A 57,671-nucleotide genomic window follows, 5' to 3' on the forward strand; every position below is an offset into this window, starting at 1 on the left:
CGGGTGACCTTGAACATACCCATCCAAGCGGAACAAAATATATATTTGGCAAAGAGTTTACAATTATTAACGCTGACGGTTCTCGCTATACATTAGGTAGAGATTTCGTTGCAGCGCCATCGGGAAATGCAAAAATTACTGGTCAACGAATTGATCTGAATTAGTGAGAATATACAAAAACAAATGGAGGTGTTAGGTGTGAGAGGTAAAACGTGATGATTGCCTAGTGTGTACTAAGTAACAGGACACGCTAGGCTTATTTAGGGAGGAAATGATTTAGCGAATCAGTAGTCCAACGATTTGTAATTTTCAAAGAGCAATTCGTATAGATAGAGAAAAATAGTCGTAGTACACATGGCAATTGGTATCTTTCATGCCATGTAGATGAAACAAGAATTTAAACAATTATTTCCACAATGGATACATAATATTTCAAGCAATGATAAACTCATTCTCACTAACGACATAGACAGTATAATATCTTGCGCTGTCCTCAAATCCCTTTTCGGGTGTGAGGTTGGGGCATTTTTTGATTTTTATTCGCTATATCACTTTGGGACAGCATATATGGGAGATCAATTGATTGGTGTAGACGCAGCAATAGAATATAAAGATTTACGAACATTTTGCAATCATCAAACCCGCTTCAATGCCAATGATAAGGTTAACCCAAATAGTGCAAATCCAAACAGCGTACAGCCTTATAAAAAGTATTATGCAAAGTATGGAATGTCTACGTTAATACTCATCTTATCTCTTTATGATGCGTGGGATTTATTGCTGAATCCTGGTCACAATGAACTGACATATGAACAAAAGATTTTTCTCTGGGCAGTTGATTCGTCCTATAAAGGATACACATCGTATCCGACTCATACAGACGTTCACAAAGCCCATTTACATTATCAGCAGCTGCTAGGCTTAGAGCATATCTCAGATGTGTTAGTGCGCTATACAGAGCCATTTACAAGCATACAGAGGGAATATGGATTATCTGAGCATATCGGAATAGTAGACAGCAAATTACAGACCGAAATTGAACTGTATAAGATTCAAACATTGTTTCCAAGGTTGGATTTAAGTCTGCCAAATGGTCAACTACATAAAAAATGTGATTTTGATACATACAAAGGCAAAATTACATATGGAAGTAGTAAAACGGACATAGAGGGTTTGTTTAGTCTGGCAGTCACATATCCAGATAGTTATGTTTGTTCAAAATTGATTGTATAGGGGATTGCCTTCGGGTAGTCTCCTTCTTTATAAAGGAGAGAAAAGAAAGTGAGTAAGTACTTTTTTTGCTATGACATGAAATTATTTGAATATTTGAAGCGTAATGGACTGAAATACATAACGAAAGCACGACACCATAAGAGTGGTGATCTGTTTTCGATGTATGAGCAGAGCGAAAAATTGGAGAAATTGCTTTCACTATGGAGAGGGTGTAATTCAGAAATGTGATATTTTTTTAAAAAATCGGATGATAAAAACGAGCTAAAATAAAGGTTTATTCATTTTTTATGTGATTTTTGGTGTTATTGGGGGTATTCATTTGTTTGTAAAACGTGATATAAATATGTCATAGGGGTATTTTTTAGATAGTAAAACGTGATATTTTTCCTTAAAATCGGATACACTTAACAATTTTTAAAAATTTGATTAAGTCCTTATAAATAATGGGTTTAAGTGTATTTATGAAAATTATTATAGTTTGATATTTTGGTATTGTGGGGGTATATATTAAGTGGTTTATTTTGATTTTTTCGCAAAAAAGGGGATATATTATTAACTTAAAATAATAAACAAGAGAGAATAATAGTTAATAGATCAGAAAACACATAAGTGCGTTGTGTTTTCTTGAGTTAAATTTTCTATTTTAATTTTTCTTTCACATACACCTATTATGTAATTGTTCAATGTAAAACTGGAGGAGTAATATGTTTAACTATACCATGCACAATATTAAAGTGAAATCGAATTGGTTTGATTTTTCAACTTCAACTAACAAATTTAAAAAAATGGGATATAAAGGGTTCAATTTATATCTAACTTTGTTCAAGTTCCGTCTTTACAAACAAGAACATAACTATATGTTTGTCACTTCGATTTCACTGTTGAGGAAAGAAACAGGATATGCTACAGAGGAGATCCTCGAACTATTAAAGGTCATGAAAAAAATAAAAATCATACATATAGACAATGTATCTCGTTGGGATTATATGATGGATGGACAAAAGATCAAAGATGATAAGGTATTGGTCATGTGGGCTTCTGATGTTCCAAATGTGGAAAAAGTTGAAATTGAAGTTGAAGAAAAAGGGTTTGGGCTAAAAGGTTCAAAAACAAATACTAACACAATTGAGAAACCAGTCACAGAAGATGACTACTATGTGAATGTTGATTTGAGTTTGCTTCAATATTATGAAGAGATTGGATTAAATGAGCGATATTATCCACTTTACTGTTTGATTAGAAAAATGACCAATAATCCTGAGAAGAAGTCATGGATGAGCATAGAAAAAATGGCTGAAACTCTAGAGTACGATAAAGATACTCTCAACAAGATGGTTCATGAGATGAACAGAAAATATCTTCTTCTTAGTACACCTAGAGATAACGGTAAGAATGGGAAGTATTTTGAAAATAAAATTTGCACAACCTTTAGCAGTCTTGATCAATTTAAGCAAAATCATCAAGAAGAAATTGATAAACGTGTGGAGAAATGGGACAAGAAACTAAAGCATAAAGGGAAAAAGAAGAATCAGGAGAAGGAGAAAGTAAAACCTAATAGTGAGCTTGATAATTCGATAAATGAAAATGATTTGTTTTATGAATATCTAGAGCCAGATGTCAGTGGAAAATTTGACCGCAAAAGATCTAGATTGGTTGAATGGCAGGATAATGCAGGGAAGTTAAGACAGCGGAACGATGATCAGGAATGGTTAGATGAAATGGAATTTTGACATTGAGTAAGCAGGAGATTGATGTCTCCTGTTTTTTGTTTGCCTAAAACTATCAAAACTATGGAGGATAAAATTAAATGAACATATATGAAGCATTAGCCAAGATACCAGAGGCAAAACGAGAATATTTCAAATGGAAACATGATATTCGTTATGATCAGACAAAACCTAAAAAGTCAGAAGAAGATTTTAAACGGTATGTAAATGTCAAGACGCTCAATTCGTTCCTCGAATGGGAAAAGAGTCCAGAATATCATTCACTTTGTCTATTGCTACTACAATCCAAACTGGCGAATGACCTGATGGACACGTATCAGATTGTAACTGAAAAAGCCAAATCAGGTGATGAGAAGTCGGTTAAATTGTTTTTACAACTTAGCAAAGAGATACAATCTGGAGCAAAATCAGCATACGCTCAAGTGCAACAGGAACAAGAGGAAGAAGATGATCTTGAATTGTAATTATTTTTAGAAGAAAATAGAATCATCTTACTATAGAGGTGGTACTATGGTTACATGTATTAGTTGTGATAAGAAATTTGAAGAAGATAATTGTATCTATGATTCACATGAGGCAGAATATTACTGTCAAAAATGTTTTAATGATGGTGACCTAAAGAAGTGTCCTGATTGTGAAAGAGTGGTTGATCACTTGGAAAAAGATGGTTTGTGTGAGAGCTGTTCTCCAGATGATTACTGGAAAAAGGAAGACCCTGATTTTATGGATAGTTATGATCCTGATATAGATTAGATATTTTGATGCAATAGAAAGGTAGTCGATTATTCGGCTGCTTTTTTTTGTCTGAAAGGATGTGAAACGGTGGTTGCATTAACAAAAACTTGAAAAGGTAATGGGCTCATTTGAAATAGTAAGAAAAAAATTTGATTTTAGATTCTTAAGTTCTCTAGTAGCAACAAATCTTGAATATGGCGGAAAGTGATTAAATTAGGAATTATGTAAAACAATCAAATTGTGTTTTTATTCGGAATTTAATAAGGTGCGGTAAATTTGACGAAAGTAGGACGAAATTACATCCTACTTTTTTGTTTTGTTAAAGTTTCTCAACCCAATTTCGGGTTCAGTGGCAAAATAAAAAAGGAAAACGGTTTGACAAGCTAATGTTGCAGCAAGACTACACTATATGTACTTATTTGTGTATAGAATTTTTGTCAGGACTCTAGAAAATCTAATGTATAATATTGGATAGAAATACGAGATAGAAAATTTGGAATTATGTGGTTAGAATTATTCGATGAATGGAGAGATTTGGCTATATATGAAAAAGAAAAGATTCGATATTGGAGAGATCGATATTCTCGATTTGCTTAATGAAATAGGTGAAGAGGTTGAAGAGAGTGAACAACTACTTAATTCATCTTTTAAGCCGAATAGTTTTGATTGGAATCTTGTTCAACAACTATCTCATGGAGAATTAGAGTCTCATCTACGCAATATAAACATTATTGATCAAGAACTAACTGTATATGCTGTGGAAAGAACCTTAGGCAATGAATTTCTAATATTGACTGGCTATTCGTATGACATGTTTTATATTAGAGCAGTTATTGTAAAACCAGACAACAGCATTAAATTTGTAGGCATTTGTGCTAAAGAAATGTCAGATAACAGACTACACATTTTAGATATAAATGTGAAAAAGAAGGATGCCAATAAAGGATATGGTTCAATTCTATTAGCACATCTAATTAAAGTAGCTTCGAACAACAGCGTAAGAACAATTACAGGTGAATTAACACCTGAAGATTTAAGAAGTCATGGTGATAGGCTGAAGTATTTTTATAAGAAACATGGATTTGAAATTGAAGATTTTGGACATTTTGCTAACATTAAATGGACTAATTCTAATTAGTAATAAATTAAAAGATGGTTTTAATCCTGAAATAACTAATTGGAATATATCTTATATTCTCACTTCTCTGTGCTATCATAAATATTGGGATAAAAGGGGGTTGTACATAAGTGAATAAAGTTATCATTTTATTATTAGCGGTATTTGTGCTTGTCGGATGTGACTCTTCTGCTTTTAAAGAGAACATGGATAAAGGACAGCAGGCGCTAAAGGAACAAAAATACTTTGAAGCAATTAAGGTTTTTTCTGAAGCTGCAAAAGAAAAACCAAATGATCAGCGTGTAACAGAACCATTAGCTGAAGCGAAAAAGAAAATGGAGGAAGAACAAAAAAAGATTGTTTCGGATTATTATCAATTTGTTATCGACAGAAAGTATGAAGATGCATATGATCTACTTTCTGAAACTACAAAAAAGAATGTTAGTAAAGATGATTTCGATTTATATCAACAACTTAGATCAGAAATTATGAAGTTTGAAAATTTTAAAGTTGAAAAAGGTAAAGAAAGTAACACATTTAGCGTTACTGAAAGAAGTACTAACTACTTTGATGGAAAAGAAGTAGTATCTTCTTCAATTAGAAAATTAGTTAGAGAAAATGATACATGGAAAATCATAAGAGAAGCAAATGAAGGCTGGAAAGAAAAAATAGCTTATGATTACAATGTAATCGGTGGGATGTATTTATATGGGAAGGGCAAAGATAAAGATCTTAATTTAGCAGCAGAATATTTTGATAAAGCTATAACTAAAGATCCTACATTTGAAAATGCCTATTTCGGTCTTGGATATGCTTATGCAGAACTAAGAAGGAACAGTGAAGCCTTGAAAGCATACCAAACTTTTGTTGACAAAGTTAAAGATGATAAAGAAAAATCGGATGCACTAGTTAATATGGGAATTATTTATGCAAGCATGGGCAATAGAAAAAAAGCACAGGAAACCTTACAAGAAGCGATAAAACTTGATAATACTAATGAATATGCAAAGACAACTTTAGCAGCAATTAAATGATGTAAAACAAAATTGGGAAAAATTAATTTCCTGAGCCAGCTTGTAAAAGATGGGTTTTCTTTAACCACTTCCAAGCAAATTGGCAGTTTATTAGAAAGTGGGATAGTGTTATGAGTTTGGATAACTGGATAGAAAGCATTATTAATGATTTTGAGCAAAACAATATTATCACTCTAGAAACTGAGTACGATATTGATATTCCTGTCCCTATTGTTTGCTTGAAAAATGATGAAGAAAATATCAATAAATTAATGCGATTGTTGCAAATGCACAACTTGCCTCTTTTAACATTCAGAAAGAAATTTAGTGATGACGTTGAACCACTTTCATTAGATCAATTGGATGAAGATGAGCACTATATTTATCCAAGCAATGATAAGATTATTGATTACATTAACAAAAAAGTTAATCAACATAATCAAAAACTAAAATCAGTTCCAGTTAACGAGACAGTTAAAGCATCTATTTTTGCAGTTCTTCCATCTCTAGTTATATCAATAGAAAACCACCATGTAAATTTTTCTGAATGGAGAGAACTAGTATATACAGGCATTGAAGATATTATTAATGAACTTGATCATGATGTTTATTATCTAGAATTAAAAACTGAATATAAAGAGGAAATGGAAAGAGAGCGACTACTCAAAAGAGAAAAACTAAACGCTTTGATAAGAGATTGGTCTGCTTTTCTTTTCAATGATGAAACATTTAGATTGTGTTCAAATCAAAAATTAAGAAGAGAATTTCTACTAAATAATTTTGAGCCATTCATTTCTAAGCACAAATGGGCAGATGAGCAGAGCGATGATGAACTAGTTCTTAGTAGGCAGAATTTATATAGTCAGATGTCAAACGAAATAGATTTAGTATGGAATAAACTCAAGGCAGGAAGATAGAATGGGGAATTGATTAATTAATATCTAAGGCTAAGGTGGAATGAACAGTGGACTTTATTCTTAGGGAGATAGAAGAACGAGCAAAAGAAGCAGAAAGAAAAGTTGTAAAAGAAGCAAAATACAAGATTGGTGACAAGTTGTATTCAAAAGGGACTCGTCCTGTAGTTATTACCGATATACATAATGGATTTTCTGGTTTTAGTTACTCAATTGAATATGACAATAATGGTAGACGTATGCAAACTAGAGCACTAGAGTCAAGCCTTAGTATTGAACCTTATGAACCAGAAGAAAAGCCAGTAGTTGATTTAGAGGCAAAGGCCCAAATGCAAATTGAAAAAATCAGAATGGAAGCAGAAGAACAGATTATACGAATCCAGTTAATAAATCGACTGGTTGAAGTTATTGATGAGAACTCAGATTTTTATAAGGAATTTGGATATGTGACAAGTAAAGAGGGAACTGATTATTTTGTTGAGTTTCTTACCTCAAACAATACGAGAGTATTTAAGAGGGATCAAATTACACTTCCACACAGAAAGAAGTTTGGAGAAAATAACTATCCAGCATGGAAAGATGCAATGGAAGATTAAATGAATTGTGAGATTGATTGGAAAGGTGAGTTTGATGGACTATAATACATTGACTATTGTCTTTCTTCTCGTATTCTTTGTTGGAATTGCATTAGGAAGGTATTTTACACGAAGTGCAATATTGACAAAAATTACTGAGCATATCGGAAACCTTAATGACATACTTCATAATGCTAAAATAGAGTTACGCACTGGCAACAAGATTAGTTATGATCATCTCACTCAGGAATTGGAACCAACAATAAGTGAAGGAGGAGTTGTTAAGGAAGAAGCAGAACGAATGATAAAAGAGTACGAAGATCGGATTTATGAAGCAACACATATAAGAGATTTGTATGTCTAGAAACACCTTAAAATACTATTTTCGATGGATGGGTAGTCGAATTGATCGGCTATCTTCTTTTATATCCTAACTAAATTTCTCAATTAGTGTCAGAAATCGATTGAAACTTTGTAAATTAACACATATAGTTTCAAGTCAGTGTTATGTCACGATACGATTGCCGAATTATAATAGTTTGAAAAAAAACTTGATTTTGCTAGGTTTTTAAAAAGTGTCTCCTTTCAATCATTTTGCATAAAATGGCAGTAAGCCTTGATACATAAGGGTTTTCACGATAACTGCCTCGATAGTAATCTCGATGCTCAAAATAGAGGTGTATTTTCATAATAAAATAACGATGAAACCTTGGTATATTAGGGTTTGACCGATGTGTGTGTCGAGAACATTATCGAGACGTATTAAAATGAAGTCGAATATTTCGAGTTCATACTTAGTTGGACTAGCGAAACGTGAGGTTAAATAAATTAACCAACCGAATAATTAGGTTCGTTAAATAATGTAACTGACCCAATTATTCGGTTGAGTGAGTCACAAATACGGTCGTTAATGTTACTTTTTAAAGTGTTTCAAAAAATGCCTGAAAAATAGCCAAAAGATACATAAAATAAGTATCAAAACCCATTAACAAAATCATAGTATCATAATTGACTAAATATACCCTTTTTGGTACAATTTAAGTATCAAGAGGGAGGCGGTCAGTAATGAGTGAAGTATTCGGATATGCAAGGGTAAGCACAGAGGATCAGGTACTAGATATGCAGTTAGACGCATTGAAAAAGTACGGATGCAATGAAATATACCAAGAGAAAATGACAGGGACAAAGAAAGACCGACCTCAACTAGAGAAACTACTTGAAAAATTAAGGAAAGGTGATAAGGTTGTTGTTTATAAACTTGATCGTATTAGCCGTAGCACGAAACATTTGATTGAACTTGTTGAGATGTTTGATGAAAAGGAAGTTGATTTCGTTTCTATTCAAGATAATATAGACACTTCAACGGCTATGGGACGCTTCTTCTTTAGAATGATGGCTAGTATTGCTGAGTTAGAAAGGGATATTATTGTTGAACGTACAAAGGCAGGACTTGAAGCTGCTAGAGCCAGAGGGAAAAAAGGCGGTAGACCTACAGTTAAGAATGAAAAGGTTACACTTGCTTTAAAAATGTACGATAGTAAAGAGTACAGTATTGAAGAGATTCTTAATGCTACTGGAATAAGTAAGATGACACTGTACAGATATATTGAGAAGCGTGATAAGGAGTCCATTGTATAAATACAGTGGGCTTTTTGTTTGCATGAATTGAATGGAGAGGTCGGGGTATATTTACATCTATGGAAGTAATGTACATTCTGATAGGGTGGAGATCACATGTGGGCGTCTAGGCAGGTTATTGAGTGAATCGATGCATTTTAATAGTGGGGTTTAATGCTATGAGATGGAGTAGACTTTCTTTTTAGAAGTAGAAAAAAATGTAATTTATCCCTAGAAATATATGCTATAGTTGATAAATGGATAGATAATAATCAATAACTATATTTTCTAAGGATGAAATCTATGATTGTTTCCCATAATTTATCCGCTTTAAATACCTCAAATAAACTAAAAATGAATAACGATAAACGAGCGAACTCAACAGAGAAATTATCTTCAGGATTAAGAATCAATAAGGCTTCGGATGATGCCGCTGGGTTGGCTATTTCTGAAAAAATGAGAGCGCAAATAAGAGGATTAAGTCAAGGACAAAGAAATATTCAGGACGGGGTCTCATTAATCCAAACGGCTGAAGGTGCTTTAGGGAATATACATGACAATCTGCAACGTATGAGAGAATTAGCTGTACAAGCAGCTAATGATACATTGACAGATACAGATAGGCAAAATATCCAGGAAGAGATCGTACAATTAAAAAGTGGGATCGATAAGATTGCACATAATACTGAATTTAATGGAATGAAGTTGCTAAATGGTTCAAATATTACAACTACGTCAAATACGATTACAACATTGTCTAGTGTGGATGTACCAAAAACTGTTTCTATTTTATCAACTGGAATGGTTTATTTCGGAGAGTTTACAAGCAATCTTTTTGCTGGATTACCGACCGACGGAAAAGAGAGGTTTGGTTTAATAAATTCACCCCCTTCGGTCACGACGTTAATATTCCAGTTCAGTACTCCAACAACATCTCCCGAGTATATATATTCACCATTAGGTACAGATATAAAAAGCACATTAAGTAACCTACTATCTACCTTCAATGAGGTGAAAAACGGATCAAAAGGAAGCTTAGATCAACAGAATATGATTGCAGCAGAAAATATCAGAATGGAAATTTACGGTAATTTTGCCGTTCTTATTTCAGACAGTAGTCAAGGTGGGATAGCAGGAGGTGGGAATGGAGGAATAATTAATACCTCTAATTATGCAGTTGGAACTACAGCAATTATTAACTATACAGAAACACAAGAAGTTACTACGACGACAACTGTTATAACTACTAGTCAGCAGCCATTAACATTACAGATTGGTGCTAACTCTGGTCAGACATTAAACATCGAAATGACAGATACAAGGACATCTGCGCTAGGGGTTAATAATATTACAGTTAATTCAAGAAATAGTGCAGAGGCTTCAATTGGTATAATCGATACTGCTATTCAAAAAGTTTCGTCAGAGCGATCCAAATTCGGTGCATATCAAAACCGTTTAGAACATGCTATGAACAACGTAGCTAATTATGAAGAAAATTTAACCGCAGCAGAATCTCGAATTAGAGATGTAGATATGGCTAAAGAAATAATGGAAAATACAAAACAAAGTATTTTAGAGCAAGTATCGCAGGCAATGTTGTCACAAGCCAATCAACTGCCCCAGGAAGTATTACAATTGTTGAAATAATTTAAACTGCCCATCGTGGCAGTTTATTTTTTTGATTTTTATAAATATGATATTCATGACCAATTACATTGTAATTTACGGTAAATAAAATCCATCAGGATGAAGTGTCCGTTTACTTAGCGGAAAGCGGATTGATTGCCATTGATACATGCAATCCAAACTGACAAGATACAAACAAGAAAGATATAGGAAGCTGCATTATCTATTCTACTTGAATACATATCGAATCAGACACAATTAATGGAGAATTCGCTCAAGATGACAAAACTGTATGCCAATTTCATGAGAACTTAATGGCACTATTTGACCAGTTAGAAAATAGAATTCACAAAATGAAGATTGAGGAATCCAAAGCAGCCAATTCAAATGGCTCTTTTTTTATGTTATTTGATATGTAGTAATTATAAGGTCGTAACCGATACAGTGACGACCTGTGAAAACAAATTCTCCATTTTGATCTTCCTACTTTAAGTAGGAGAGACCATTTTTGGACTCTCGTATTTTACGACTTCCGAAATTCCAAAGGGGTAATTTAATTCTTTCTCCTTCAAATGGTGGATTTCTGATAACCAATTACTAACTCGATGGTATTACACCCTTGAGTTTTAACTATGAGGGTTGCGATTTTACTGAACCGACTTTTCCGTTGAGTGATATCTTGAAAATTCCTATGGTAATCAATAGCGAATCGTTAGTAGGTTTGTTTTAAGGTCTTGGGAGAATCTCCTACGACCAATGAGAGAACGGAAAAGTCCGTTTTCGGAAATGGTTAGTTTTTACTCAAGGAGTTAATTAATGTGGATTATACAAACGATTTACACATTGCTCTAGGCTTCATTTGCTTCGTGGTGCTGTCTTAGATATTCCGAGATAAAGATGAAGTCTCAAAAGGGATTAAATCGGTTTAAATTAGTGGATTTATGAATGTTGTTACATTGGGATTTAGTTAAAAGAAGGCGTAACAATGGTTTAATCGTGCAGGGGTTTTATCTACCAATGATAATAATATACATAAAGATATAATAGGTAGGAAAAACCCCCAAGTGTGACAGAGATTCAAGATGAATCTGAGTTTAAATGCGTATCCAAGCCTGTCGGAATAAAATCCGATGGGCTATTTGTTTTGTATAACAATAAGGAGAGATTTTAATGAATGATGAACAGCGATTTAGTGTCGATGGTGACGAATATATTCTTTACTATTAAAATGGCAGACTTATTCTCAAATGAAAATGTTAATGATTTGATATAGTGTTAAATAAAGCTATAAATACAAGTTTTATCTAACCTGATTATGTCCTATAATAGCATGTGTGAAACAATGTCAAGGAGTGATGATTTTGGACAAAGTAAAAGTCGCTGCTTATTGTCGTGTCAGCACCTCGACAAAAGATCAATTAAATAGTTTCGAAAATCAGCAGACATATTTTCAACGTGAAATATCCAAAAAGCCAGAATGGGAACTGATTGAAATTTATGCTGACAAGGGGTTAAGTGGTACAACCATGAATAAGCGTAAAGAGTTTTTACGGATGCTTTATGATGCTGGAGTTGATTGGCAGATAATCAAGGGCAAGGTAGTACTTACATCAAGTGAAAGGGAGCCAAAATTTAATAGAATTATGGTATCTAATACTTCCCGTTTTGCAAGAAATATCCTTTCAATAGATGCACTCAGAGAATTAAAAGCAAGAGGGGTTTACATTGACTTTCTTGATTCTAATAAATCGAGTGAAAATGAGTCAGATGAGGTATTTATTCAGATGCTGATATCATTTGCTGAACAAGAATCAAGAGATAAAAGTATCAAAGTTCGATTTGGTCAAAAGGAGAGTGCCGAAAAAGGGGTGATCTTTACCAATAAAACTATATTTGGTTATAGGTATATCCCAAAAGAAAATATTTTGGAAATTATTCCAGAGGAAGCAGAAATCATTATTACAATATTTGATCTATATGTTTCTGGTGAAGGAATTAGACGGATAATTGATATTCTTGATGAACGTGGTATGAAAACAAGAGATGGTAAATCATTTGCAAAATCAACTATCTCTAGTATTTTAAGTCAAAGAAAATATTGTGGGGATCTAGTTAGAAATAAATACACTTTTGGTGAATTTCTTAACAAACACAATAGTTACAAAATCAAACCTAAAGACGAATGGATAATCCATGAAGATGTAATACCTGCCATAGTGTCTAAAGAAGTATTTCAGAAGGCTCAGGAAATAAGGGATGGTAAAATTCACACAAAATTGCAACGTGGAATAAACAAAGGTAAGTCTGATTTTGCAGGGAAAATAAAGTGTGAAACATGCGGTAATCATTACATTCGAAATGTTGACAGAGGGAGAGCATTTTATAATTGCAGTCTAAAGAAGGCTAAAGGCGTTAATGCTTGTTCAAGTAAAAATATAAATGAGAAATATTTAAATGATATTGTAGAAGAAATGGTAACTAGGGTTCCAGAAATGATTCTCAAGAATAAATCGAATACTATAAAAATGTTAGAACGATTTAAAGATGAATTACTCAAAAGTATAGATCAAGACAAAACTGAGTTAGTCCGAAACCTAAGTGATAAATTAAAAGAACTAGAAGGTAAAAAGGTAAAATTGCTTGATTTATATTTAGATGATTCATTTGACAAACACACTTTAAGCAAAAAGGCACTCAAGATTGATGAAGAAATTATTAACATGAAGAAAGAAATTCAAGAAAACTCTAGAAATAATGATGAAATCAATGCTGAAGCAGGAAGGATTAATCAACAAATCATAAGTATTCGAGATTTAAAAACAAAAGAATATTCAATTGATGAAGTAAAAAATATGCTTAGATTTGAAGTGCAACAAAAAACTAATGGCAACTTCCTTTTTGTAACTGTCAATTCATTTAATGAAATTCAATTCAACTACAATATTCTAGGTCAGTATCAACCATATTCAGCAGTGATGGATAAATTGAAGTATGGAATAGTAACAGCGCTAGATTAATAACGTGTAAATGTCCCACAACGTGTTATTAATCGGTCCTCCTGGCTCGGGAAAAACGATGCTGGCCAATTGTCTCAGCTCGATCATGCCTGCGATGAGTAAAGAAGAGTCTTATGAAGTAACCAAGATTTACAGCATTGCCGGTCATTTAACAAGAAAGAGCGGCTTAATACAGGATCGTCCGTTTCGCGCTCCGCACCATACCATCACCCAAGCGGCTCTTGCCGGAGGTGGTTCACAGAATCCGCGACCGGGGGAATGCAGCTTTGCGCATGCGGGTATTTTATTTTTGGACGAGATGCCGGAATTCTCCCGACATGTGCTGGAAGTTCTCAGACAACCGCTTGAATCGGGAAAAGTAACCATCGGGCGGGTGAAACAAGTCTATTCGTATCCGGCACAATTTTTACTGGTCGGTTCGATGAATCCGTGCCTCTGCGGGTATTATGGTACCCGTGACCAACAGCAATGCACCTGTAGTCCAGCTCAGGTGCAGCGCTATCGGTCTCGAATCTCAGGTCCTTTACTGGATCGCATTGATATTCATTTGGAAGTTCCAAGGGTTCCAGTAGAGATACTAGGGAAGAGAGCGGAGGAGGAGGCATCCGGGGTGATCAAGAAACGGGTGGAGATTGCTAGAATCTCTCAACGGGAGCGTCTCACAATGAATAAGGAATTCCCTTACAACAGTAGAATGGGGTCGGCTGATATACGTAAACATATTCAGCTTGATCGAGAGGGACAAGCGTTGCTAAAGCTCGCTTTTGAAACGATGGGATTAAGTGCGCGAGCGTATGACCGGATCTTGAAGGTAGCGCGAACAATCGCGGATTTAGCTGGTTCAAAACGTGTGGAATCAACCCACATTTCCGAAGCGATTCGTTATCGAAGTCTAGATCGTTCAGTGATCTAAGAAACAACTTTTTTAAAATTCTATCTGTGAAGGATAACAAGAGGGTGTCTCCTCAAGTAGTTTTATCTACTTTTGGGGCACCCTCTTTTTTACTCTTAGTAAGAATCGATGAGTGGAACAAACTCCTTTTTTATTCATTTTCCTCAAGGGATCATCCAATAAGTATGCAACGTTTCGTTCCGGCAAGTCGTCATAGAGGCAGACCCAAATCATGAGAGGAGAAGTTGTATGAAAACAAAAGTGAGAAGACTGGGTATTGAGGCTGTACTAACGGTTGCGATTATTACCTTTTGCTCATTCTTTACCGTTCCTACTCACGCAGAATCTATAAATCCTGCTGGAATGGAAAAGCGTATCATCAGCGTAACAGGTGAAGGGGAGATAACAGTCGAACCTGATATCGCCTACATTAATTTTGGAGTTCAAACGCGTGGTAATAATGCGAGCGAGGCGCAAAGCGCTAATGCGCAGGCATTCGCAAAAATAGAAAAAGTATTATATAACGTCTATAAGTTGGACAAAAAAGACGTGAAAACATCCGATTTTCAAGTACAGCCTGAGTACACCTATCCCGATAAGGAACTACCGAAAATCAGTGGTTATACAGCGAACCATTCTGTAAGGGTAACCTATCACAATATCGCGAAATTAGGCGAATTGTTAGATTCACTCTCCAAAGCAGGAGTCAATCGGGTAAACAGCATTCAATTCAGTACAGAAAAAGGGCAGGAATACGAGATTCAAGCAATGGAAAAGGCAATGATGAACGCTGAAGCAAAAGCAAAAGCTTTGGCCAAGTTTACGGGAAAAGAACTAAAAGGAATCATTACTATTTCGCAAAATGGAGGCAGTGGTATCCCTGTGTTATATGGCGATAATTCTGGATTCTCACCACTAATGAAAGCAGAGGCAGCTCCCAGCACGTCAATTTCCTCGGGACAATTGAGGATAACCGCCAGTGTAAGTGTGCAATTCGAGTTTTAGGTACGGGTGTTTACAACAAACACCCCCAATGCTCATAAGGAATATTTGAGTAGATAGATAGTTATTTCGTACCGGGTTCAAGCTGTAACACTTTGCATCGGACTACATATGATGATAGCAAGCAGGGAAGGAAGGTAGACCTGCACGGTGTAAGCGCTATCATATTATGAAGGGAAGTGCATCGGGATGTTCTGGGTTATGTGGGCGATCGTTAGTCTCGTCGTTTGGGGAATCACGAATCTCTGGATGACAGGTCAAGTTACAGGCAGAAACTGGTGGGCTTCATTAATAGCCGCATTGGTTGGTGGCTGGCTCGGCGATTGGCTATTAGGTGACTGGTTATGGGTGGTTGCCGGATTTAACGTAATTGCCGGGGTCATCGGATCTGGGGTCTTTAACTGGCTGTGGAGCTTGGTTTCCAAACAGAAAGGCTGATGTTCTTGAAAGAGAAAACGCTATACAAGGAGTAAAAGCCTGTCAGCAGTTTGTATGCTGACAGGTTTTTGTTGATCAGACACCCGATTCCTTTTCCATTATCCAGTCTTCAATCCTTTAAGATACCATAATAAACGAGATCCTTATAAACTCCCCATTTCTTCACGTGTTGTGGAAGAATGCCTTCATGTTTCATCCCGATTTTCTCCATTACTCGTATAGAAGCAGGATTTCTTCTCATCGCGCGGGCAAAAATTTGATTCAGTTTCAACTCTTCAAAGCCGAATTGAATCACGTTATGTGCAGCCTCCGTCATAATGCCCATTCCCCAGTAAGGCCTACCAAGCCAGTACCCCAGCTCGGCTCGTTGATGTTCTAGAGCTACGCTTAAGCTAATACAACCTACCAAGTTCTGAGTCTTCTTGAGGGTGATGGCCCACGTCAGCAGTTCGCCGCTTTCTGCTTTTTCTTTGAGAGATTCAATCCAGGGTAATGCCATTCCCTTAAGGTAGGGGTGGGGGATTGAAAGAGTTGTATCGGCTACTTCTTTGTTTCCAGCCAATTCCTCAACAACACTAGCATCATTCGGGCAAAAGGGACGGAGAAGCAGACGGTTTGTTTCGAGTTTTTTCATTATATACATTCACTCCTTGCTAATAAAAAGAGATATTTGTCAAATTTTCGAAACTTTATGAATTGCTATTTATACCGAAAATTGGTATTTTAGAAGAGGTATAATAAATAGTCAAGACCCAATTATGATATGGAAATAGAAGGGCAGGAGGAAATACGATGCCACAGGTAGCTTTAGATGTATCTTTTGTTGGCAGGATTCTAGAAGAGGACGTATTTACAAGAAGTGGCATTCTATTATTAGCAAAAGGAACACCTTTGACGAGTTCTGATATCTTCAAATTATTACGGCAAAAGATACATTATGTCTCAGTTGAATCCGCACTTATTACCTCAGAAGAAGAAGTAAATCCCGTATCCCGTCTCTTAGAGAATTTTTACATACATAAAGAAGTCTCCGCTGCCTATGTGCAAGCATTAGAAGATTCCAAAGAGCTATTCGACAGCATCCACTCAGAATATATCCCGCCTTTGGATAATTTTACTCAAAACTTTTTTCCATTGATGGATCATGTGTTGCAGAATACTGGAATTTTTCGTGCCCTTTACGTGTTAGAAGGTGCTGAGGGTTATACTTATCGTCATTCCATCAATGTGGGGATACTGTCAGCATTGATTGCGAAGTTGTTGAAGCTAAGCGCTACTGAAGTATTTCTTGCTGGCCAAGCAGGTCTTTTGCATGATGTCGGGAAGATGTTGGTTCCATCTGAAATCCTATTGAAACCGGGTAAACTTACTGTAGAAGAGTTTGAACAAATGAAACTCCACACGGTGCATGGATACAAACTGCTAAGTAAGATGGAAGGCGGCCATGAATTATTTGCGCAAGCTGCCTTGTTGCATCACGAACGGTTGGACGGCTCTGGCTATCCTGAGAAACGGGTAGGAGATACCATTCCTTTCTTCACCCAGATTATCTCGGTAGCGGATGTGTTTGACGCAATCTGTTCGGATCGGGTTTATAAAGGACGAACCTCTCCATTCGAAGCGGCAGCCTTGTTATGGAAGGAAGCTTGTTCAGGCGCGTTGAATCCCGATATCGTTACCAGGTTCATCCATTACATCGCATCCTTATATACCGGATCGAAGGCGAAGTTGAACAACGGAGAAGAAGTGGAAGTCGTGTTAGTTTATCAGGACGAACCGATGCGGCCACTCGTGCGTAAACAAGATGAGTATATTGACTTGCGCCACAATCGTAATTTAGCGATTGATAAAATGATAGGATAGTACCAAAAACCCGATCGAAGAAATGATCGGGTTTTTGTTTGTTCGAAATGAACGGGTGATTGGTCTACAAAGGATCAATAGGCAGAAGGATTTCAACCGTCGTTCCTTCATGGAGGCGACTCTTGAAGCTTAAGTCTCCGTTGTGATCGCGAATAATTTTTTTACTGATCATGAGTCCTAGCCCTGTTCCCTTTTCTTTGGTTGAGTAGAAAGGCAAGCCTAACTGACTGAGCCGTTCTTGACTTACCCCACATCCTTGGTCGTTGATTTGAATCATGATAAAACGATCATCTACACCATGCATTCGAATCTGAATAATGCCACCTTGAGGCATTGCGTCGATGGCGTTTTTGATGATATTAATAAACACTTGTTTCACCTGATTCGCTTCACAAACAATATCGGGCAATGAATCGTCGAGCACCAGTTGAATCTGCACGTTGTTCATGATGGCCTGGGTATCGAGAAGCATCAACACATTGGTCAAAATGGATGGAAGGTTGTTTTTCTTGTAATGGATAATTTGTGGCTTCGATAACACAAGTAATTCACTGACAATCATGTTGATGCGATCCAATTCATCACGCATGATTTCCAAATACTCGTGCTTGAGCGTGGATTGTTCCTGCATCAGTTGTATAAAGCCGCGGATCGAGGTGAGCGGGTTGCGGATTTCATGAGCAATCCCAGCGGCCAACTGACCGATAATCGAAAGCTTATCAGAGTTACGCAGTAGTTCCTCCGTCTGGATGCGTTCCGTGATGTCACGTGCGACACAAATGATTTGTTCTACCTTGCCTGAAGAATCCAGCATCGGTTTACATCTGCATTCAAGAACAAGCCATTCTCCATTTTGATGAAGATATCGCAAATCTAGTGTAACTGGCTGCCAATTCGTAAGCATTTCATCAAAAAGATTCGTTACTTTCTCTAAATCTTCGGAATGAACATTTAAAAAAGACGAGGTGCCTTCCACTTGATCCGGGGCAATGCCGAGTACAGTCTGATGAGATGGGGAGGCGTACATAACGATACCTTTTACATCAATAATTCGAATCATATCGAACATGTTTTCGGCGATCAGTCGAAACTTGATTTCATTTTCGCGCAGGGCTTTTTCAACCCGTTTGCTTTCTGTTATATCGCGTAAAATGTTGGCAAATGCAATGACTTCACCATCTGCGTTTCGAATTGGCGAGTAACTGATACTGACATCAACAAGTGATCCATTTTTGTGTTTTCGTATGGTTTCATAGCCTTTTATATTTTCACCTGAACGAACACGTCTATGTAGGTTGGCCACCTCTTCACGGTATTCAGGAGAAGGAAGCGTCTGTACTTCTTTACCAAGCATTTCTTCCGTAGTATAGCCAAAAATGTCCAGAGTGGCCTGATTGATTCGGATGACACGGCTGTGTAAGTCAAAAATTCCGATTGCATCAGAGGTATTAGTCAAAAAATACTGTAAATGCTCGTTTGTCAATCGGAGCTCCTCCACGTATTTTTTTCGCTCCGTAATATCTCTGGCAAGGATCAACAAGGCAAGCAACGTACCTGAGTCATCATGGATGGGGGTGAGCGTCAAGGAAATATCGAAGAGACTGCCATCCTTGCGCAGACAAGCGATTTCATAACTGCTGATCGACTTGCCATCTAAAGCCGCTTGGATAAGAGACTGAAATTCATCAGCGTGTGACTCTGGGATGAAGGGAATGGTTTGGAAAAGGACTTCATGTTTTGCCCAACCGTACGTGATTTCAAACGCGTCGTTAACGTGTCGAATCGTCTGATCAGGATTTAAAATCATGATAGAATCCAATGAATTGGTCAAAAAAGAGGTAAAGAAATGACGGAAGAACGAATCATCCGTCTTCCCAATGTTGTTCTGTCCCATATCACCGAGTTTCTGAGAGTGAACAAAGTTGCTCATGAACAGGACCACTCCAATCAGTTCGTTAGGTATCGTATAAGAATCTTCTGAATGACTTCTATTGGTCTATAATATAACAAGAATAGATAGAAGGGGTAGTTAACGTTCGGGCACAAAAAAACCCCCGCGAAGAGGCGTCACAGCCGCGTTTCGCAGGGGATAATATTAAACTTTGTGAGCGGGATGTTCGAACGTTTGGCAGGAAACGCTGCAATTTTTATTTTGCGAGCAACTGGAGCAAGCTCCTTGTTTGCTTTTTTTTACGTGGCGATACAGTGTCCACCCTGCGTATCCAAACACAACCGTACCAATGAGGATGTCGAACATAATCTCATCTCCTTGTGATAGAATGCCGTTTTGCTAGGGCTAAGCGGGCATCGTCATGACGTTCGTTTAAGCCAATCCGATTAGCTTGCCTCCCTGGTAGATGATCAATGCTACTAGATAAGCAAGTACCAATGCGTATCCCACTGAGAAGATCGTCCAGCGGCGGGAAGCTGTCTCTTTTTGAATCACCCCTACAGTTGCGAGACAAGGGGTATAGAGTAAAACAAAGGCCATGAAAGAGTATGCTTGCAGTGGTGTAAAGAATGTTCCCATCATGCCAGTCAGACTTTCAAGATTAGGAGCGTTGTAAATAATATTCATGGTCGAGACGACAACTTCCTTGGCAAAAAATCCGGTCAAAAGGGCCGAGCTTGCTTGCCAATTGCCAAATCCCAAAGGAGCAAACAGGGGAGAGATAAGACCTCCAATTTGCGCCAAGAAACTATGGTCCATATCGACTCCGAATCCTGAGAAGCCCGCGTACGATAAGAACCAGATCAATACAGAACCACCCAAGATGAAGGTACCCGCTTTGCGGACGAAGCCTTTCCCTTTTTCCCATGTACTACGGAAGAGGGTACGTCCTTGTGGCATCCGATACGGTGGCAGCTCCACGATGAACATGGTGTTTTCAGAGCGGAGCAGGGTTGACGAGAATAGTTTGGCTAATAAAAGAGCGAGGACTACCCCCAAGACATAAAGAGATAAGACGATTGCCGCCTGATTTTTTACAAAGAACGCGCCGACGAACAGACTGTAAACCGGGAGTCGAGCGGAACAGGACATTAATGGAACGAGAAGGGTGGTCAGGAGCCGTTCTTTGGGCTGTTCAATAGTACGCGCGGCCATCACGCCGGGAACGTTGCAACCAAATCCGATAATCATCGGGATAAACGATTTTCCATTGAGTCCAACCATCTCCATCAATTTATCCATAACGATGGTGACACGTGACATATAACCCGAATCCTCAATAAAGGAGATGAGGAAGAAGAGCATAAAAATTTGCGGGACAAAGACCAGTACACCACCGACCCCCGCTATGATTCCGTCGACAAGTAAAGCGTGAGTGAACTGTGATGCTCCAACTGACGTGAGAAACTGATTGACCGTATCACTAAGTGGACCCGAGATAAAGCCGTCCAGTAAATCAGAAAGGGGAGTTCCTATCCAATCAAAAGTAAACTTGAACATGACATACATGAACAAAAGAAAGATGGGCACGCCTAAATATTTATTAGTTACGATCGCATCAATGCGGTCTGTGAGCGTATGTTCTACATGTTTGGTGCGAGCAAGAGATTCCTGAACTACTTCTTTGATAAAAGACGTTCGAACCTGACGAAGATAATGTGGCAACGACATCGCGTTTTCCTGTTGGACTACATGTTGTTCGGTCTCTTGGTAGAGATGCTCCAATTGTGAGCGCTCAATAAATTTCTCCAGCGCTTGAGTAACAAGCGGATTACCCTCCAAAAACTGCAACGCCAGCCATCTGGTAGGAAGTGGTTGGTCTTTCGGTATCCATTGGGTAAGGGAGGCGATTGCCTGTTCGACATTCGGACCATAGTTGAGATCGAGCGGTTTGGCGGTTTGTTGCTCCACTTTTGATAATTGGGCAACAAGTTCGTCACTGCCTTTGCCGGTACGCGCCACGATGGGTACCAAGGATACGCCAAGGATTTGAGCCAGCTTGGAGTAGTTGATATCGATCCCTCTGTTCTTAGCCACGTCGATCATGTTAAGACCCATGAGGACAGGTTTCCCATACTCAAGCAATTGTACGGTCAAGTAGAGGTTTCGCTCTAATTGAGAAGCGTCTACAATATTCAGGATTGCTTCGAATTGTTCATCGAGAAGAAACTGGGTGGCAACTCCTTCATCACGTGAGAGAGGGTTGAGTGAATAGATCCCAGGCAAATCGATTAAATGACCTTGCTTGTTTCTCAGCAGACCTACTTTTTTCTCTACCGTTACCCCAGCCCAGTTGCCAACATACTCATAGGAGCCGGTCAACGTATTGAAAAGTGAGGTTTTCCCCGTATTGGGATTGCCTACAAGCGCGATGTTCATCATACAACTTGCACCTCAATCATGCATGCTTCACTGCGGCGAATCCCGATGCATTGTCCATTGGATTCCAATGTGAGCGGTCCACCGAACGGGCAGGCACGCTTCATGCAAATCTCAGTCCCTTCCATGATACCGAAGTCAATCAAGCGACGCAGGACAACTGCACTCACTTTGGATATATTACAAATGCACGCTTTCGTGCCTGGTTGAACTTCTGCAAGGCTCGCGGTTGGTTTCATAAAGTCCTCCAAAGAAGATAATGATAATCTTTATCAATTAGGCTACTGTAATTACTATATCACGGTATGATCTGAGGGGCAATGAGAATCTTTATCATTTGTAACACTTGCTTATGATAACATGATTTCACCAGAGATGTTATGACATTTATCACACGTAACAATTTTCACAAGTTCGTAAGATCCCCGGGCGAGAAGAGTTTTAATGAAATGTGAACCACGATACTTATGGCGTAAAAGCGATTCAAGTTGAAGGAGGTTGCAACCTATGTCTTTCGGTTGTGGAATGGGAAATATGAACTTGCCGCTATGCCAAGCATTGGCTCAATTAAAAGAGGAACATATACCGTTGCGAGCACAAATGGATGAGTTCTATCTGCTTGCCCAAGCGATTGGACAAAATGACCAAATCACGAATTGGGCGGAATCACTTCACACGGTTCATCAAAAAGCAGCAGCCTTTATCAATAAACTGGACCCTCATTCTCTTCGGGAGGAGGAGATCTTGTTCCCGATGATGGCCAATTTCATTGGTCGTGAAAGCGGCCCGATTGCTGTGATGGAATATGAACATGATCAGGCAAAGAATAATCTCAAACAGTTCTTGAAGCAAATGGACCAGCTTCCTGAAGTCGTAGGCAGAGATGAAGCGAAGGCGATTGCTGGCTATCTGAAGAATGCCTATATCATTTTGACAGAACATTTTATGAAGGAAGAAAATGTCTTGTTCCCAATGGCTGAACAGATCCTTTCAGCGGACGAGAAGGATGAACTTCTACAGAAATTTAATGAAATATCGTAAGGAAAGAAGTGTAATCTTTTGCGCACTATCCGATAACTAGGGTAGTGCTCTTTTCATTTGTACGAATGAACAAAAGATTGCTCACAACATATTCGAGGGGGAGTCACAGTGAGTTCTCGACCATTTGACATTGCAATTCAAACCTACCGAGTCGGTAAGGATTATGTCTTTCATCTGACAGGTGGAGTTGCCCATATTGGAGCGGTCGCGACCGCTTATGTGGAGAACACAGAGATAAAAGTAGGCTTAACCACAGTCCCCGGTCATCGGGAAGATGAGTTGGCGGTTGAATTGGCCACAGCAGCGTGCGAAGCCTATAAACAAACCGTCACGGCCATTGTCGGCATACATATAGATCACGCGACACGTGAAGAGATACAACAGATGGTAGAAGTGGCCCGTCAAACGATAAGGGAAACTATTCGCGGCGTTTGAATGGGTGAAGGAATGATGGGCTCCGAACCAGAATCTTCTATCAGAGGGGAGGAGTATTTGGATGAAAAGAAAATATGCTGACCTTTCACATTCACCTCGGATTTTAGAAAAAAAGTACCGACAGTATGTTCTTACAAATGAGCACTTCAGTGGGACAGTCTCGCTTGTTCAAATTGAAAAAGTAACGGAACCTGGCTTTATTCAAATAAATGACGAAAATATTTGTATAATCGACGCTGGTTATGAGTGGTTAATCCATGTACCCGATCATTCGGCATTTGTCATGACGACGATCTTTAACGAGCGTCAAGAAATCGTACAGTGGTACATTGATATTTGTGAGCAGATCGGGAAAGATGAGAGAGAGATCCCCTGGTTTGATGATATTTATCTGGATATCCGAGTATTACCTACAGGGGAAGTAGATGTACTGGATGCGGATGAAATAGAAGAAGCGCTTAGCCAAGGGGTGATCACCAATGATCAGCATGAGAAAGCGTGGAAAGAGCTAAATCGATTGCTTGCTCTGATTCGCAACAGGAGCTTTCCGTTGATTACATTCTCACGTGACCATCTTGATTGGGCTCTTCCATTGGTTTCTCCATATAAGGGAGTGCAAGGACCATCAAATCCATGACTGCATGAATGAGAATGGCGGGCAGAATTGATTGAAAGCTAAGGTAAATCAAAGCGAGAAATAAACCTGAAATGGAGGTTTTTATCACACCGTTGAAGCCTTGATAGTAATGAATCAGGCCGAACATTACCGAAGAAATCATCAGATACACGACAAGGGAAAAATTATGTAGATAGGACGTCAAAAACAATAACGGAAACGCCCTGCACAGCAATTCCTCACAGACTCCAGCAGTCAAGCTAACCAGTACCCAGAGACTTCGCTCCTTTGAGGAATAGGGTCGAAGGTAAGGGAAGTAGTCGGGCTGTTTTTGACTATCTTGAGTCAAACGTTCTCGAAAGTCAGCATTTAATCTGCTGAACACTAGATTAAAGGCGACTCCAAAGAAATAAAGCATAAACAGGCCAATGACAAGCCATCGAAGCCAAAGCGGAAGGGCAGAAGTTGTAGGGTCGATCCAATTCAAACCAAGACTTTGTCGAGGAAGTCCTTGTGCTATTGTGACGCCTAGCAAATAAATCGTTGGTATCCACAAGGTGACCATGGTGGTGATATAATAGCGAATTCGTTCGCCAGGATGCTCTGTTATTCTTCGCTGAAATCTAATGAAATCACGCTTTCCGACAATTGGTTCATAGATTAGGAGATAGAAGAGTATAGGGAAAAAGGAAAGCATGTTGTCCTCCCGAAATCAAATAAGTGAAAGGCAAGGTTCAGCAAATCATTGTGTATTAACTCTTGTCTATTCACTATAAATTCAACCACATGGATAATCAAGGAAAACGCCATGCGGTCACATCCAATTTTATGAAAAACGTCGAGATGTTTTGATCTCCCGACGTTTCAGTACCCCGTTGAGAGGGGACGTTTTTCACAGTAAAAAGCGCCCGTTACATACTTCGGGCGCTTTTTACTCGATTATGGTCGATATTTATTTCAGCTACATTCGACAAATCTCTCGAGGGCAATCCTGGCAATGGCAAATATTTTGCAGGTAAGTGAGATTGTGAATGATAATGTATCCATTTTCCATGTCTATGATATCTTTGCTTTTCCACTTGTTCAGCATCCGGTTGACGCTTTCGCGGGCCGTTCCGATGATATTCGCTAACTCCGTGTTGGATAGCTTATGCGAAATCAGAATGCTGCCTCCGTCCACTTGTTTGCCATAGGAGTTGGACATACGGATCAGGGTAGAAGCAAGCGCCCCTGATTTCCCATATAGCAGCAAGTCGCGCAATTTTGTTTGGGTCATGGAATGGATGATGCCCATCCACTTCATGAATTGAATGGATAGATCACCTGGCTGAAGGAGCAACCGATCAATCTCTTGTTGTTCCAGGACGCCGATAATGCTGTCTTCTGAAACCTTTGCGTTATACTTGTAGCGGCTGTTTTCCCGAATTTTGGGTTCACCAAACATATCGCCGCTTTGGAACAAAGCTAATGTAAATTCCTTGCCGTCATTCGTTGATTTAAATGTTTTGGCATGTCCTTGCTGGATGAAATAAAGTTTACCGGTCGGGTCACCCTCCCAGAATAAGTAGGAGCCTGCAGCTACCTTATGAAACGTCATGCTGCTCTTCAATAATTCAATATTGTCATTCGAAAAAATCCCGATGTTGCCAAAATAGTAAGGACAGCTTGTAGATTGACAGCCAGTATCGGTAGCTGTCGTTTGAAATGTTGCCATCTTCTTTTCCTCCCAACATTGACTATATAGCAATAGGGCATGTGTTCTTTCACACTGCCCAGTTCAAGGGTTATTTGTGATTCGTTGTAGATTCAACACTTGTGAAACCTTTCACTTTTGTTGAGTTCAAAAGAAGACTACTCATCACGTTCTCTCCTTTAATTCTCTTACTGCTAGTGTAACGGTATTGAAGGTTTTCTTATGTGATAAGTATCACAAATACCTTGACGAAAACTTGTTATTATGAGAATGCCCAAATTCGCTTTATGAAACGAGATAATTTTGAAGCGCTTTTGGGTCAAGAATGACGATTTTCTTGCGATTCATGGAGATGATTCCTTCTTTTTTTAGCTGGTTAAAAATACGATTCACCGTTTCCCTGGTTGTTCCTACCATGTTGGCGAATTCTTGGTGAGTAAGCGGCAGATTGATGATGATCTGTTCCTTGTTTTGGGAACCATGCTCTTGAGCCAACCTGAAGAGGAAGGAAATCACACGATGGTTGATGTCGTGAGTCACGAATTCTTGCAGTTTGGTCTGAAGGTCCCTGATCTTTTCCCCCATCACTCGCATGACTTTTACAGCAATTGTCGGGGTTTCGAGCATCAGCTGTTCAAATTGCTTCAAAGGGATGACGATAAGCTCGGCAGGTTCTACAACCTCTGCCGTTGCCGGATAAGGAGATTGATCGAAGAATCCGGTATGCGGGAACATATTTCCTTTTTTTTGAAAGGAGACGATTTGCTCATTGCCGTTCACGTCAGTCTTGTAGATTTTAATAATTCCTTTGCAGGCAAAGAAAACCGCATGTCTGTTTTCTCCTTGCATAAAGACATTCGCTTTGCGCTGAAAGGAATGATGACTCGTAATGGCTGCGAGCCTCTCGAATTCCTGATCATCTAACTCTCGAAAGATCGGGATTATACGTAATGTAGGAATAAGCGGATTCATTCATTTCACTCTTTTCGTCATAACTGAGGTACCATATTTATCGATAATCGTTCGATGAAGAGCCTACGATATCGTATCACGATCGAATTTATTTGCTTGTGATACAAATCACAAACTCGGATGCAACAGGACCATCTTTCTGATTAATCGCCATCTATACGGGATGTGTGTAAAATAGAATCCAAAACAACACGACAGGAGGGAACATAGCGATCATGTCCCAGCTTACGGCATGTGGAGTTATTTTAGCAGGTGGGAAAAGCGGTCGGATCGGGAACGCCAGAGAATTTTTGGATTGGAACGGAAAGTGATTTGAGCAATTGGGCGACTTATTATATGAATACACCAGAACACTATCAGTTTGCTTGTAATCAGAGGAGGACATACCATGCGTTTTCAGCGGGAAACCCTAACAGTAGAAGAAGCCGTTCTTAAGCTAATGGAACATGCGGATGTATTGGAAACAGAGGAGATCAGCTTGTCGGAAAGCTTTGGGCGGATTCTGGCAGGATCGGTTGTAGCCACTGAAGATTTACCGCCTTTTGACAAGTCTCCATTAGACGGGTTCGCGGTACGAGCGATAGACACAGAGCAAGCTTTACCCGACTCGCCTGTCGCATTACGTGTTGTGGAAACCATTGGAGCAGGTGATGTACCTTCTGTCACGTTGTCTGATGGTGAGGCAAGTCGGATCATGACGGGTGCGTTGATCCCACCTGGGGCTGATGCGGTTGTCATGTTCGAACAGACCGTTAACCCTGGTCAGGTAGCCGAGTATGTACACGTGAAAAAAAAGATGAGCTCTCTTGAGAACATCTCACGTCAAGGGGAAGAAATAAAGCATGGAGAACCTATACTCATTGCGGGAGAAAAAATTGGTGCGGGAGCAATTGCTGCCTTAGCGACCTTTGGTTACTCGCGTGTCAACGTTAAAAAGAAGCCTGTGGTTGGCATCCTTTGTACGGGCAATGAAATTGTTGACGTGGACCAGCCTCTTGCCCCCGGTAAAATCCGCAATAGTAACGGCCCGATGTTGTACGCGATGGTGATGGAGGCGGGTGGAGTACCTGTCAAATACACCCAACTGCCAGACGATGAGGTTTCTTCCAAACAAGCGGTGGATCGAATCATCGAAGAGGTGGATATCCTGATCACCACAGGGGGCGTATCCGTCGGTGATTTTGACATGATGGCTGCGATCGTTGAACATCCGGATGTGCAGCTTTTATTTAATCGAGTAGCGATTCGCCCGGGAAGTCCCACCTCAGCGGCAAAGTATAAAGGGAAAATGATCTGCGCCCTATCTGGTAATCCAGGAGCCTGCTTTATTGGATTTGAACTTTTTGTTCGCCCATTGATCGCTCGAATGCAGGGACAATTGACGGTGCCTTTGAACAAAGTGGAGGCGATATTGACGGAAGATTACGATAGGCCGTGCCCTTATCCGCGATATCTGCGCGGACGAATACATACTCAAGAGGCCGTTCTCTATGTCACACCTGACTTGAATGACAAATCAGGAAATCTGACGACACTGAATCAATGTGAATGCTTCGTCATTATTCCTGCGGGTGGAAGAGGCAAGCGAGCAGGTGAACATGTCGAAATCATTCCGATTCATACTCCAAGCTGGAAGCTAGGGGGAGCGTGATATGACTAAATCCCCAATGGTCGTGCAATTTGCTGGATATTCCAACTCCGGCAAGACTACGCTTCTCACCCAGGTCATCCGCTACTTAAGCGATCAAGGTTTACGCGTGGCTGTAATCAAGCATGATGGTGGACACGATGTTCAGATTGATCAGGAAGGAAAAGATACCTGGCGATTTCATCAGGCAGGCTCTCCATTAGTCGCCATTCAATCCAAGATGCAAACGGCTTGGTTTGATTATTCGCCAATCAGTTTAGCTGAGATTATTGAGCGTATGGCAGCAGGGCAACCCGATCTAATCTTGATTGAAGGCTTCAAACGGGAAGCGTATCCCAAGCTGGTACTGATTCGAACAGAAGAGGACCGGGAGTTAATGGACAAGCTAGAGAATCCGATGGCAATCGTCAGTTGGCTATCGGTAGACCATCCGACTCTCCCTGTATTTTCAATCAATGATCATGTGAGCATTTGTCAGTTTCTTTACAAGCGCTTTCAGGAGATTCGCTCACAAAACTAGCGGTTTCGTGATCTTTTCATGAACCTTTTCTGATGAGACGAATTATCGTTCTGCTCGCTGTGATAATTATCACACAACAATTCTGAAATACTGGTAAAATTGAAGTATAACGAAAAGGATCAGGGGAGGGACTGATATGTTTAAACGTATTTTAGTTGCGGTGGATGGTTCTGACGCTTCACAAAAAGCGGTGGATTGGGCAATCAAAACCCATCGGGAGCTTCCTGAGGCTGAAATCACGATTTGTTATGTACACCAACCTCAAGTAACGGTAATCCCTGGCGGCGGTGTCTATATTCCAGTCGCTTATGAAACCACAGGCACAGAAGTTCCAGAGCATACACCTGCTAGCGAAGCATACAATAAATTCCCAGACAAACAACGCGTGAATCAAGTGACCAAAGTGGGTTATCCTGCGGAAGAGGTTTGCCGTATGGCCGAACAGGAACATTATGACGTCATCGTGTTGGGCGCTGAGGGACATGGTCTTGTTTCTTCCGTATTGCTTGGTAGCGTGAGCGCCAAGGTTCTTCACCAAGCCAAATCTGCTGTCCTCATCATTCGATAATGTAAGTGGAGGTATTCTTTTGTTAAGGTTTTTTACAGAAGAATGCCTCTTTTTTTCAATAGCAACTTTCTGAAAAATACGAAAGTAAGCGCTGAGGTGATTAAGATGAAGGTTACGTTTTTTGGCGGAGCCCGTACGGTAACAGGTTCATGCTATCTGTTGGAAATCGAACAGGACAAAATTCTCGTCGACTGCGGAATGTTTCAAGGCTCCAAAGATCTGGAGCAATTAAATGCGCAAAAATGGCCATTTAACCCAGGCGATATTTCTTACGTCATTTTGACGCATGCGCATATTGATCATTCTGGATTGCTGCCCAAATTAAATCGGGAAGGATTCAAGGGAAAGATTATTTGTACCAAATCCACCTATGACCTGTGTTCAGTTATGCTTCCGGATAGCGGACATATTCATCAAATGGAAGCGGAATGGCAGAATCGCAAGCGCTCTCGTCAGCGCAAAGCCAAGGTCGAGCCGCTGTATACAGAAGCGGATGCTCAAGCAGTCCTTCGCCATTTTGTCGCGATCTCGTATGACACGATTACCCAATTGACACCAGCGATACGGTTTCAGATGAGAGATGCTGGACATATTTTGGGTTCAGCGATCGTGGAGATGTGGGTAACGGAAGAAGAGAAAGAGTTGAAGCTTGTATTTTCCGGAGACATTGGTTCATCTGGACAAGCGATCGTGAAAGACCCAGAGTTGATAGAAGAAGCTGATTATTTGTTTGTGGAATCTACCTATGGAAACAGACTTCATCCAACGGCGGTAGAGAAAAGCGAACTGCTTCTTGATATCATCCGTCAAGCGGTTCGTGAAAATGGTTTGGTCATCATACCATCCTTCGCAGTTGGACGTACCCAAGAGCTTCTTTTTCAGCTGCACAAACTGGTGAAGCAAGGGGAAATCAGCAATATTCCTGTTTACGTGGACAGTCCGCTTGCCATTGCGGCAACCGAGATTTTTCAAGCCAATCCGGAGGTTTACGATGAAGAGACGTCCAGATTGTTCGCACAAGGAGATAATCCACTTGCTTTTCCGGGTTTGCAATTTGTCCGCTCAGCGGAGGAATCTCAGCGCTTGAATTTGCACAAGGGGACGGCTATTGTCATCGCCGCAAGTGGAATGGCGGATGCCGGGCGCATTTTACATCACCTGAAGCATCAGTTGTGGAAGGAAAACAATCATGTCGTCTTCGTTGGCTATCAGGCTGAGGGCAGTCTGGGGCGCAAGCTATTGTCCGGAATCAAACGAGTCAAGGTTTTGGGTATCCAAGTAAAGGTAGGGGCACATATTCATGATCTTTCCGCCTTTTCGGCCCATGCCGACCGAGATCAGCTGCTAGCCTGGTTGCGCGGTTTTACCAATAAGCCCAAACAAACATTCATTGTGCATGGGGAAGAAGACGTTGCGCTCGAGTTTAAACAAACGATTCAGGAACAACTAGGCTTGGAATGCTATGTTCCCACTCGCGGAGAAGTCATCGAACTACATGGGGAATCCCAAGGTCAGTTGAAGAGACAGACGGTGGAAGGGTTGTTTGAGCTCTCGGATGCTGAACTGCAAGCGTATATTCAAGCCCTTGAACACAACATAGAGGGACTTGGATTGGCTTTGCGCAAGTATCGGTTACAAGAAACCCAAGCGATGCATCTCTCTGAAAAGTTGTTAAAATTGGGTGAACAACTGGATGAGATGGAAGAAGAGCTTTAAGCTTAAAAAAAACTCCATTCATGGCGAAAATGTGTCTAAAATAACCCGAAAGCCATAGAAAAACACCCATTTCCTCTCTGTTTTGTAGGCAGAGAGGCTTTTTTTGCGAAATTTCGGTTGAAATAAGAAACGAAAGATAGGGAGATCAGGAAGAGAAGAATCAGGGAGTTCCCCGAATTACAGATGAATGATTTAGCTTTAGAATGAAGCCGTGAACTAAATTACCCATATTATTCATCCGGGTATGAGGAGGAAGTCATATGCAAGAAATATCGCGCAGCAGTCAAGCGACCCGCACGTGGGATCCAGAAGATCCTGTATTTTGGGAAGCTAGTGGGAAGAAGGTTGCGAACCGGAATCTCTGGATCTCGATTCCAGCACTCCTTCTAGCATTCGTTGTCTGGCAGATATGGTCGGTTGTCGCGGTCAATCTCAACACGATCGGTTTCAAATTCTCTACAGAAGAACTCTTTACTTTAGCAGCCCTTCCAGGTTTGACGGGTGCAACCTTACGTCTCTTCTATTCGTTCGTGGTACCAATTTTCGGTGGGCGTAACTGGACCGTAATCAGTACAGCAAGTTTATTGATCCCAGCGATTGGGATCGGGATGGCGGTACAGGATCCTACGACGTCATTCACGCAAATGGCCATTCTCGCAGCATTATGTGGATTTGGCGCAGGTAACTTCTCATCATCGATGGCGAATATCAGCTTCTTCTTCCCGAAAAAAGTAAAAGGGACAGCGCTTGGATTGAACGCAGGTCTTGGTAACCTTGGTGTCTCCGTGATTCAGTTCGTGGGTCCGCTTGTGATCACTGCTGGTATCTTCGGCGCAATGGGTGGTGACGCACAGACGATGATTAAAGGTGATGTCACCAAACACGTCTTCATGCAAAATGCAGCGTATGTCTGGGTGATTCCAATTATTATTACGACGATTGCGGCAATGTTTGGGATGAACAACCTTCCAGGAATCCAAGCCTCTGTCGGACAGCAATTGGTAGTGTTGAAACGCAAACACATGTGGTTGATGACTTGGCTGTACACCATGTGCTTCGGTTCTTTTATCGGTTATTCTGCGGCGTTCCCTCTATTAATTAAATCTCAATTTCCTGACATCAATCCATTGCAGTATGCGTTCTTAGGCCCATTAGTAGGAGCATTAATTCGCCCAGTCGGCGGTATGATGGCTGATAAATTGGGTGGCGCACGCGTTACTTTCTGGGACATTATCGTAATGATCGGTGCAACGTTTGGTGTCATCTTCTTCATGAATCAACATAACTTCTTGGGCTTCTTCCTGATGTTCATGCTTTTGTTTGTTACAACAGGGGTTGCTAACGGTTCTACCTTCCGCATGATTCCGGTGATTTTTGAGCAGAAAGAAGCAGCACCTGTACTCGGACTTACCGCAGCATTTGCGGCGTATGGGGCATTCTTTATCCCGAAATCGTTTGGCGCTTCCATCCAGGCTACTGGTTCGCCAAATACAGCACTCTATGCTTTTATCGCTTACTATGTCGTATCTCTTCTTATCACTTGGTACTTCTACGCTCGTAAAAATGCTGAAATTAAGTGTTAGTCAAACGACTTAAAAAAAAGAGGTGTCATGTATGACAGAGAAAAAAAGCTTCCTGAAGTCCGGACACTTACCCACATTGGTTTCTTCCTTCTTATATTTCGATATCAGTTTCATGATATGGGTGATGCTTGGCGCAACCGCTACGTTTATTGTGTCAGATTTCAACCTCACCCCGGCGCAAAAGGGACTCATGGTCGGTATTCCCGTTCTCGGGGGAGCACTCCTGCGTATCCCGATGGGGCTGTTAGCCGATAAATTCGGCGGCAAACGAATGGGGATTATCGGGATGCTCATTACGGCTATCCCGCTCTTATGGGGATGGCTATATGGAAACTCTTTGTCTGAAGTCCAAGCATTTGGCTTCTTGCTGGGGGTGGCTGGTGCAAGCTTTGCGGTTGCGCTTCCACTGGCAAGTCGCTGGTACCCGCCTGAGCATCAAGGGTTGGCGATGGGTATTGCGGGAGCGGGGAATAGCGGAACAGTGTTCGCTACGCTGTTTGCTCCACGGATTGCCCAGCATATGGGCTGGCATAATGTGTTTGGCTTGTCCTTAATCCCTTTGCTTATCGCGCTGATTGTCTTTATCATCTTTGCCAAGGATTGCCCGAATGCGCCTAAACCGCAAACAATGGGTCAATACTTGTCGATCATCAAGCGGAAGGAAACCTGGGTTTTCGCCTTCTTTTACAGCTTATCGTTTGGCGGTTTCTCAGGATTAACCAACTATCTTGGTATTTTCTTCGTTGATCAGTATCACGTCAGCAAAATTACAGCAGGCGATTTCGTAACGCTTTGTGTTTTCGCTGGAAGTTTTGTTCGACCGATTGGCGGTTGGCTGGCAGACCGAATGGGTGGCGGTACCAACATGCTTATCCGATTATTTGCGGCAGTTACTCTAGTTCTCTTCCTGGTAGGATTGCTGTTGCCGGTTTATGTTGAATTGGCGTTACTCTTTGTCACCTTGCTGATATTTGGTTTGGCGAACGGTGGGCTTTTCCAAATCATTCCGACCCGATTTCCGAAAGAAGTTGGTCTCATGACGGGTTTCGTAGGCGCAGCTGGTGGAATCGGAGGGTTCTTCGTTCCAAATATTTTAGGTACACTAAAAAGTTTGACAGGATCCTATACCTATGGCTTCTGGTGGTTCGGGGGAACAACGCTTGTGGCGATGTTGATATTCATGGCCTTGAGGGTTGCATGGAAGAAAGAAACCCAGCACCTACGCTCTTCTGTAAACCAATTATAGGATGACGAATTGCAATGAAATAAAATCCTCTGGGCTTGAAACCAGGGGATTTTTCTTACCCGGCTTAGAGAAGGTTCAACCAAATCTCAGGGAAATTCCCGGGGAATCTCAGGGAAACTCCCGATAAACGAGAGGACTCTTTTAGAAGTAGACTTACGGTAGAGAAACAACCAAACAACCAGTGATCAGCAAATCGTGAATCACTGAATGTTACTGTGAAAGGAGATACACCATGAAGAACATTCTTTCACCCTATCTGAAGAAGCTGCGTTTCTTCCAACCGAGTGAACGTTATTCCAATGGATGGAGCGAACTAGCACCACAAGATCGCGAGTGGGAAAAAGTTTATCGCAGACGGTGGCAGCATGACAAAGTAGTTCGTACAACTCACGGTGTGAACTGTACGGGTTCTTGCAGTTGGAAAGTATTTGTAAAAGATGGAATTATCACCTGGGAAAACCAACAAACGGATTATCCAAGCTGCGGGCCTGATATGCCTGAGTTCGAACCGCGTGGTTGCCCGCGTGGCGCCAGCTTTTCGTGGTACGTGTACAGTCCACTTCGTGTGAAGTATCCATACGCCCGAGGTGCGTTACTGAAGTTGTGGAGAGAGCAGCTCGCCAAAATGAAAGATCCGGTAGAGGCTTGGAAAAGTATCGTCGAAAACAAGGAATTAGCCCGAAAATACAAACAAGCTCGCGGTAAAGGCGGCTTTGTCCGTGTGAACTGGCAGGAAATTTCTGAACTGATCTCCGCTTCCATGATTTATAACATCAAGACGTATGGGCCAGACCGTATTGCAGGTTTCACACCGATTCCGGCAATGTCCATGGTCAGCTACGCGTCTGGGGCGCGATTCCTCTCTATGGTTGGCGCACCGATGCTCAGCTTCTATGACTGGTATGCGGACTTGCCGCCAGCTTCCCCGCAAATCTGGGGTGAGCAAACGGACGTACCGGAGAGTAGTGACTGGTACAATTCCGGCTACATCATGATGTGGGGTTCCAACGTGCCGATGACGCGTACACCAGATGCGCACTTCATGACAGAGGTTCGTTACAAAGGAACCAAGGTTGTAGCTGTAAGCCCAGACTACGCGGAGAACGTGAAGTTTGCGGACAATTGGTTAGCTGTTAATCCGGGCACTGATGCCGCTCTGGCACAAGCGATGACGCATGTGATTCTCAAAGAATTTTATGTGAATAATCCAACGCCTTATTTCCTTCAATACGCAAAGCAATATACCGATCTGCCATTCCTGATTACCCTAAAGAAAAAAGGAAACCGCTTTATCTCAGACCGCTTCCTGGTATCCAGTGATCTGAAAAAAGAAGTGAATCACGCGGATTGGAAGCCAATAGTGATTGATGAGGAAACAAAAAGACTAGTTGTACCCAACGGTAGTATTGGCCACCGCTGGGGTGACAAAGGCAAATGGAATCTCAAAATGGAAGACGAGAATGGCAATCCGTTCAATCCAATGCTTACTTTGCTAGGCTCTCAGGATGAAGAAATTGAGGTTGATCTTCCGTACTTCGATGATTCCAAACGTGGTGTAGTCACACGCAGCATTCCTGTTCGGAAAATCGAACTAGACGGCGTTACACACTATGTGACGACAGTATACGACATGATGCTTGCTAACTATGGGGTAGGACGCCAAGGTTTAAATGGTTATCCAACCTGCTATGAGGATCTGGATTCTTATACACCTGCTTGGCAAGAGCAATATACCGGTGTCAAAGCGGAACTCGTGACGCAAATCGCTCGTGAATTCGCGCAAAACGCAGTAGATACCCAAGGTCGTTCCATGATCATCATGGGTGCAGGAATTAATCACTGGTTCAACGGTGATACCATCTATCGCGCCATTCTCAATCTGGTGCTGTTAACAGGCTGTCAAGGAGTGAACGGCGGTGGATGGGCGCACTACGTCGGACAGGAAAAATGTCGTCCGATTGAAGGGTGGGGCAGTATCGCCTTCGGTCGTGACTGGTCCATGCCGCCACGCCATCAGAACGCCACTTCCTATTACTATTTCGCTACAGACCAATGGAGATATGAAGAACTGCCATTAGGAGAATTGACGGCTGCAACCGTAGATAAACCACGCTATCAGCACTCCGCTGACTATAACGTACTGGCGGCGCGCCTTGGTTGGTTGCCATCTTATCCTCAGTTTGATAAGAACTCAATTGATCTCTATAAAGAAGCCACCCAATCTGGAGCCCAATCGAATGAAGAGGTCGTTCAATACACGGTCGATCAATTGAAGAATGGCCAAATGAACTTTGCCATCGAGGATCCTGACAATCCGGTTAACTTCCCTCGTCAATTGTTTGTTTGGCGCTCCAACCTAATCTCCAGTTCGGGAAAAGGTCACGAGTATTTCCTGAAGCACTTGCTTGGCACTTCCAACGGTGTGCTCTCTGAAGACAATACCGAGATGAAGCCAACCGAGATGAAATGGCGCGAGGAAGCGGCAGAAGGTAAGCTCGACTTGCTGGTAAGCCTTGATTTCAGGATGGCTGGTAACGCACTGTACTCCGACATCGTTCTTCCAGCAGCTACCTGGTACGAGAAGCACGATTTGAGCAGTACGGACATGCATCCATTCGTGCATCCGTTTAACCCGGCGATCAATCCGCCTTGGGAAGCCAAATCCGACTGGGATATCTTTAAATCCTTGGCACAGAAATTCTCGGAAATGTCCAAAACCCATTTGCCAGAGCCGGTAAAAGATATTGTGGCTTCACCGCTTCTGCATGATTCTCCAGATGAGATTGCTCAACCATTTGGACGTGTGTTGGATTGGAAAAAAGGTGAAGTTGAGGCGATCCCGGGCAAGACCATGCCGAAGCTGACCATCGTTGAACGCGATTACACCAAAATTTACGATAAGTTCATTACGCTCGGTCCTTTGCTTGAGAAAAGTCCAATCGGGGCACATGGAATTTCCTTCTCGGTAGCAGAGGAATACGAGAAGTTGAAGAAGATCAACGGTCAAGTCCAATCAGAAGGATTTAATGAAGGAATGCCTTCCATTGAATCAGCTCGCCAGGCGGCGGAAGCGATTCTCACCTTATCCAGTGCGACGAATGGTCAAGTGGCATTGCGCGCCTGGGAAGCGGAGGAGAAGAAAACGGGTGTTGAGCTTAAGGATCTGGCGGAAGAAAGGGCAGCCGAAACCTTCACATTTGCCGATATCACCGCTCAACCGAAACAAGTGATACCTACCCCGGTATTTAGCGGGTCTAATAAAGGAGATCGACGTTACTCTCCATTTACTACAAGTATTGAGCGTCTTGTTCCTTTCCGTACATTAACGGGTCGTCAGCATTTCTATTTGGATCACGAGATCATGATGGAATATGGCGAGCAGATGCCGATCTATAAACCGACGTTGCCTAAATCCGTATTTGCCAACCGGGACAATCGTCCAAGCGCGGATACCAAAGAGATCACGCTTCGTTATCTCACGCCACATGGAAAATGGAACATTCACAGTACGTATCAAGATAACCTCTTGATGCTGACGCTTTTCCGTGGAGGACCGAACGTGTGGATGAACAACAAGGATGCGGAAGAAGCGGGTATCCAAGACAACGACTGGGTTGAAGTGTTTAATCGCAACGGTGTTGTTGTCGCAAGAGCAGTCGTGAGTCACCGGATGCCACGAGGCACGATGTATATGTATCACGCTCAGGATAAACACATCAACGTGCCGGGATCAACCATCACGCAAGATCGTGGCGGAACACACAATAGTCCAACCAAAATTCACGTCAAACCAACACAAGTAATTGGTGGATATGCTCAATTAAGCTACGGCTTTAACTACTATGGACCAATTGGTAACCAGCGTGACCTGTACGTAGCTGTTCGCAAGTTGAAGGAGGTGAACTGGCTTGAAAATTAAAGCACAAGTCGCCATGGTCATGAACCTTGATAAGTGTATCGGTTGTCACACGTGTTCCGTAACATGTAAAAATACTTGGACCAACCGCCCGGGTGCCGAATACATCTGGTTCAACAACGTCGAAACCAAGCCAGGTGTAGGGTATCCTGTGCAATGGGAAGATCAAACCAAGCACAAGGGCGGATGGGTAGTGAAGAACGGACAGCTGGAGCTTCGTTCTGGTACCAAATTCAACAAGCTGGCTACAGGAAAGATTTTTTACAACCCGGACCTGCCTACCATTGATGAATACTACGAGCCATGGACGTACGACTACGAAACCTTAACCAACAGCCCGCAGAAAAAGCATCAGCCGGTCGCTCGCCCCAAATCCAGATTGACCAATGAGTACATGGACCTTAAGTGGGGGCCAAACTGGGAAGATGACCTGGCTGGGGCTCACCAAACAGGCTATCAAGACCCGAACATCACCAGCTTGGAAGAGCAGATTCGAATGGAGTTTGAACAGGCGTTCATGATGTATCTGCCCAGGATTTGCGAACACTGCTTAAACCCTGGGTGTGTCGCCTCTTGTCCGTCAGGGGCAATGTATAAACGAGATGAAGATGGAATTGTCCTGGTTGACCAGGAAGCCTGTCGTGGATGGCGCTACTGCATGTCCGGTTGTCCGTACAAAAAGGTTTACTTCAACTGGCAGACGCAAAAAGCGGAGAAGTGCACCTTGTGCTTCCCACGAATTGAAGCAGGTCTTCCTACAGTATGCTCGGAGACTTGCACAGGACGCATCCGTTACATTGGAATCTTGTTGTATGATGCGGATCGCGTAGAAGAAGTCGCTTCCACTGCAAATGAGAAAGATCTTTACCAAGCTCAGCTCAGCTTATTCTTGGATCCAACAGATCCTGCAGTCATCGAACAAGCGCGTCGTGACGGTATCTCTGATGATTGGTTGGAGGCAGCCAAACGTTCACCGATCTACAAGTTGGCCATTCAATACGGAATTGCCCTACCATTGCATCCGGAGTACCGTACGCTTCCAATGGTTTGGTATGTACCGCCGCTTAGTCCGATCATGAACATTTTTGAAGGAAAAGGAACAGAGTTTGATGCCAACAACATCTTCCCAGCGATTAACGAAATGCGGATTCCGATTCAGTTTCTTGCCAACATCTTAACGGCTGGTGACACCAGTGTGATCACGACCGTATTAGGCCGTATGGCGGCGATGCGTCAGCACATGCGCTCACTTACTACCAACAAGACCCCTGATCTTCGCCTGCTGGAAAAACTCGGATTGAACGAGAAAATGGTGGAAGAGATGTATCGCTTGCTGGCGATTGCTAAATATGAAGATCGTTTCGTCATTCCGTCAGCACACAAAGAAGAGGTAATGAACCTGTACAGTGAACAAGGGTCAACGGGTTATGATTTTGACTGCAACTCTTGCGAAGTAGGAGGATACCATGGAGATAACATCAACTTCTACCCAACATCACGAAGATAGTCACTCACATGCCTTTCAGCTTCTTTCACTGCTCCTTCAATATCCTGAGGGACTTGAATTGGATGAAATAAGAGAAGTGACAAACCAGCTCGCTAACGTGCAAGTGAAACAACTGGTCAATCAGTTTGTGGATTACCTGACGAGCAATTCAGAAGACAATCTGACAAGCTATTACGTTAACACGTTTGACTTTAATTCGACGACCGCGCTTTACCTCACCTATTCCAATTTAGGTGAGGAGCGGGAACGTGGACAGATACTGGTTCAGCTCAAGGAATTGTACGACGCTGTGGGACTTCAGCTTGTTTCCGATGAACTGCCAGACTATCTTCCGCTCGTCTTGGAGTTTTATGCGGTGGCTCCACGGGAAGTCTCCCGACAATTAATAGAAGACTTCCGTCTGGTAATGGAAAAACTTCGTGAGGAACTATCCAAAATCGATAGTCCTTACGCCTGGTTGGTAGAAGCAGCACAAATTCAAATCAAACAATACATTCAGTAAAACGGGGGTGGCACCGTGAACTTTTGGAACCAGTTCCTCTGGATCATCTATCCGTATTTGATGTTAACGACATTCCTAGTCGTACACATTTATCGTTACAATACGGATCAGCTTGCCTGGACGGCCAAGTCGAGTGAGTTTTTGGAAAAGAAAAGCTTAAAATGGGGCAGCATGCTGTTCCACATCGGGATTGTTTTCGTATTCTTTGGCCATGTTGGAGGGTTATTGATCCCGAAGACAGTCATGGAGAGCCTTGGGGTTTCTGAACATCTCTATCATATGGGAGCCGTATATGGCGGTGGTCTCGCCGGAATCATGACACTTGCCGGAATCACGATTCTGTTCCTGAGAAGGTTGAACGTGAAGAGGGTCCGTGCGATCAGCTCGGCATCCGATATACTGGTAGCCGTACTCTTACTTGTGAATGTTGCCATGGGCGTATACAATACGTTGGGTTACAATCTATTCGTCGGAGGATTTGATTACCGTGAGACGATTGCACCTTGGCTGCGTGGCCTGATTACCTTCAGACCAGACGCTTCCTTAATGGCTGATGTACCGTTATTTTTCAAGCTTCATGTAATTTTGTCATTTGCCGTGTTCGGGATCTGGCCGTTCACTCGTCTAGTACACGTTTGGAGCGTACCGGTTGCTTACTTCAAGCGTAGCTACATCGTGTACCGTAGCCGCCAGAATCGGACAGCTTAACTAAAACCAATAGTCTATTGCCCACAGACGACCCTTAACCATTTCATTGGTTAAGGGTGTTTCATTTTGGAGAATGACTCGATTTGTGTCGAATGTGTGAAGTTAAAGGGTGTTTTCAACCAAGGATCAGGGAATTCCCTGATAACTGTAGAAGCGTGTATAGGGTAAACTGAGAATAAGAATTGAAACATGATTGCAGGAGATTTGGAGGCATGTCCTATGGGAAGTCCACAAGGTGATATTGAAGCTAGTCTAAGTGATCTTAGACGTTTGACAGCAGCTGACTTCGCCGCAATTGCCTGGCTAGATAATGACTTGATTCGCTGGAAATACGCTTCTGGCAATCGTAATGACCGATATAAACGAATTGTGCTACGCTTTGGCAAAGGGATTGCGGGCAAAGTGATGAGTTCCGGCAGACCTATGATTTTGGATTCCTTTATACCGAAAAGCGGAGATGACCCCAGAGAATATCCAATTTTACTTGCTGAAGGGTTAAAGAGCATTGTGGCCGTACCGATTACAACCAATGAGCGTGTAAAAGGGGTATTGCTCGTTGGGTGTCGAGAGGTTCGTCATTTTGATGAGGAAGTCGTAGAACTGGTGCTGAGTGTATCTGAGCAATTGGAGACGATGTTAAGGCCAACTACTTTAACTCCAACCGCTCCATCTACTTATCAGGTCTCTAACAACCTGGATAGTCTGAAGCGCACACAAACCTAGAGAACAATCTATGAAAAATAAATATTCAGCTACATTAAACAACGATATAATGTGACAAAGAGTGACCACTTACACTAAATAAAGGGGAAGTTACCATGGCCTGGTTGACCAACGTAAGAGCCGATGATACGTCCTCCATTTTACAATCCATATTTGAGAATGTGACCGATGCGATTCTGGTTGTAAGTAACGAGGGATATGTAATAGGAGCGAATCAAGCTGCTGAGAAGATGACTGGATATTCCGCTGACGAATTACTTGGCAAAGTTCCCTTTTGTAACATTTGTTGTGGGATGGCTACTGGTACGGAGGAGTTGACATGTAGTGATTGTTTCTCCACGTCAGGCTCGATGCCCTCGTTCGAGATGCACCTGAAGGCAAAAGACGGACGGAACATTACGATTGCTGCAAGCTCCTCCAAACTGCCAGAGGAAGCGGGTTCAGCGCTCGTTATTATATTGCGGGATATGTCGGAGCAACATCGGATGGAAAGAGAAAGACATCAAAGGCAAATTACGAATTATATTATTCAAGCCCAAGAGGAAGAGCGGAAGCGGATTTCCCGGGATTTACACGATGGAGTCGGGCAAGCCCTTTACAGTATAACGGTTGGCCTCAAAATGGTGAATCAAGCGAATGTTGACACCGATTTAAAAAATCTGTTTGTCGATATCCAGCAGATGACGGCGCGGGCATTGGACGAGGTCAAAAGCATGGCCGTAGAGCTTCGTCCCTCCGCTTTGGATGACTTGGGACTAATCCCAGCGATTCGTTCGTACGCTAAACGATTTGAAGATACATTTGGCATTGAGACGGAGTTTGATGTAGTCGGTTCCCGAAGAAGATTTCACTCATCCATTGAGACCGCACTCTACCGAATTAGCCAGGAAGCCATGATCAATGCGGCCAAGTATGCTGACACAGACAAGCTGTATGTACGTTTTAGAGAACTGGGCCAGATAATTGAGCTGTCTATTATGGATTTTGGCAAAGGGTTTGACATCAAAGAGACTCGTGTTCTAGGAACTGGACTTGGGCTGTTTGGCATGAAAGAACGCGCTCATCTGTTAGGTGGTCAGGTCGAGATTAATTCCACCCTTAACAAAGGAACAACGATTAGAGTAACCATACCTGTGAATGAGAAGGGAGAACCATTATATGTCGATACGGGTACTTATAGCAGATGACCATGCGATCGTAAGGTCTGGGCTCTCCATGCTTATCGGTGCCCAAGAAGACATGAATGTGGTCGGAACAGCGGCAGACGGAAAAGAAGCCTATCAGAAGGCACTGGAGTTGAAGCCAGACATTGTCCTGATGGATTTGAGTATGCCGCCGGGAGAGAATGGATTGTCGGCGACCACTCGTTTAAAAGCTGACGCTCCTGAGATTGATATTCTTGTTCTTACCATGCATGATGACGAGGAGTATCTGTTTCGTGTGCTGCAAGCGGGAGCATCCGGCTATATACTCAAAAGCGCGCCTGACCTTGATTTGATCTCAGCGATTCGCACGGTCTTTCAAGGTGCTGCCTATTTATATCCGTCTGCTACGAAGTCACTCATTCAAGAATTTTTGCAACGTGTGCAAAAAGGTGAAGATCAAGGCAAGTTCGACGTCTTGACTGACCGAGAAAGAGAAATCCTGGTGCTCATCGCCAAAGGCTATTCCAATAAAGAGATTGCCGAGCAATTGATTGTCTCAGTCAAAACAGTCGAGACACACAAGAGTAAAATCATGGAGAAGCTACATCTCAGAACTCGTCCTGATTTAGTTCGTTATGCGGTGAAAAAAGGCTTGCTAGATTTTGAATAAAGTAAAAGGTGCCCTTCCGGCAGATTGTTCTACTGGAAGGGCACCTTCTTTTCTTATTTATACTCCACTCGGAGTCGTAAGGCCGATCTCTTCATCAGTCAGGAAGCACTGTGGATCGGATTCCCAGAAGTCGCCATAGTATCCAAATGCGCGAGGACGGAAGTTTCCGTTACATACATTGAAGTACTGACAGCTAGCGCAACGGCCTTTGATCATCTCTTTGCGATTGCGTAGACCTACAAGGATTGGATGATCACTGTTCCAAATTTCTTGGAAGCTGTTTTCACGCAGGTTACCAAACGTAATTTGTTGACTGAATTGATCTGGATGGATGTTTCCGCGGTGGTCGATGTTGCAAATCGCGATACCGGAGCGGTTTCCACCGTTGCGGACCAATTTTTCATAGATGCGTTCCGCTAATTCAGGGTTTTCTTTTTTAGTTTTGAGATAGAGGTATACGCCGTCCGCATGGTTATCAACGGTCAGGATTTCGCGTGGGGTTCCATTATCTGCGAAACGTTGGATGGCTTCAAGAATGGTGTCTAGGGCTTCGCGAGATTGCTCATGCGTAATATCGTCTTCTACGGAACCGCGACCTGCATACACCAAATGGTAGAAACACGCGCGCGGAATATTTTCTTCTTCCATTAAATCTAGGATGGAACGCAGGGAATCGATATTGTGACGATTCATCGTGAAACGCAGACCCACTTTTTGACCGACTGCTAAGCAGTTACGAATCCCTTTCAAGGTCATTTCGAAAGCTCCCTCTTTACGACGGAACTTATCGTGAGTTTCACCGATTCCATCAAGGCTAATCCCAACGTAGCTTACGCCAAGATCTTTCAGCTTGGCCGCTTTCTCAGGAGTAATCAGTGTACCATTGGTCGAGAAAGTAATACGAATCCCTTTGGAAATCGCGTATTCTGCTAATTCGAGAATATCAGGACGAATGAGAGGCTCTCCACCGGAGAAGAGAATAACCGGGACATTCGCTTCCGAAAGTTGATCGATCACGTTTTTTGCCTCTTCTGTGGTAAGCTCTCCGTCGTATGCAACCGCTTCCGAACTAGAGTAACAATGTAAGCAATTCAGGTTGCAAGTACGCGTGATGTTCCAAACCACAACAGGTCCATGACCTTTATGTGTACCGCTGTGTTGTCCGCGTGCTTCCTCGGAATAACGCAGCTTGTCACCAAAAGTTTGAGTTGTTTCAAGCAGACTGGACAATCCAATCATTTACTAATTCCTCCCTTATGATTGCATAAACCCATTGTAACAACTGAAATGGACGTGAGATGTGATATTTTTCACAACTTTTCAGAACAATTTGCGTTACCATGTGTTTATAAGTAAGGGAGGGAATGGGAATGCCGCAATCTTTGAGGGGTTGTATAGCGAAATATTACCATCACAACCGTTCAGAGCTACTCGCTTTTTACTATAAAGATCATGAGATTGTAGAAGATCGCTTGGAAGAACTCAAGCTTGCCTTATCAATCAATGATCTATGGACAGAAGAAAATTGCGAAGTTTTAGATAAATTTAGCTCATTCATGCGGCATGAACTTGAACATCATCTATTGGAAGAAGAGCTGTTACTCTTTCCGTTGATCGCTAAAGTGTTAGGAGAAGCAAGCGGACCCGTCCGAGCCATGAATACCGAGCACAGTCAGTTACGGATGCTGCGAGCCGAATTGACAGCGGAGATAGAAGCCTGTCGCCGGAATAAAGTAAGAACCGAAAGATTTAACTGTCTATTCCAGCAGGTTGACGAATGTCTCGCCGAACACATTTATAAGGAAAATTACGTGCTGTTTCCAATGGCTGAACAAATTCTCTCCGAAGATCAAAAAGCAAATGCTCTTTGCGAATTATTAAATATGCGTCATCGAACCAATTAACTCACAAGTCACAAGGAGTGAATGTAGTGAAGTATAATGAGAATCCGTTTATTGCCATTTGGGAAGTGACTCGTGCATGTGCGTTGAAGTGCTTGCACTGTCGAGCTGAAGCTCAGCCGCTGCCTGACCCGCGCCAGCTTACACACGAGGAAGGCAAGGACTTAATTGATCAGATCGCACAGATGGGCAATCCGCTGCTCGTTTTTACAGGTGGGGACCCGCTGATGAGACCTGATTTATTCGAATTGACTCGTTACGCAATCTCCAAAGGGCTTCGGGTATCGATGACGCCAAGTGCGACTCCACGTGTAACGCTTGACGCGATGCGAGAGGCAAAAGATGCCGGTTTGGCGCGTTGGGCATTCAGTGTAGATGGTCCTAACGCTGAGGTTCATGATCAGTTCCGTGGAACAAAGGGTTCTTTTGACTTGACGGTGAAAGCGTTAGCAAATTTAAAGGAATTAGGTCTACCTATTCAAATTAACACGACTGTCTCACGTTACAACGCCCATCTGTTGGAAGAGATTGCTGCGTTGGTAGAGGACTGGGAAGCCGTTCTTTGGAGTGTGTTCTTCCTGGTGCCAACCGGACGTGGGCAAGTAGACGATATGGTGTCGCCCGAAGAACATGAGCGCATTTACGAATGGCTGTTGAAGAAAACCAAGGAAGTAAGCTATAGCATTAAAACGACGGCAGCACCTGCTTTTCGCCGTGTAGCGATTCAAAAGAAAGAAGTCATTATGGATTCTGGACGTGTCGTTCAGAAGGAGAAGCGCCCAGATTTTATCGGACGCGCCGTACACGGTATTACGGATGGTCGCGGTTTTGTCTTTATTTCTCATATTGGTGATGTTATGCCAAGCGGTTTCTTGCCAATTCCTACGGATAATGTGCGAAATACACCGTTGGCTGAAATTTATCGGAACAACCCGATCTTTAAAGATTTGCGTGACACAAGCAAATATAAAGGAAAGTGTGGCGCATGTGAATTTAACGAAATTTGCGGTGGTTCACGCGCAAGGGCATACGCCGTAACAGGTGATTATTTAGAAAGTGATCCGGGATGTGCTTACATTCCAAAAGGTTGGAATCATGAAGGAAGTGAGGTAGCTTGCAACCAGTAAGCAACCAAACGAAGCCAACTTGGATTTTTCCACGTGAACATGGGGCATGGGCGATGTTGATCATGCCCTTTTTATTAGGAATTGCGATTTCTGGGCATACACTCTATCACGCGTTTGCCGGTATTGGGTTCTTTATGGGCTATTTGGCCATGTATGCTTTTCTCGGGATCGTGAGGCAGCCAAGAAGAATGAGGGAATTGCTATTATGCTTCCTCGTATATTCACTTGGAGCAGTCTGTTTCTTGCTGATTCCTTTTCTTTACAAGCCTCAAGCGTTTCTCCCGGTTCTTGCGATGGTGCCATTATTGGGAATTTCCGTCATATTCATTGTGAAGAAGAAGGAACGTCACTTTGGCAATGATTTGGCGGGCATTACGGCATTAACGATGCTATTACCCATTGCAGCTAGCCTCGGACAACAGGTGCAAGTATCCACTGTTCTTCTTGCTATGGGACTTAATATCGTCTACTTCACAGGCAGTGTGTTTTATGTCAAATCGATGATTCGGGAGCGAACGAATCAGTCATTTCGTATGATTGGGATAGCCTACCATGTCTGTGTGTTGCTCACCGCTTTGCTTTTTCAGTCCACGACACTACTAGCTCTTTTATTTATTCCGAGTACGATCAAGATGCTCTCCGTGATACGAATCCAACAACTTAAACCGATAGCCGTCGGAATTACTGAGATCGTGAATGCCGTTTGGTTTGTCGTTGGAGCCTTTTGGATATTATAGGAGACTTATTTGACCATTGAAGCGTTTTTTGATAGCATCTTCTCTAGTTGTTCAAGGTGAACTGCAAGAAGGAGGAGTATGTATGACAGCTATCCAAAAACGTTGGATGTTCATAGGAATTGTAATCCTTGCCATAGTAGCGGGCGTTCTCATCTACAAAGGCATGCAAGATAAAAGTCCGATGGTTCCATTACTCTCGTATGACTTGAAGCAAAAACAAGTGACGCAAGTAGAAGATTATCTGAAAAAGAACCATTATGAATTCGAGCTTAAAGACAAAAAAATATATGTTCATGAATCCAAAGCAGAAGAGATTCTGGTGAACATGAGCGCTCAGGGGATTCCATCACCATAGATTATCCCGTGAAGAGCATGACGAAAAAACTATCTACAAACAGCTTCGAACTGTTTAGATAGTTTTTTTCGTTAGCAGAGGGAATTCCGACATTCAAGAACCAATATAAAAAGACCGCAGACCATGAGACCTAGGTCTAAAGAAGGAAAATACGAACGTCTACTTTAATCATCGGTAAATAAAATCGTAAACTTTACTTTCAATTTTTTAGTAGTAAAGCAATATATTCATGAGAATTTTTTCGGTAAAACTGTTATAGAATGAGGAGAATAGTGGAAAAATGCCCAAAAAGAAACTACAATATGGTAGAAGTACCGAAGAACTATAAATATTAATCCAAGGTGAAATATGAGAACTCTCTGCTTTCTTCTCGCGTCCATACATAGTCTCTCGGATCATGAGGTCAATTTTGATTTGTTTCAAGTTATCAAACAAGACCATGCAAATCAGCTTAGGGAATTGGTGAAGGCGAACAACTCGCTGCCAAGACGTTATTTTGAATTCCTGGTGAAAAGTGGAATTATGGAGATTCAAGGGGTAGATACGTTCGAAAGTATTACCGATTCGATCACGGCCATTGGGATGAACATTAAATCCATTGGAACGACCGTTCTGTTTGATATGTGTTTTTCTCCTCAGACCTATAAGCTTTGGCAGAATTGCGATGCGATGATCGAAGAAATTACATTGCCTGGTGATATCTTTGAAGAGTATGTGTATCGATTGGGGGCGTTGAGTCGATTCCGATACTTGGGCAGAATTGACGAACCCACAACCGCGATTAGCCTGGGCGAGAATGACATGATCGAGTTCAAACGGGATTTCCTCAACTCCAAGAGCGCCATTATCAAAGCTGTCGTCGCTTTCGCGAATAGCAATAACGGAAATTTATTTTTGGGAATTGCAGATGACGGTGAGATCGTAGGAGTGAACGAGGAGCTGCAGCATTATGGAGACCCCGACAAATATATTTTAGCCATCACACAATATATTCAAGATAAGACGACACCATTAATGGCTCCCTATCCGAAGATTTCGCTGAAAAAGGTCGAAGACAAATATGTGGTGGTCATTTTTATTGAAGTTGGTTCCGACCTGGTGTGTGGCATGGACAAGAATAACGAAAAGTTTGTTGCCATTCGGACGAATAATCGCTCCGTTATTGTCAAGGATCCACATCAAATCGGGGAGATCTATGTCAAAAGACGTCTTGGCAGCGATATTAGTCGTCGTTTAGGACTCTTGTAAAAAGAACGATAAAGTCAAAATGCGTGACTGGAGGGACTGCATGACCAGAAGTTGGATCGGTACCTTTCTCAGCCTGTTCAGTTTGGTGATGATTCTCTCGGGATGTTCTACCGCTCCCACAAAGACAACAGATCGAGTCGATAACTTATTTAGCAGCAAGATCCATTCGGTTAAACAAGTTTCCGTCATTACTACAGATGGACAAGAGATTGTTCTGGATAGCCAGACTGTCAAGAATACGTTGCCGCAAACGACGCAGGAGATTTACCGTTCGACGGACAGCTTACGAGAATCTGATGTCAGGTATACGGTGCTTGCTTATCGGGATGATCAAGCGCCTCTCGTTATTGAGGTGGGAGAATCTGCTTGTCAATTTGAAGGTACCACCTACCGTGGGGTCGATACCCAAGCCTTCTATCAAAGCATTGCGGAGCTAACCGGACAAGCATTATTTTCGGGGAACAATCCACAGTCCATCCAATTGTCCGCGCTGGATAAAGAGGACAAAGCAGGTTTAAATCCTGTACAAACCCAACAAGTCTGGCGAATGATCAAACAAGCCAAATATCAAGTAAAACCGGAGTTTATTCCTTATCCTCTATTTCCAAACTATAAACTTCAACTGGATTTTGGAGATCGAATTCGAGAAGTGAGCATGCTAACACCGGGTCTAGTAAAACTCCAGATCGGAAATGATGTCTTGTATTACCGAGTACCGAGTTCCTTGTTTTCTTTACTCACAAAATACATTACTCCTCAATCTGACGAACATAATCTGATTGATAAACTTTTTAAAGCGCGCGGCATATTTATGGTTTCTGCCGACAGTCAAGAAAAATTCAACACGACCTTTAAAGACCCCATTCTCTGGGAGAGCTTGGCCCATCAATTTGTCCGGATTCTGAAACAAGGCGTTCTCTCCAATCAAAATGTTCTATCAGGAGAAAATGTGAAGTACAAGATTACGTTGTTAATTGGAGACACAAGGAAGGAAGTAGAAGTCTTTTCCAGTGGTTTCAGGCTGGATGGGCAAACATTCAAGCAACCGGAAATTATCGGTAAATTACGAGAATTAGTAACCCAGTACAGAATTTTAGAGAAGTCTAACTAAGTGAGATGCCTTTGGAGAAGGGTGTCCGAAAACAAAAATTTGCCTCGGAATCTTTGATAATCAAGGCATTGAATTATGAAAAAAACTCAAAATATTTAAGTTATGCATATAAAACTTTTCTCCGGCCGAAATTTGTCGTAAAATAGACATGTTGTTCACAACTTGGTGGTAGGAATTCCGGAGAAAGCTGGTTAAAGTTCGCTTTTGGAAGGACTATCCATCTATTTTTCGATCCAAACTGCCATAGGAGGATGGAGAATGAACGTTCATGAGTACCAAGGTAAAGAGATACTGAAGCAATATGGTGTTAAGGTACCTGAAGGCCGCGTAGCCTTTACTGTGGAAGAAGCAGTAGAAGCAGCGAAAGAATTGGGCACCCAAGTAGTTGTAGTAAAAGCGCAAATCCACGCTGGTGGACGCGGTAAAGCGGGCGGCGTAAAAGTTGCCAAGAATTTGGACGAAGTACGCAAATACTCAGAAGAAATTCTTGGTAAAGTACTCGTTACGCATCAAACTGGACCAGAAGGTAAAGAAGTTAAACGTTTGTTGATCGAACAAGGTTGCGACATCAAAAAAGAGTACTACATAGGTTTAGTTCTTGACCGCGCAACTGGACGAGTAACAATGATGGCTTCTGAAGAGGGCGGTACTGAGATCGAAGAGGTAGCAGAACATACCCCTGAAAAAATCTTCAAAGAAGTAATTGATCCAGTAACAGGCTTGACAGCTTTCCAAGCGCGTAAGCTTGCGTATGCAATCAAAATCCCAACTGAGTTAGTGAACAAAGCAGTGAAATTCATGATGGGATTATACCAAGCGTATGTCGACAAAGATTGCTCGATTGCGGAAATCAACCCACTCGTAGTAACTGGCGACGGCGAAGTTATGGCGCTTGACGCGAAATTGAACTTCGATTCCAACGCTCTTTATCGTCATGCTGACATCGTAGCAATGCGCGATCTTGGTGAAGAAGACGAGAAAGAAATCGAAGCATCCAAATTCGACCTGTCTTACATTGCGTTAGACGGTAACATTGGTTGCATGGTTAACGGTGCAGGTCTTGCGATGGCTACAATGGACATCGTGAAGTTCTACGGCGGAGATCCTGCTAACTTCCTAGATGTAGGTGGCGGCGCTACCGAAGAGAAAGTAACAGAAGCCTTCAAAATCATCTTGAAAGATGAAAAAGTTAAAGGGATCTTCGTTAACATCTTCGGTGGAATTATGAAGTGTGACATTATCGCTAACGGTGTTGTAGGCGCGGCGAAACAGGTGCAATTGGATCGTCCATTGGTTGTTCGCCTGGAAGGTACCAATGTAGAGTTGGGTAAGAAAATCCTGAAGGAATCCGGCTTAAATATCGTAGCTGCCGAGTCCATGGCGGATGGCGCAGAAAAAATCGTTGCACTTGTGAAGTAGTCGATTAAACTTATTCCTTACTTCGATTTGTATGCGTTTTCTGCTGATACATGCCACTGCACCCGAAGGAAGCGTTAAGCTTCGTCGAGTGTGCCCCCAACTTGCAAACTAGGAAAATAAAGGTGGGAAAAATTCGCGATGAGTATTCTTGTTAATAAAAATACCAAGGTTATTACGCAAAATATGACCGGTAAAACCGGTATGTTCCACACCAAAGGCGGACTCGATTACGGTACGCAAATGGTTGCTGGCGCTACACCTGGTAAAGGTGGTACAGTTGTTGACTTTACCCTTGACAACGGTGCAACTGTTCAAGTTCCTGTGTTCAACACAGTAGCTGAAGCAAAACACGAAACAGGTGCCAACGCTTCTGTTATCTATGTTCCGCCAGCAGGTGCTGCTGATGCGATCATGGAAGCGGTAGACGCTGACCTTGATCTCGTTATTTGTATCACAGAAGGTATTCCAGTCCTTGACATGGTAAAAGTAAAACGCTTCATGGAAGGTAAAAAGACCCGCCTTATTGGTCCAAACTGCCCAGGCGTAATTACTCCAGGCGAATGTAAAATTGGTATCATGCCAGGTTACATTCACACACCAGGTAAAGTTGGGATCGTTTCCCGCTCTGGTACCTTGACATATGAAGCGGTTCACCAAACAACTACTCGCGGCATTGGTCAATCCACTGCGGTAGGTATCGGTGGAGACCCGGTTAACGGAACCAACTTCATCGATGTTCTTTCATTGTTCAACGAAGATCCAGATACTGAAGCAGTTATCATGATCGGTGAGATCGGTGGTACAGCGGAAGAAGAAGCAGCTGAATGGATTGCTGCGAACATGAAGAAGCCAGTTGTAGGCTTCATTGGCGGTCAAACTGCACCTCCAGGAAAACGCATGGGTCATGCTGGTGCGATCATCTCTGGCGGTAAAGGTACAGCGGCTGAAAAAATCGCGAAACTTGAATCTTGCGGTGTTCGCGTAGCCAAAACTCCAGCGGTTATCGGAGAGACTTTGGTTGAAGTTTTGAAAGAAAAAGGTATGTTGGATAAAGTATTACTTTAAGTTCACATAGCTTTATCGAGAAGAAGATGGCGCTTAGGCAGCCATCTTCTTTTTTTAGTAAATCGGAAAGTATATAAGTTTCTGATTTACATAAGTGCAACTACGGCTCTGCTGTCGCCAAGGCTCGGCAATCGCCGAGTTTTCTAATCCTGTCGATTTTTTTGTTCCCTCCTCTGTCACTTAATATAATGAAGAAAAACGCTCGGACGAGGAGTTTGATAATCATGGAAATCGAGGAGAGAGATTGGTTATATTCACTTAATCTTATCGAAGGAATTGGCAGAAGGACGATCTTTGGATTGTACAGAACGGTTAGTAGTTTAAAGAATCGCTCAGAAGTCACCGTTCCCTTGCTGCGAACATTGGGGATATCAGCTTCCCTTTGTCAACAGATCACGACTCGATTGACTCGCGAGCAAGTTCTAGCGGACAAGGAAGAGAGGATAAGAAGTCAAATCCAATTTGTCTCTTTTTTGGATGAAGAATTTCCACACGCTCTAAGTAATATTCCGGATCCTCCTGCCCTGTTGTTTTATAAAGGAGATTTCACGCTACTGAATGAACCGATGCTAGCGATTGTCGGAACGCGAAAAGCGACACGCTACGGAGAATCGGTTTGTCAGTATTTTGCAAGTGGTATGTCCAAACGGGGAATGGTCATCATCTCCGGCATGGCACTTGGCATCGACACCTTGGCGCATCGATTTGCGCTGGAGACAGGCTCCCCTACGATTGCTGTTCTCGGTTGTGCCATAGACCAGATTTATCCCAGACAAAATACCAGTTTGTATCAAAAAATTGTGCAAAAAGGTTTGATTTTAAGTGAGTATCCTCCAGGCACTAAGCTGCATCCAGGGATGTTTCCCGAACGAAACAGGATCATTAGCGGACTGAGCCTGGGAGTGTTAGTCATTGAAGCGGCGGAACGAAGCGGCTCTCTCATCACAGCGGATCATGCGCTGGAACAAGGAAAAGAGGTATTCGCTGTACCTGGCTCCATTTTCTCTCAAGCTAGTATAGGTCCTCACAACTTGGTGAAACAGGGAGCCAAGCTGGTAACGGATTGTCAGGATATCGTGGAAGAATTCACCTGGCTGCCTACTAAAATTGAAGCCTCCGCAATATTCGACAAAGAATCACTTGATTCCGACGAGCAGTTTCTGCTATCAATGATAAGTGAAACTCCTGTTCATTGGGATGAGCTCTATATGTCGTTAGACCCAAGCGTGCGTCTATCACTAGATCCGACATTAGTTCGCCTTCAAACAAAAAAGTGCATCGAGTGGCTTCCGGGCGGGTATTATCGCAGACGTGCTGACCAAAAATAACGATAGGGGTCGTTTGACAAATAGAATGCCATATTGAATAATAGGGGAGATTCATTACCTGAAGGGGGAGGAAAAATTTGGCTGATACGCTTGTGATCGTCGAATCTCCGGCGAAAGCAAAAACAATTGGCAAATACTTAGGCAGTAAATATATAGTGAAAGCGTCAATGGGCCATGTAAGAGACCTCCCAAAAAGTCAAATGGGTGTTGACGTAACCAACTCATATGAACCCAAATACATAACCATACGTGGAAAAGGTGACGTTCTTAAAACGTTAAAAGACTCAGCGAAAAAGGTAAAACAAGTCTACCTCGCAGCCGACCCGGATCGCGAAGGGGAAGCGATTGCGTGGCATCTTGCGCATTATTTGGGACTTGATATTTCCAAGCCGATTCGTGTTGTATTTAATGAAATCACCAAGGATGCGATTAAGGATGCATTCAAGCATCCGCGTCTAATAAATATGGATTTGGTCAATGCCCAACAAGCTAGACGTATTCTAGATCGCCTCGTGGGATACAACATTAGCCCATTGCTTTGGAAAAAAGTAAAGAAGGGGTTAAGCGCAGGTCGCGTGCAGTCCGTTACGGTCAAGATGATTATTGATCGGGAAAATGAGATCAAGAGCTTCATACCAGAAGAATACTGGACGATCTCCAGCACATTTGTTTCTGCTGGAAAAGAATTTGAAGCGAAGTTCCATGGCTTTGGTGAGGAGAGAAAAGACATTTCCTCCAAACAAGAAGTGGACGAGATTCTAAAGAAGATTAAGAATCAAGAATTTACCGTAGCCAAAGTAACCAAGAAAGAACGCAAACGCAATCCCGCTCCACCATTTATCACCAGCTCCTTGCAGCAAGAGGCAGCAAGAAAGTTGAATTTCCGTACAGCCAAGACCATGATGATCGCTCAACAATTATATGAAGGGATCGATCTTGGCAAAGAAGGAACAGTAGGTCTAATCACCTACATGCGTACGGATTCTACACGCATTTCACAGACCGCTCAAAACGAAGCCAAGGAATATATTAATGCGGAGTACGGAACGGAATACGCATTGGCGGAACCAAGAACACACGCTAAGAAAGAAGGGGCGCAAGACGCCCACGAAGCCATTCGCCCAACTTCTATCATGCGCAGTCCAGATAGCATGAAGGAATTTTTATCCCGTGATCAGCTTCGTCTATACCGTCTGATCTGGGAACGCTTTGTGGCGAGCCAAATGTCCTCCGCTGTTCTTGACACCATGAGTGTGGATTTGGAAGCAAACGGTGTATTCTTCCGAGCGACTGGTTCCAAGGTGAAATTCCCGGGATTTATGAAAGTGTACGTCGAGGGCAATGACGAAGGCAATGAAGAAAAAGATCGTCTTTTGCCTCCGATTGAAGAAGGACAGAAGTTGGAATCTCAAATGATTGAGCCCGCACAGCATTTTACCCAACCACCTCCTCGCTATACAGAAGCCCGTTTGATTAAAACCTTGGAGGAAAACGGAATTGGACGTCCTTCTACTTATTCCCCGACCTTAGAAACTATTCAGAAGCGTGGGTATGTAGCCCTTGAAGAGAAACGATTCATTCCAACTGAATTAGGAGAAATCGTTCTCAGCCTCATGGTAGAATTCTTCCCAGAAATCCTTGACGTAGAATTTACATCAGGTCTGGAGTCCGGGCTGGATCAGGTTGAAGATGGTATGGCCGATTGGGTAAAGATCCTGGATTCGTTTTATCAGGATTTTGCGAAACAGTTAGAGATTGCCGCTGAAGCAATGGAAGAAGTAGAAATCAAGGACGAAGTCTCCGATGAGATTTGCGAACAGTGCGGCAAACCTCTCGTTTATAAATTAGGCCGTTTTGGGAAATTCCTAGCGTGTTCAGGATTTCCAGAGTGTCGGGTGACGAAGCCAATTGTAAAAGATACAGGGGTAACTTGCCCACAATGTGAAACCGGAATGATTGTTGAACGTAAAAGTAAAAAGAACCGAGTATTCTATGGATGCAATCGTTATCCAGAATGTGAGTTCGTTTCATGGGATAAACCAATTGCGCGTCCTTGTCCAAAATGCAAAAGCATGCTAGTTGAGAAAAAGCGTAAGAAGCAAGGTGTAAGCATTGTCTGTACCAAATGCGATTATCATGAGGAAGTCGATTCCTAGATTTAAGTTCAATCAGTGGAGGTTAACACATCATGACACAACCGTACGTGACAGTAGTTGGGGCAGGATTAGCAGGAAGTGAAGCAGCGTGGCAAATTGCTGAGTCAGGGGTTCCTGTCAAATTGTATGAGATGAGACCAGTGAAGCAGACGCCAGCTCATCATACAGATAAATTTGCGGAACTTGTATGCAGTAATTCTTTAAGAGCCAATACACTGACCAATGCCGTAGGAGTTCTCAAAGAAGAAATGCGCAGAATGAACTCCATTATTATCAAAGCTGCTGATAGTTGTCAGGTTCCAGCAGGAGGAGCGTTAGCGGTTGACCGTCATGAATTTGCCGACTATGTCACACAGGCAGTGAAGAATCATCCGCTGATTGAAGTCATTCACGAAGAGGTTGACCACATTCCTGAGGGAGTAGCCGTTATTTCCTCAGGTCCGCTTACATCCCAGTCGCTTTCGGAGAAATTGAAGGAATTGACTGGAGAAGAGTATCTGTATTTTTACGATGCGGCAGCACCGATTATTGAGAAAGACTCCATCAATATGGACAAAGTTTTTGTCGCCTCTCGCTACGATAAAGGGGAAGCGGCATATATCAACTGTCCGATGAACGAAGAAGAATTTAACCGTTTTTACGAGGCGTTGATTACGGCCGAAGCAGTACCAGTGAAGGAATTCGAGAAAGAGGTTTTCTTTGAAGGATGTATGCCAATCGAGGTTATGGCGAACCGTGGTCGACAAACCATGTTGTTTGGACCGTTGAAGCCAGTTGGGTTGAATGACCCAAGAACGGGTGAACAACCGTTTGCGGTCATTCAATTGCGCCAAGATAACAGTGCGGCTACCCTTTACAATCTGGTCGGTTTTCAGACGCATCTCAAGTGGCCGGAACAAAAGCGTGTCTTCTCGCTGATTCCTGGATTGGAGAATTGCGAAATTGTTCGTTACGGTGTCATGCACCGCAATACGTTTATCAATTCGCCAAAATTGCTTCGACCAACGTATCAGTACCGGGAGCGAGATGATTTGTTTTTCGCAGGACAGATGACAGGTGTGGAAGGTTATGTGGAATCTGCTGCCTCCGGACTTCTTGCTGGTCTGAACGCGGCTAGATTCGTTAAAGGCGAGGAATTGCTTACTTTACCGTCGGAGACCGTCATCGGCAGTATGGCGCATTACATTACAACAACCGATGCCAAACACTTTCAACCGATGAACGCGAATTTTGGGCTTTTGCCAGGTCTTGGAGTCAAAATTCGTAACAAAAAAGAAAAAAACGAACGGTTGGCTGAACGCGCGTTGGAAATTATTCAGAATTTTACACAATTCCAACACAATTTCGGTTGATATGCCGTATACTCTATGATAATATATAGATGCATTTGAGGAGAGTACGTGTCGGATGGACAATTCGATTGATTTATCCACCTGGGTAGAACCTTTTATTCACTACTTGCAGGTAGAGAAAAACGCTTCTCCCTATACAATCAAACAATATTCCGCTGATATTCTTGAATTTGCCGCTTTTATGGAACAGCACCAAATTTACCAGTTGGATGCTGTTTCTTATTTGCATGGACGTTCTTTTCTGGCCTTTCTAGCGAAAAAGGGATTGGCGAGAAGAAGCATCGCACGTAAATTATCGAGCCTGCGAAGCTTTTACCGATTTCAAATGCGAGAGAAACTCGTTGAACAAAACCCTTTTCAACTCGTCTCAACACCTAAGGTCGAAAAGAAATTACCTTCGTTCATGTATCCTCACGAGATTCAAACCCTACTGGAAATTCCTGATGCGACAACTCCGCTCGGACAGCGTGATCGTGTCATTTTCGAGCTTTTGTACGCCAGTGGAATCCGTGTCATGGAGCTCGTTACCTTAACACTCAAATCCTTTGATTTAGTCAACGGGAT

53 protein-coding genes (1 of these 53 running past the window's edge) are annotated in these 57,671 nt (G+C 42.2%); 44 read left to right on the plus strand and 9 right to left on the minus strand.

Annotated elements, in window-relative coordinates:
* Nucleotides 1-567 precede the first annotated feature (567 nt).
* From ACQCN2_RS13325 to ACQCN2_RS13395, 15 genes are all read left to right on the plus strand, one after another.
* Complete coding sequence (locus ACQCN2_RS13325; RefSeq protein WP_426929417.1) at nucleotides 568-1,233, plus strand: hypothetical protein; 666 nt, start codon at nucleotides 568-570, stop codon at nucleotides 1,231-1,233.
* Between the two features lie 704 nt (nucleotides 1,234-1,937).
* Nucleotides 1,938-2,963, plus strand: coding sequence for a hypothetical protein (locus ACQCN2_RS13330; RefSeq protein WP_426929418.1), 1,026 nt, complete (start codon nucleotides 1,938-1,940; stop codon nucleotides 2,961-2,963).
* Between the two features lie 77 nt (nucleotides 2,964-3,040).
* Nucleotides 3,041-3,424, plus strand: a complete 384-nt coding sequence (locus tag ACQCN2_RS13335) for a hypothetical protein (RefSeq protein ID WP_426929419.1) — start codon at nucleotides 3,041-3,043, stop codon at nucleotides 3,422-3,424.
* Between the two features lie 46 nt (nucleotides 3,425-3,470).
* On the plus strand, nucleotides 3,471-3,713 hold the full coding sequence (locus ACQCN2_RS13340; RefSeq protein ID WP_426929420.1) for a hypothetical protein: 243 nt from the start codon (nucleotides 3,471-3,473) through the stop codon (nucleotides 3,711-3,713).
* Nucleotides 3,714-4,239: 526 nt separating this feature from the next.
* A complete protein-coding gene (locus tag ACQCN2_RS13345; protein WP_426929421.1) occupies nucleotides 4,240-4,833 on the plus strand; it encodes a GNAT family N-acetyltransferase in 594 nt (197 codons plus the stop codon).
* Between the two features lie 110 nt (nucleotides 4,834-4,943).
* Entirely contained in the window at nucleotides 4,944-5,846 is a 903-nt protein-coding gene (locus ACQCN2_RS13350) for a tetratricopeptide repeat protein (protein ID WP_426929422.1), read from the plus strand.
* A 110-nt stretch (nucleotides 5,847-5,956) separates the two neighbouring features.
* On the plus strand, nucleotides 5,957-6,742 hold the full coding sequence (locus ACQCN2_RS13355; RefSeq protein ID WP_426929423.1) for a hypothetical protein: 786 nt from the start codon (nucleotides 5,957-5,959) through the stop codon (nucleotides 6,740-6,742).
* A gap of 47 nt (nucleotides 6,743-6,789) precedes the next feature.
* Nucleotides 6,790-7,335: a hypothetical protein gene (locus ACQCN2_RS13360; RefSeq protein WP_426929424.1), complete on the plus strand. Its 546-nt coding sequence runs from the start codon at nucleotides 6,790-6,792 to the stop codon at nucleotides 7,333-7,335.
* A gap of 34 nt (nucleotides 7,336-7,369) precedes the next feature.
* Entirely contained in the window at nucleotides 7,370-7,678 is a 309-nt protein-coding gene (locus tag ACQCN2_RS13365; RefSeq protein WP_426929425.1) for a hypothetical protein, read from the plus strand.
* A 701-nt stretch (nucleotides 7,679-8,379) separates the two neighbouring features.
* Nucleotides 8,380-8,952 (plus strand): recombinase family protein, encoded by a 573-nt coding sequence (locus ACQCN2_RS13370; RefSeq protein WP_426929426.1) that lies wholly within the window; start codon nucleotides 8,380-8,382, stop codon nucleotides 8,950-8,952.
* Between the two features lie 282 nt (nucleotides 8,953-9,234).
* Complete coding sequence (locus ACQCN2_RS13375; protein ID WP_426929427.1) at nucleotides 9,235-10,578, plus strand: flagellin N-terminal helical domain-containing protein; 1,344 nt, start codon at nucleotides 9,235-9,237, stop codon at nucleotides 10,576-10,578.
* A 1,340-nt stretch (nucleotides 10,579-11,918) separates the two neighbouring features.
* A complete protein-coding gene (locus ACQCN2_RS13380) occupies nucleotides 11,919-13,574 on the plus strand; it encodes a recombinase family protein (RefSeq protein WP_426929428.1) in 1,656 nt (551 codons plus the stop codon).
* 22 nt (nucleotides 13,575-13,596) lie between these two features.
* Nucleotides 13,597-14,487: a YifB family Mg chelatase-like AAA ATPase gene (locus ACQCN2_RS13385; RefSeq protein WP_426929429.1), complete on the plus strand. Its 891-nt coding sequence runs from the start codon at nucleotides 13,597-13,599 to the stop codon at nucleotides 14,485-14,487.
* A 228-nt stretch (nucleotides 14,488-14,715) separates the two neighbouring features.
* Nucleotides 14,716-15,471, plus strand: coding sequence for an SIMPL domain-containing protein (locus ACQCN2_RS13390; RefSeq protein WP_426929430.1), 756 nt, complete (start codon nucleotides 14,716-14,718; stop codon nucleotides 15,469-15,471).
* Nucleotides 15,472-15,657: 186 nt separating this feature from the next.
* Entirely contained in the window at nucleotides 15,658-15,906 is a 249-nt protein-coding gene (locus tag ACQCN2_RS13395; protein ID WP_426929431.1) for a hypothetical protein, read from the plus strand.
* 109 nt (nucleotides 15,907-16,015) lie between these two features.
* Here ACQCN2_RS13395 and ACQCN2_RS13400 read toward each other — a convergent pair whose 3' ends face one another.
* Complete coding sequence (locus ACQCN2_RS13400; RefSeq protein WP_426929432.1) at nucleotides 16,016-16,540, minus strand: GNAT family N-acetyltransferase; 525 nt, start codon at nucleotides 16,538-16,540, stop codon at nucleotides 16,016-16,018.
* Nucleotides 16,541-16,698: 158 nt separating this feature from the next.
* On the opposite strand from ACQCN2_RS13400, the gene ACQCN2_RS13405 reads away from it, so the two are divergent.
* On the plus strand, nucleotides 16,699-17,769 hold the full coding sequence (locus ACQCN2_RS13405; protein WP_426929433.1) for an HD-GYP domain-containing protein: 1,071 nt from the start codon (nucleotides 16,699-16,701) through the stop codon (nucleotides 17,767-17,769).
* Nucleotides 17,770-17,833: 64 nt separating this feature from the next.
* Here ACQCN2_RS13405 and ACQCN2_RS13410 read toward each other — a convergent pair whose 3' ends face one another.
* The 4 genes from ACQCN2_RS13410 to ACQCN2_RS13425 all read right to left on the minus strand — a co-directional run bounded on the left by ACQCN2_RS13410 (nucleotide 17,834) and on the right by ACQCN2_RS13425 (nucleotide 22,338).
* Nucleotides 17,834-19,699 carry a PAS domain-containing sensor histidine kinase gene (locus ACQCN2_RS13410; protein WP_426929434.1) on the minus strand — a complete coding sequence of 622 codons (1,866 nt, stop codon included), beginning with the start codon at nucleotides 19,697-19,699 and terminating at the stop codon, nucleotides 17,834-17,836.
* A 165-nt stretch (nucleotides 19,700-19,864) separates the two neighbouring features.
* A complete protein-coding gene (locus tag ACQCN2_RS13415; protein WP_426929435.1) occupies nucleotides 19,865-20,026 on the minus strand; it encodes a FeoB-associated Cys-rich membrane protein in 162 nt (53 codons plus the stop codon).
* Between the two features lie 66 nt (nucleotides 20,027-20,092).
* Nucleotides 20,093-22,102 (minus strand): ferrous iron transport protein B, encoded by a 2,010-nt coding sequence (gene feoB / locus ACQCN2_RS13420; RefSeq protein ID WP_426929436.1) that lies wholly within the window; start codon nucleotides 22,100-22,102, stop codon nucleotides 20,093-20,095.
* The gene (locus ACQCN2_RS13425) at nucleotides 22,099-22,338 is read right to left on the minus strand and encodes a FeoA family protein (protein ID WP_426929437.1); all 240 of its coding nucleotides are present in this window, start codon (nucleotides 22,336-22,338) and stop codon (nucleotides 22,099-22,101) included. Before ACQCN2_RS13425 ends, feoB begins: the two co-directional genes overlap by 4 nt.
* A gap of 268 nt (nucleotides 22,339-22,606) precedes the next feature.
* Here ACQCN2_RS13425 and ACQCN2_RS13430 point away from each other — a divergent pair, with 268 nt between their 5' ends.
* The 3 genes from ACQCN2_RS13430 to ACQCN2_RS13440 all read left to right on the plus strand — a co-directional run bounded on the left by ACQCN2_RS13430 (nucleotide 22,607) and on the right by ACQCN2_RS13440 (nucleotide 24,212).
* On the plus strand, nucleotides 22,607-23,140 hold the full coding sequence (locus ACQCN2_RS13430) for a hemerythrin domain-containing protein (RefSeq protein WP_426929438.1): 534 nt from the start codon (nucleotides 22,607-22,609) through the stop codon (nucleotides 23,138-23,140).
* A 108-nt stretch (nucleotides 23,141-23,248) separates the two neighbouring features.
* Nucleotides 23,249-23,575, plus strand: a complete 327-nt coding sequence (lpdD, locus tag ACQCN2_RS13435) for a prenylated flavin chaperone LpdD (protein ID WP_426929439.1) — start codon at nucleotides 23,249-23,251, stop codon at nucleotides 23,573-23,575.
* 61 nt (nucleotides 23,576-23,636) lie between these two features.
* Entirely contained in the window at nucleotides 23,637-24,212 is a 576-nt protein-coding gene (locus tag ACQCN2_RS13440; RefSeq protein ID WP_426929440.1) for a ribonuclease FAU-1 family protein, read from the plus strand.
* Here ACQCN2_RS13440 and ACQCN2_RS13445 read toward each other — a convergent pair.
* The 3 genes from ACQCN2_RS13445 to ACQCN2_RS13455 all read right to left on the minus strand — a co-directional run bounded on the left by ACQCN2_RS13445 (nucleotide 24,130) and on the right by ACQCN2_RS13455 (nucleotide 26,856).
* Nucleotides 24,130-24,888: a CPBP family intramembrane glutamic endopeptidase gene (locus ACQCN2_RS13445; RefSeq protein WP_426929441.1), complete on the minus strand. Its 759-nt coding sequence runs from the start codon at nucleotides 24,886-24,888 to the stop codon at nucleotides 24,130-24,132. The genes ACQCN2_RS13440 and ACQCN2_RS13445 overlap by 83 nt on opposite strands.
* Before the next feature lie 264 nt (nucleotides 24,889-25,152).
* The gene (locus ACQCN2_RS13450) at nucleotides 25,153-25,905 is read right to left on the minus strand and encodes a Crp/Fnr family transcriptional regulator (RefSeq protein WP_426929442.1); all 753 of its coding nucleotides are present in this window, start codon (nucleotides 25,903-25,905) and stop codon (nucleotides 25,153-25,155) included.
* Nucleotides 25,906-26,169: 264 nt separating this feature from the next.
* Nucleotides 26,170-26,856: a Crp/Fnr family transcriptional regulator gene (locus ACQCN2_RS13455; RefSeq protein WP_426929443.1), complete on the minus strand. Its 687-nt coding sequence runs from the start codon at nucleotides 26,854-26,856 to the stop codon at nucleotides 26,170-26,172.
* Nucleotides 26,857-27,244: 388 nt separating this feature from the next.
* Between ACQCN2_RS13455 and ACQCN2_RS13460 the strand changes: the two genes are divergently transcribed.
* The 13 genes from ACQCN2_RS13460 (at nucleotide 27,245) to ACQCN2_RS13520 (ending at nucleotide 43,308) form a co-directional block, all read left to right on the plus strand.
* Nucleotides 27,245-28,507, plus strand: a complete 1,263-nt coding sequence (locus tag ACQCN2_RS13460) for a molybdopterin molybdotransferase MoeA (RefSeq protein ID WP_426929444.1) — start codon at nucleotides 27,245-27,247, stop codon at nucleotides 28,505-28,507.
* A 1-nt stretch (nucleotide 28,508) separates the two neighbouring features.
* The gene (gene mobB, locus ACQCN2_RS13465) at nucleotides 28,509-29,024 is read left to right on the plus strand and encodes a molybdopterin-guanine dinucleotide biosynthesis protein B (RefSeq protein WP_426929445.1); all 516 of its coding nucleotides are present in this window, start codon (nucleotides 28,509-28,511) and stop codon (nucleotides 29,022-29,024) included.
* Between the two features lie 136 nt (nucleotides 29,025-29,160).
* Complete coding sequence (locus ACQCN2_RS13470) at nucleotides 29,161-29,592, plus strand: universal stress protein (RefSeq protein ID WP_426929446.1); 432 nt, start codon at nucleotides 29,161-29,163, stop codon at nucleotides 29,590-29,592.
* Between the two features lie 105 nt (nucleotides 29,593-29,697).
* A complete protein-coding gene (locus ACQCN2_RS13475) occupies nucleotides 29,698-31,308 on the plus strand; it encodes an MBL fold metallo-hydrolase RNA specificity domain-containing protein (protein ID WP_426929447.1) in 1,611 nt (536 codons plus the stop codon).
* A gap of 260 nt (nucleotides 31,309-31,568) precedes the next feature.
* The gene (locus ACQCN2_RS13480; protein WP_426929448.1) at nucleotides 31,569-32,891 is read left to right on the plus strand and encodes a NarK family nitrate/nitrite MFS transporter; all 1,323 of its coding nucleotides are present in this window, start codon (nucleotides 31,569-31,571) and stop codon (nucleotides 32,889-32,891) included.
* A 31-nt stretch (nucleotides 32,892-32,922) separates the two neighbouring features.
* Entirely contained in the window at nucleotides 32,923-34,137 is a 1,215-nt protein-coding gene (locus tag ACQCN2_RS13485) for a nitrate/nitrite transporter (RefSeq protein WP_426929449.1), read from the plus strand.
* Between the two features lie 256 nt (nucleotides 34,138-34,393).
* Nucleotides 34,394-38,056, plus strand: coding sequence for a nitrate reductase subunit alpha (locus ACQCN2_RS13490; RefSeq protein WP_426929697.1), 3,663 nt, complete (start codon nucleotides 34,394-34,396; stop codon nucleotides 38,054-38,056).
* On the plus strand, nucleotides 38,046-39,560 hold the full coding sequence (gene narH, locus ACQCN2_RS13495; protein WP_426929450.1) for a nitrate reductase subunit beta: 1,515 nt from the start codon (nucleotides 38,046-38,048) through the stop codon (nucleotides 39,558-39,560). Before ACQCN2_RS13490 ends, narH begins: the two co-directional genes overlap by 11 nt.
* Nucleotides 39,520-40,062 (plus strand): nitrate reductase molybdenum cofactor assembly chaperone, encoded by a 543-nt coding sequence (narJ, locus tag ACQCN2_RS13500; RefSeq protein ID WP_426929451.1) that lies wholly within the window; start codon nucleotides 39,520-39,522, stop codon nucleotides 40,060-40,062. The genes narH and narJ overlap by 41 nt, the downstream gene beginning before the upstream one ends.
* A 15-nt stretch (nucleotides 40,063-40,077) precedes the next feature.
* Entirely contained in the window at nucleotides 40,078-40,770 is a 693-nt protein-coding gene (gene narI / locus ACQCN2_RS13505) for a respiratory nitrate reductase subunit gamma (RefSeq protein ID WP_426929452.1), read from the plus strand.
* 219 nt (nucleotides 40,771-40,989) lie between these two features.
* Complete coding sequence (locus ACQCN2_RS13510) at nucleotides 40,990-41,493, plus strand: GAF domain-containing protein (RefSeq protein WP_426929453.1); 504 nt, start codon at nucleotides 40,990-40,992, stop codon at nucleotides 41,491-41,493.
* A 95-nt stretch (nucleotides 41,494-41,588) separates the two neighbouring features.
* Nucleotides 41,589-42,680 carry a PAS domain-containing sensor histidine kinase gene (locus ACQCN2_RS13515; RefSeq protein WP_426929454.1) on the plus strand — a complete coding sequence of 364 codons (1,092 nt, stop codon included), beginning with the start codon at nucleotides 41,589-41,591 and terminating at the stop codon, nucleotides 42,678-42,680.
* Nucleotides 42,652-43,308, plus strand: a complete 657-nt coding sequence (locus ACQCN2_RS13520) for a response regulator (RefSeq protein WP_426929455.1) — start codon at nucleotides 42,652-42,654, stop codon at nucleotides 43,306-43,308. The genes ACQCN2_RS13515 and ACQCN2_RS13520 overlap by 29 nt, the downstream gene beginning before the upstream one ends.
* Before the next feature lie 57 nt (nucleotides 43,309-43,365).
* Here ACQCN2_RS13520 and ACQCN2_RS13525 read toward each other — a convergent pair whose 3' ends face one another.
* Complete coding sequence (locus ACQCN2_RS13525) at nucleotides 43,366-44,547, minus strand: radical SAM protein (protein WP_426929456.1); 1,182 nt, start codon at nucleotides 44,545-44,547, stop codon at nucleotides 43,366-43,368.
* A 131-nt stretch (nucleotides 44,548-44,678) separates the two neighbouring features.
* On the opposite strand from ACQCN2_RS13525, the gene ACQCN2_RS13530 reads away from it, so the two are divergent.
* The 12 genes from ACQCN2_RS13530 to xerC form a co-directional block, all read left to right on the plus strand.
* A complete protein-coding gene (locus ACQCN2_RS13530; protein ID WP_426929457.1) occupies nucleotides 44,679-45,212 on the plus strand; it encodes a hemerythrin domain-containing protein in 534 nt (177 codons plus the stop codon).
* 26 nt (nucleotides 45,213-45,238) lie between these two features.
* Nucleotides 45,239-46,336: a TIGR04053 family radical SAM/SPASM domain-containing protein gene (locus tag ACQCN2_RS13535; protein ID WP_426929458.1), complete on the plus strand. Its 1,098-nt coding sequence runs from the start codon at nucleotides 45,239-45,241 to the stop codon at nucleotides 46,334-46,336.
* The gene (locus ACQCN2_RS13540) at nucleotides 46,324-47,073 is read left to right on the plus strand and encodes a YwiC-like family protein (protein ID WP_426929459.1); all 750 of its coding nucleotides are present in this window, start codon (nucleotides 46,324-46,326) and stop codon (nucleotides 47,071-47,073) included. The genes ACQCN2_RS13535 and ACQCN2_RS13540 overlap by 13 nt, the downstream gene beginning before the upstream one ends.
* 82 nt (nucleotides 47,074-47,155) lie before the next feature.
* Nucleotides 47,156-47,428, plus strand: a complete 273-nt coding sequence (locus tag ACQCN2_RS13545) for a hypothetical protein (protein ID WP_426929460.1) — start codon at nucleotides 47,156-47,158, stop codon at nucleotides 47,426-47,428.
* 348 nt (nucleotides 47,429-47,776) lie between these two features.
* A complete protein-coding gene (locus tag ACQCN2_RS13550; RefSeq protein WP_426929461.1) occupies nucleotides 47,777-48,676 on the plus strand; it encodes an AlbA family DNA-binding domain-containing protein in 900 nt (299 codons plus the stop codon).
* 40 nt (nucleotides 48,677-48,716) lie between these two features.
* Nucleotides 48,717-49,787, plus strand: coding sequence for a hypothetical protein (locus ACQCN2_RS13555; protein ID WP_426929462.1), 1,071 nt, complete (start codon nucleotides 48,717-48,719; stop codon nucleotides 49,785-49,787).
* Nucleotides 49,788-50,045: 258 nt separating this feature from the next.
* On the plus strand, nucleotides 50,046-51,206 hold the full coding sequence (gene sucC / locus ACQCN2_RS13560; protein WP_426929463.1) for an ADP-forming succinate--CoA ligase subunit beta: 1,161 nt from the start codon (nucleotides 50,046-50,048) through the stop codon (nucleotides 51,204-51,206).
* 138 nt (nucleotides 51,207-51,344) lie between these two features.
* A complete protein-coding gene (gene sucD, locus ACQCN2_RS13565; RefSeq protein WP_426929464.1) occupies nucleotides 51,345-52,271 on the plus strand; it encodes a succinate--CoA ligase subunit alpha in 927 nt (308 codons plus the stop codon).
* Between the two features lie 224 nt (nucleotides 52,272-52,495).
* Nucleotides 52,496-53,599: a DNA-processing protein DprA gene (dprA, locus tag ACQCN2_RS13570; protein ID WP_426929465.1), complete on the plus strand. Its 1,104-nt coding sequence runs from the start codon at nucleotides 52,496-52,498 to the stop codon at nucleotides 53,597-53,599.
* Between the two features lie 77 nt (nucleotides 53,600-53,676).
* On the plus strand, nucleotides 53,677-55,755 hold the full coding sequence (topA, locus tag ACQCN2_RS13575; protein WP_426929466.1) for a type I DNA topoisomerase: 2,079 nt from the start codon (nucleotides 53,677-53,679) through the stop codon (nucleotides 55,753-55,755).
* A gap of 32 nt (nucleotides 55,756-55,787) precedes the next feature.
* Entirely contained in the window at nucleotides 55,788-57,107 is a 1,320-nt protein-coding gene (gene trmFO, locus ACQCN2_RS13580) for an FADH(2)-oxidizing methylenetetrahydrofolate--tRNA-(uracil(54)-C(5))-methyltransferase TrmFO (RefSeq protein WP_426929467.1), read from the plus strand.
* Between the two features lie 55 nt (nucleotides 57,108-57,162).
* Nucleotides 57,163-57,671: the 5' portion of a tyrosine recombinase XerC gene (xerC, locus tag ACQCN2_RS13585; RefSeq protein WP_426929468.1), read on the plus strand. 415 nt of this gene lie beyond the right edge of the window; the window shows 509 of its 924 coding nt (coding positions 1-509); it begins with the start codon at nucleotides 57,163-57,165; the stop codon falls past the right edge of the window.

It is taken from the genome of Brevibacillus ginsengisoli (assembly GCF_050113715.1).
GTDB lineage: Bacteria > Bacillota > Bacilli > Brevibacillales > Brevibacillaceae > Brevibacillus_H > Brevibacillus_H ginsengisoli.

What these genes read in the sequence shown, in the direction of transcription:
- ACQCN2_RS13325 (WP_426929417.1), top strand. Translation starts at nt 568, where the DNA reads ATGGGAGATCAATTGATTGGTGTAGACGCAGCAATAGAATATAAAGAT.
- ACQCN2_RS13330 (WP_426929418.1), top strand. Translation starts at nt 1,938, where the DNA reads ATGTTTAACTATACCATGCACAATATTAAAGTGAAATCGAATTGGTTT.
- ACQCN2_RS13335 (WP_426929419.1), top strand. Translation starts at nt 3,041, where the DNA reads ATGAACATATATGAAGCATTAGCCAAGATACCAGAGGCAAAACGAGAA.
- ACQCN2_RS13340 (WP_426929420.1), top strand. Translation starts at nt 3,471, where the DNA reads ATGGTTACATGTATTAGTTGTGATAAGAAATTTGAAGAAGATAATTGT.
- ACQCN2_RS13345 (WP_426929421.1), top strand. Translation starts at nt 4,240, where the DNA reads ATGAAAAAGAAAAGATTCGATATTGGAGAGATCGATATTCTCGATTTG.
- ACQCN2_RS13355 (WP_426929423.1), top strand. Translation starts at nt 5,957, where the DNA reads ATGAGTTTGGATAACTGGATAGAAAGCATTATTAATGATTTTGAGCAA.
- ACQCN2_RS13365 (WP_426929425.1), top strand. Translation starts at nt 7,370, where the DNA reads ATGGACTATAATACATTGACTATTGTCTTTCTTCTCGTATTCTTTGTT.
- ACQCN2_RS13370 (WP_426929426.1), top strand. Translation starts at nt 8,380, where the DNA reads ATGAGTGAAGTATTCGGATATGCAAGGGTAAGCACAGAGGATCAGGTA.
- ACQCN2_RS13375 (WP_426929427.1), top strand. Translation starts at nt 9,235, where the DNA reads ATGATTGTTTCCCATAATTTATCCGCTTTAAATACCTCAAATAAACTA.
- ACQCN2_RS13390 (WP_426929430.1), top strand. Translation starts at nt 14,716, where the DNA reads ATGAAAACAAAAGTGAGAAGACTGGGTATTGAGGCTGTACTAACGGTT.
- ACQCN2_RS13395 (WP_426929431.1), top strand. Translation starts at nt 15,658, where the DNA reads ATGTTCTGGGTTATGTGGGCGATCGTTAGTCTCGTCGTTTGGGGAATC.
- ACQCN2_RS13400 (WP_426929432.1), bottom strand. Translation starts at nt 16,540, where the DNA reads ATGAAAAAACTCGAAACAAACCGTCTGCTTCTCCGTCCCTTTTGCCCG.
- ACQCN2_RS13405 (WP_426929433.1), top strand. Translation starts at nt 16,699, where the DNA reads ATGCCACAGGTAGCTTTAGATGTATCTTTTGTTGGCAGGATTCTAGAA.
- ACQCN2_RS13410 (WP_426929434.1), bottom strand. Translation starts at nt 19,699, where the DNA reads ATGAGCAACTTTGTTCACTCTCAGAAACTCGGTGATATGGGACAGAAC.
- ACQCN2_RS13415 (WP_426929435.1), bottom strand. Translation starts at nt 20,026, where the DNA reads ATGTTCGACATCCTCATTGGTACGGTTGTGTTTGGATACGCAGGGTGG.
- feoB (WP_426929436.1), bottom strand. Translation starts at nt 22,102, where the DNA reads ATGATGAACATCGCGCTTGTAGGCAATCCCAATACGGGGAAAACCTCA.
- ACQCN2_RS13425 (WP_426929437.1), bottom strand. Translation starts at nt 22,338, where the DNA reads ATGAAACCAACCGCGAGCCTTGCAGAAGTTCAACCAGGCACGAAAGCG.
- ACQCN2_RS13430 (WP_426929438.1), top strand. Translation starts at nt 22,607, where the DNA reads ATGTCTTTCGGTTGTGGAATGGGAAATATGAACTTGCCGCTATGCCAA.
- ACQCN2_RS13440 (WP_426929440.1), top strand. Translation starts at nt 23,637, where the DNA reads ATGAAAAGAAAATATGCTGACCTTTCACATTCACCTCGGATTTTAGAA.
- ACQCN2_RS13445 (WP_426929441.1), bottom strand. Translation starts at nt 24,888, where the DNA reads ATGCTTTCCTTTTTCCCTATACTCTTCTATCTCCTAATCTATGAACCA.
- ACQCN2_RS13450 (WP_426929442.1), bottom strand. Translation starts at nt 25,905, where the DNA reads ATGGCAACATTTCAAACGACAGCTACCGATACTGGCTGTCAATCTACA.
- ACQCN2_RS13455 (WP_426929443.1), bottom strand. Translation starts at nt 26,856, where the DNA reads ATGAATCCGCTTATTCCTACATTACGTATAATCCCGATCTTTCGAGAG.
- ACQCN2_RS13460 (WP_426929444.1), top strand. Translation starts at nt 27,245, where the DNA reads ATGCGTTTTCAGCGGGAAACCCTAACAGTAGAAGAAGCCGTTCTTAAG.
- mobB (WP_426929445.1), top strand. Translation starts at nt 28,509, where the DNA reads ATGACTAAATCCCCAATGGTCGTGCAATTTGCTGGATATTCCAACTCC.
- ACQCN2_RS13470 (WP_426929446.1), top strand. Translation starts at nt 29,161, where the DNA reads ATGTTTAAACGTATTTTAGTTGCGGTGGATGGTTCTGACGCTTCACAA.
- ACQCN2_RS13475 (WP_426929447.1), top strand. Translation starts at nt 29,698, where the DNA reads ATGAAGGTTACGTTTTTTGGCGGAGCCCGTACGGTAACAGGTTCATGC.
- ACQCN2_RS13480 (WP_426929448.1), top strand. Translation starts at nt 31,569, where the DNA reads ATGCAAGAAATATCGCGCAGCAGTCAAGCGACCCGCACGTGGGATCCA.
- ACQCN2_RS13485 (WP_426929449.1), top strand. Translation starts at nt 32,923, where the DNA reads ATGACAGAGAAAAAAAGCTTCCTGAAGTCCGGACACTTACCCACATTG.
- narJ (WP_426929451.1), top strand. Translation starts at nt 39,520, where the DNA reads ATGGAGATAACATCAACTTCTACCCAACATCACGAAGATAGTCACTCA.
- ACQCN2_RS13510 (WP_426929453.1), top strand. Translation starts at nt 40,990, where the DNA reads ATGGGAAGTCCACAAGGTGATATTGAAGCTAGTCTAAGTGATCTTAGA.
- ACQCN2_RS13515 (WP_426929454.1), top strand. Translation starts at nt 41,589, where the DNA reads ATGGCCTGGTTGACCAACGTAAGAGCCGATGATACGTCCTCCATTTTA.
- ACQCN2_RS13520 (WP_426929455.1), top strand. Translation starts at nt 42,652, where the DNA reads ATGTCGATACGGGTACTTATAGCAGATGACCATGCGATCGTAAGGTCT.
- ACQCN2_RS13525 (WP_426929456.1), bottom strand. Translation starts at nt 44,547, where the DNA reads ATGATTGGATTGTCCAGTCTGCTTGAAACAACTCAAACTTTTGGTGAC.
- ACQCN2_RS13530 (WP_426929457.1), top strand. Translation starts at nt 44,679, where the DNA reads ATGCCGCAATCTTTGAGGGGTTGTATAGCGAAATATTACCATCACAAC.
- ACQCN2_RS13545 (WP_426929460.1), top strand. Translation starts at nt 47,156, where the DNA reads ATGACAGCTATCCAAAAACGTTGGATGTTCATAGGAATTGTAATCCTT.
- ACQCN2_RS13550 (WP_426929461.1), top strand. Translation starts at nt 47,777, where the DNA reads ATGAGAACTCTCTGCTTTCTTCTCGCGTCCATACATAGTCTCTCGGAT.
- ACQCN2_RS13555 (WP_426929462.1), top strand. Translation starts at nt 48,717, where the DNA reads ATGACCAGAAGTTGGATCGGTACCTTTCTCAGCCTGTTCAGTTTGGTG.
- sucC (WP_426929463.1), top strand. Translation starts at nt 50,046, where the DNA reads ATGAACGTTCATGAGTACCAAGGTAAAGAGATACTGAAGCAATATGGT.
- sucD (WP_426929464.1), top strand. Translation starts at nt 51,345, where the DNA reads ATGAGTATTCTTGTTAATAAAAATACCAAGGTTATTACGCAAAATATG.
- dprA (WP_426929465.1), top strand. Translation starts at nt 52,496, where the DNA reads ATGGAAATCGAGGAGAGAGATTGGTTATATTCACTTAATCTTATCGAA.
- trmFO (WP_426929467.1), top strand. Translation starts at nt 55,788, where the DNA reads ATGACACAACCGTACGTGACAGTAGTTGGGGCAGGATTAGCAGGAAGT.